46 protein-coding genes (1 of these 46 running past the window's edge) are annotated in these 57,671 nt (G+C 71.6%); 23 read left to right on the top strand and 23 right to left on the bottom strand.

Going from position 1 to position 57,671, the window contains the following annotated elements; all coding sequences use genetic code 11:
• Together POF73_RS07970 and POF73_RS07965 are read left to right on the top strand one after the other, a co-directional pair.
• Positions 1-6,501, top strand: partial view of a non-ribosomal peptide synthetase gene (locus POF73_RS07970; protein WP_272113814.1) — the 3' portion only. Its footprint begins 1,392 nt before the window's first position; the window shows 6,501 of its 7,893 coding nt (coding positions 1,393-7,893); its start codon lies off the left edge, out of view; the stop codon is at positions 6,499-6,501.
• A 27-nt stretch (positions 6,502-6,528) separates the two neighbouring features.
• Positions 6,529-10,020, top strand: coding sequence for an amino acid adenylation domain-containing protein (locus tag POF73_RS07965; protein ID WP_272113813.1), 3,492 nt, complete (start codon positions 6,529-6,531; stop codon positions 10,018-10,020).
• A 63-nt stretch (positions 10,021-10,083) separates the two neighbouring features.
• On the opposite strand, the gene POF73_RS07960 is transcribed toward POF73_RS07965, so the two are convergent.
• Positions 10,084-11,100 carry an iron-siderophore ABC transporter substrate-binding protein gene (locus tag POF73_RS07960; protein WP_272113812.1) on the bottom strand — a complete coding sequence of 339 codons (1,017 nt, stop codon included), beginning with the start codon at positions 11,098-11,100 and terminating at the stop codon, positions 10,084-10,086.
• Positions 11,101-11,186: 86 nt separating this feature from the next.
• A complete protein-coding gene (locus POF73_RS07955; RefSeq protein WP_272113811.1) occupies positions 11,187-12,140 on the bottom strand; it encodes a methionyl-tRNA formyltransferase in 954 nt (317 codons plus the stop codon).
• 84 nt (positions 12,141-12,224) lie between these two features.
• Between POF73_RS07955 and POF73_RS07950 the strand changes: the two genes are divergently transcribed.
• On the top strand, positions 12,225-13,550 hold the full coding sequence (locus POF73_RS07950; RefSeq protein ID WP_272113810.1) for a lysine N(6)-hydroxylase/L-ornithine N(5)-oxygenase family protein: 1,326 nt from the start codon (positions 12,225-12,227) through the stop codon (positions 13,548-13,550).
• 7 nt (positions 13,551-13,557) lie between these two features.
• On the opposite strand, the gene POF73_RS07945 is transcribed toward POF73_RS07950, so the two are convergent.
• The 3 genes from POF73_RS07945 to POF73_RS07935 all read right to left on the bottom strand — a co-directional run bounded on the left by POF73_RS07945 (position 13,558) and on the right by POF73_RS07935 (position 17,080).
• A complete protein-coding gene (locus POF73_RS07945; RefSeq protein ID WP_272113809.1) occupies positions 13,558-14,205 on the bottom strand; it encodes an isochorismatase family protein in 648 nt (215 codons plus the stop codon).
• 116 nt (positions 14,206-14,321) lie between these two features.
• The gene (locus POF73_RS07940; RefSeq protein WP_272113808.1) at positions 14,322-16,169 is read right to left on the bottom strand and encodes a glycoside hydrolase family 15 protein; all 1,848 of its coding nucleotides are present in this window, start codon (positions 16,167-16,169) and stop codon (positions 14,322-14,324) included.
• 131 nt (positions 16,170-16,300) lie between these two features.
• On the bottom strand, positions 16,301-17,080 hold the full coding sequence (locus POF73_RS07935; RefSeq protein ID WP_272113807.1) for a DeoR/GlpR family DNA-binding transcription regulator: 780 nt from the start codon (positions 17,078-17,080) through the stop codon (positions 16,301-16,303).
• A gap of 133 nt (positions 17,081-17,213) precedes the next feature.
• Here POF73_RS07935 and POF73_RS07930 point away from each other — a divergent pair, with 133 nt between their 5' ends.
• Both POF73_RS07930 and POF73_RS07925 read left to right on the top strand, forming a co-directional pair.
• Positions 17,214-18,095, top strand: a complete 882-nt coding sequence (locus POF73_RS07930) for an SIS domain-containing protein (RefSeq protein ID WP_272113806.1) — start codon at positions 17,214-17,216, stop codon at positions 18,093-18,095.
• A 76-nt stretch (positions 18,096-18,171) separates the two neighbouring features.
• Entirely contained in the window at positions 18,172-19,026 is an 855-nt protein-coding gene (locus POF73_RS07925) for a class II fructose-bisphosphate aldolase (RefSeq protein ID WP_272113805.1), read from the top strand.
• A 26-nt stretch (positions 19,027-19,052) separates the two neighbouring features.
• Here the strand turns inward: POF73_RS07925 and POF73_RS07920 are convergent, their stop codons facing one another.
• Positions 19,053-20,186: a methyltransferase gene (locus POF73_RS07920; RefSeq protein WP_272113997.1), complete on the bottom strand. Its 1,134-nt coding sequence runs from the start codon at positions 20,184-20,186 to the stop codon at positions 19,053-19,055.
• Between the two features lie 102 nt (positions 20,187-20,288).
• Here POF73_RS07920 and POF73_RS07915 point away from each other — a divergent pair, with 102 nt between their 5' ends.
• Both POF73_RS07915 and POF73_RS07910 read left to right on the top strand, forming a co-directional pair.
• Positions 20,289-20,945 (top strand): alpha-ketoglutarate-dependent dioxygenase AlkB family protein, encoded by a 657-nt coding sequence (locus tag POF73_RS07915; RefSeq protein WP_272113804.1) that lies wholly within the window; start codon positions 20,289-20,291, stop codon positions 20,943-20,945.
• A gap of 36 nt (positions 20,946-20,981) precedes the next feature.
• Entirely contained in the window at positions 20,982-22,223 is a 1,242-nt protein-coding gene (locus POF73_RS07910) for an ROK family protein (protein WP_272113802.1), read from the top strand.
• A 3-nt stretch (positions 22,224-22,226) separates the two neighbouring features.
• Here the strand turns inward: POF73_RS07910 and POF73_RS07905 are convergent, their stop codons facing one another.
• Complete coding sequence (locus POF73_RS07905) at positions 22,227-22,514, bottom strand: hypothetical protein (protein ID WP_272113801.1); 288 nt, start codon at positions 22,512-22,514, stop codon at positions 22,227-22,229.
• 84 nt (positions 22,515-22,598) lie between these two features.
• Between POF73_RS07905 and POF73_RS07900 the strand changes: the two genes are divergently transcribed.
• Both POF73_RS07900 and POF73_RS07895 read left to right on the top strand, forming a co-directional pair.
• Entirely contained in the window at positions 22,599-23,048 is a 450-nt protein-coding gene (locus POF73_RS07900; RefSeq protein WP_272113800.1) for an RpiB/LacA/LacB family sugar-phosphate isomerase, read from the top strand.
• Positions 23,049-23,157: 109 nt separating this feature from the next.
• Complete coding sequence (locus POF73_RS07895; protein WP_272113799.1) at positions 23,158-24,144, top strand: hypothetical protein; 987 nt, start codon at positions 23,158-23,160, stop codon at positions 24,142-24,144.
• Positions 24,145-24,168: 24 nt separating this feature from the next.
• Here the strand turns inward: POF73_RS07895 and POF73_RS07890 are convergent, their stop codons facing one another.
• Genes POF73_RS07890 through POF73_RS07875 form a run of 4 tightly spaced genes read right to left on the bottom strand, consistent with a single transcriptional unit; the run spans position 24,169 to position 25,953 of the window.
• Entirely contained in the window at positions 24,169-24,570 is a 402-nt protein-coding gene (locus tag POF73_RS07890) for a tautomerase family protein (protein WP_272113798.1), read from the bottom strand.
• Positions 24,571-24,589: 19 nt separating this feature from the next.
• Complete coding sequence (locus POF73_RS07885; protein WP_272113797.1) at positions 24,590-24,766, bottom strand: DUF1272 domain-containing protein; 177 nt, start codon at positions 24,764-24,766, stop codon at positions 24,590-24,592.
• A 16-nt stretch (positions 24,767-24,782) separates the two neighbouring features.
• Positions 24,783-25,355 carry a DUF4865 family protein gene (locus POF73_RS07880; protein ID WP_272113796.1) on the bottom strand — a complete coding sequence of 191 codons (573 nt, stop codon included), beginning with the start codon at positions 25,353-25,355 and terminating at the stop codon, positions 24,783-24,785.
• A 13-nt stretch (positions 25,356-25,368) separates the two neighbouring features.
• Entirely contained in the window at positions 25,369-25,953 is a 585-nt protein-coding gene (locus POF73_RS07875; protein ID WP_272113795.1) for a TetR/AcrR family transcriptional regulator, read from the bottom strand.
• Positions 25,954-26,145: 192 nt separating this feature from the next.
• On the opposite strand from POF73_RS07875, the gene POF73_RS07870 reads away from it, so the two are divergent.
• Genes POF73_RS07870 through POF73_RS07860 form a run of 3 tightly spaced genes read left to right on the top strand, consistent with a single transcriptional unit; the run spans position 26,146 to position 29,749 of the window.
• Positions 26,146-26,427: an SHOCT domain-containing protein gene (locus POF73_RS07870; protein ID WP_272113794.1), complete on the top strand. Its 282-nt coding sequence runs from the start codon at positions 26,146-26,148 to the stop codon at positions 26,425-26,427.
• Positions 26,424-27,191, top strand: coding sequence for an ABC transporter ATP-binding protein (locus POF73_RS07865; RefSeq protein WP_272113793.1), 768 nt, complete (start codon positions 26,424-26,426; stop codon positions 27,189-27,191). Before POF73_RS07870 ends, POF73_RS07865 begins: the two co-directional genes overlap by 4 nt.
• A complete protein-coding gene (locus POF73_RS07860) occupies positions 27,188-29,749 on the top strand; it encodes an ABC transporter permease (protein ID WP_272113792.1) in 2,562 nt (853 codons plus the stop codon). The genes POF73_RS07865 and POF73_RS07860 overlap by 4 nt, the downstream gene beginning before the upstream one ends.
• Before the next feature lie 60 nt (positions 29,750-29,809).
• Here POF73_RS07860 and POF73_RS07855 read toward each other — a convergent pair whose 3' ends face one another.
• Together POF73_RS07855 and POF73_RS07850 are read right to left on the bottom strand one after the other, a co-directional pair.
• Entirely contained in the window at positions 29,810-30,400 is a 591-nt protein-coding gene (locus tag POF73_RS07855; RefSeq protein WP_272113791.1) for an ATP-binding protein, read from the bottom strand.
• Positions 30,401-30,616: 216 nt separating this feature from the next.
• Entirely contained in the window at positions 30,617-30,940 is a 324-nt protein-coding gene (locus POF73_RS07850; protein WP_272113790.1) for a hypothetical protein, read from the bottom strand.
• Between the two features lie 340 nt (positions 30,941-31,280).
• On the opposite strand from POF73_RS07850, the gene POF73_RS07845 reads away from it, so the two are divergent.
• On the top strand, positions 31,281-32,405 hold the full coding sequence (locus tag POF73_RS07845; RefSeq protein ID WP_272113789.1) for a PLP-dependent cysteine synthase family protein: 1,125 nt from the start codon (positions 31,281-31,283) through the stop codon (positions 32,403-32,405).
• Between the two features lie 10 nt (positions 32,406-32,415).
• Here POF73_RS07845 and POF73_RS07840 read toward each other — a convergent pair whose 3' ends face one another.
• Positions 32,416-32,895, bottom strand: a complete 480-nt coding sequence (locus POF73_RS07840; RefSeq protein WP_272113788.1) for an SRPBCC family protein — start codon at positions 32,893-32,895, stop codon at positions 32,416-32,418.
• Between the two features lie 181 nt (positions 32,896-33,076).
• Complete coding sequence (locus POF73_RS07835) at positions 33,077-33,907, bottom strand: DeoR/GlpR family DNA-binding transcription regulator (RefSeq protein WP_272113787.1); 831 nt, start codon at positions 33,905-33,907, stop codon at positions 33,077-33,079.
• A 291-nt stretch (positions 33,908-34,198) separates the two neighbouring features.
• Between POF73_RS07835 and POF73_RS07830 the strand changes: the two genes are divergently transcribed.
• Positions 34,199-36,565 carry a hypothetical protein gene (locus POF73_RS07830; RefSeq protein WP_443049459.1) on the top strand — a complete coding sequence of 789 codons (2,367 nt, stop codon included), beginning with the start codon at positions 34,199-34,201 and terminating at the stop codon, positions 36,563-36,565.
• Positions 36,566-36,629: 64 nt separating this feature from the next.
• Here the strand turns inward: POF73_RS07830 and POF73_RS07825 are convergent, their stop codons facing one another.
• From POF73_RS07825 to POF73_RS07810, 4 genes are all read right to left on the bottom strand, one after another.
• Entirely contained in the window at positions 36,630-39,071 is a 2,442-nt protein-coding gene (locus POF73_RS07825) for a right-handed parallel beta-helix repeat-containing protein (protein WP_272113786.1), read from the bottom strand.
• A gap of 109 nt (positions 39,072-39,180) precedes the next feature.
• Positions 39,181-39,786: an Rv1733c family protein gene (locus POF73_RS07820; protein WP_272113785.1), complete on the bottom strand. Its 606-nt coding sequence runs from the start codon at positions 39,784-39,786 to the stop codon at positions 39,181-39,183.
• 202 nt (positions 39,787-39,988) lie between these two features.
• Positions 39,989-40,816, bottom strand: a complete 828-nt coding sequence (locus POF73_RS07815; protein WP_272113784.1) for an MOSC domain-containing protein — start codon at positions 40,814-40,816, stop codon at positions 39,989-39,991.
• A gap of 43 nt (positions 40,817-40,859) precedes the next feature.
• Positions 40,860-41,294, bottom strand: a complete 435-nt coding sequence (locus POF73_RS07810) for a DUF6643 family protein (protein ID WP_272113783.1) — start codon at positions 41,292-41,294, stop codon at positions 40,860-40,862.
• A gap of 298 nt (positions 41,295-41,592) precedes the next feature.
• On the opposite strand from POF73_RS07810, the gene POF73_RS07805 reads away from it, so the two are divergent.
• Positions 41,593-42,861: a TerD family protein gene (locus tag POF73_RS07805; protein ID WP_272113995.1), complete on the top strand. Its 1,269-nt coding sequence runs from the start codon at positions 41,593-41,595 to the stop codon at positions 42,859-42,861.
• On the opposite strand, the gene POF73_RS07800 is transcribed toward POF73_RS07805, so the two are convergent.
• A complete protein-coding gene (locus POF73_RS07800; RefSeq protein WP_272113782.1) occupies positions 42,862-44,055 on the bottom strand; it encodes a glycosyltransferase in 1,194 nt (397 codons plus the stop codon).
• A 39-nt stretch (positions 44,056-44,094) separates the two neighbouring features.
• Here POF73_RS07800 and POF73_RS07795 point away from each other — a divergent pair, with 39 nt between their 5' ends.
• Complete coding sequence (locus POF73_RS07795) at positions 44,095-44,880, top strand: glutamate racemase (protein ID WP_272113781.1); 786 nt, start codon at positions 44,095-44,097, stop codon at positions 44,878-44,880.
• A gap of 106 nt (positions 44,881-44,986) precedes the next feature.
• Positions 44,987-45,532, top strand: a complete 546-nt coding sequence (locus POF73_RS07790; protein WP_272113780.1) for a hypothetical protein — start codon at positions 44,987-44,989, stop codon at positions 45,530-45,532.
• Between the two features lie 32 nt (positions 45,533-45,564).
• Here POF73_RS07790 and POF73_RS07785 read toward each other — a convergent pair whose 3' ends face one another.
• Positions 45,565-46,632: an O-antigen ligase family protein gene (locus POF73_RS07785; protein WP_443049457.1), complete on the bottom strand. Its 1,068-nt coding sequence runs from the start codon at positions 46,630-46,632 to the stop codon at positions 45,565-45,567.
• 310 nt (positions 46,633-46,942) lie between these two features.
• Here POF73_RS07785 and lnt point away from each other — a divergent pair, with 310 nt between their 5' ends.
• The 4 genes from lnt to POF73_RS07765 all read left to right on the top strand — a co-directional run bounded on the left by lnt (position 46,943) and on the right by POF73_RS07765 (position 52,045).
• On the top strand, positions 46,943-48,553 hold the full coding sequence (gene lnt / locus POF73_RS07780) for an apolipoprotein N-acyltransferase (RefSeq protein ID WP_272113779.1): 1,611 nt from the start codon (positions 46,943-46,945) through the stop codon (positions 48,551-48,553).
• Positions 48,554-48,657: 104 nt separating this feature from the next.
• Entirely contained in the window at positions 48,658-49,137 is a 480-nt protein-coding gene (locus tag POF73_RS07775) for an NUDIX hydrolase (protein WP_272113778.1), read from the top strand.
• Between the two features lie 54 nt (positions 49,138-49,191).
• Positions 49,192-50,001 (top strand): 3-hydroxybutyrate dehydrogenase, encoded by an 810-nt coding sequence (locus POF73_RS07770; protein ID WP_272113777.1) that lies wholly within the window; start codon positions 49,192-49,194, stop codon positions 49,999-50,001.
• 97 nt (positions 50,002-50,098) lie between these two features.
• A complete protein-coding gene (locus tag POF73_RS07765) occupies positions 50,099-52,045 on the top strand; it encodes a helix-turn-helix domain-containing protein (RefSeq protein ID WP_272113776.1) in 1,947 nt (648 codons plus the stop codon).
• 88 nt (positions 52,046-52,133) lie between these two features.
• Here POF73_RS07765 and POF73_RS07760 read toward each other — a convergent pair whose 3' ends face one another.
• Positions 52,134-53,519 carry an MFS transporter gene (locus POF73_RS07760; RefSeq protein ID WP_272113775.1) on the bottom strand — a complete coding sequence of 462 codons (1,386 nt, stop codon included), beginning with the start codon at positions 53,517-53,519 and terminating at the stop codon, positions 52,134-52,136.
• A 1,273-nt stretch (positions 53,520-54,792) separates the two neighbouring features.
• On the opposite strand from POF73_RS07760, the gene POF73_RS07755 reads away from it, so the two are divergent.
• Positions 54,793-55,371 carry a helix-turn-helix transcriptional regulator gene (locus POF73_RS07755; RefSeq protein WP_272113774.1) on the top strand — a complete coding sequence of 193 codons (579 nt, stop codon included), beginning with the start codon at positions 54,793-54,795 and terminating at the stop codon, positions 55,369-55,371.
• A gap of 111 nt (positions 55,372-55,482) precedes the next feature.
• Here the strand turns inward: POF73_RS07755 and POF73_RS07750 are convergent, their stop codons facing one another.
• Positions 55,483-55,770: a hypothetical protein gene (locus POF73_RS07750; protein ID WP_272113773.1), complete on the bottom strand. Its 288-nt coding sequence runs from the start codon at positions 55,768-55,770 to the stop codon at positions 55,483-55,485.
• A 411-nt stretch (positions 55,771-56,181) separates the two neighbouring features.
• On the opposite strand from POF73_RS07750, the gene POF73_RS07745 reads away from it, so the two are divergent.
• A partial coding sequence (locus POF73_RS07745; protein ID WP_272113772.1) for a polyketide synthase occupies positions 56,182-57,671 on the top strand: 1,490 nt, incomplete at its 3' end.

Genomic DNA, 57,671 nt, shown 5'->3' with positions numbered 1-57,671 from the left:
GACCGGCTGCTCCGGCACCTGGAGACGCTGCTCGCCGCGGCCCTCGCGGACCCCGAACTCGCCGTCTCTCTGCTGCCGTTGATGACGGAGGCCGAGGAGCACCGGGTCCTGTCGGAGTGGAACGCCACCGACCACCCCGTCCCCGCCACCCACCTGCCCGACCTCCTCGCCCAGCAGGCCGCACGCACCCCCGACGCCCCCGCCCTCATCGCCGACGACGGCTCGCCCGCCCTCGACCATGCCACTCTGCACGCCCGCGCCAACCGCCTCGCCCGGCTGCTGATCTCCCACGGCGTGGGCCCCGAGCACCTCGTGGGCGTGGCCCTGGACCGCGGAACCGACCTGGTGGTGGCGCTGCTCGCGGTGCTCAAGGCGGGCGCGGCGTATGTGCCGTTGGACACCGGCTACCCGGCCGAACGACTGGCGTTCATGGTGGAGGACGCCGAACCGACGCTGGTCCTGACCGCCACGGACACGGCCCGCGTACTGCCGTCCGGAGTGCCCCTCCTCCTGGTCGACACGGACACCTCCGCCTTCGACTCCGTGGAACTCACCGACGAGGACCGGCTGCGCCCCCTGTGTCCCGAGCACCCCGCCTACGTCATCCACACCTCCGGCTCCACCGGCCGCCCCAAGGGGGTCGTCGTCCCGCACGCCGGGATCGTCAACCGGCTGCTGTGGATGCAGGAGACGTACGGACTCGGGCCCGGGGACCGTGTGCTGCAGAAGACGCCGGCCAGTTTCGACGTCTCCGTCTGGGAGTTCTTCTGGCCGCTGATCACCGGTGCCATGCTGGTGCTCGCCCGGCCCGGCGGCCACCGCGACCCCGGCTACCTCGCCGAGCTGATCCGCGACCGCCGCGTCACGACCGTGCACTTCGTGCCCTCGATGCTGCGCGTGTTCCTCGACGACCCCGCCGCCGGGCAGGCGCGCGGCATCCTGCGCAGGATCGTGTGCAGCGGCGAGGCCCTGCCCTCCGAACTCGCCGAGCGCTGCGCCGAGTCGCTGCCCGGAACCGAGCTGCACAACCTGTACGGCCCCACCGAGGCCGCCGTGGACGTCACCGCCTGGCCGTGCGCCGACGGGACGAGGTCCGCCGCGGGATCCGTGCCGATCGGCCGCCCGGTGTGGAACACCCGCACCCTCGTGCTCGACGCGGCCCTGCGCCCCGTACCGCCCGGCGTCCCCGGCGAGCTCTACCTCGGCGGCGCCCAGCTGGCCCGCGGCTATCTGCGCCGCCCCGGCCTCACTGCCGACCGCTTCGTCGCCGACCCGTACGGCCCGCCCGGAGCCCGCCTCTACCGCACCGGGGACCTGGTGCGCTGGACCGTGCAGGGTGCGCTGGAGTTCCTGGGCCGTTCCGACGACCAGGTCAAGATCCGCGGATTCCGCGTCGAGCCGGGCGAGACCGAGGCCGCGGTGGCCGCCCTGCCCGGCGTGTCCCAGGCGGCGGTGACGGTACGTCAGGACCAGCCGGGCGAGCCGAGGCTGGTGGCGTACGCCGTGCCCCACCCCGGCGCCGCACTGGAACCGCTGCGGGTCAGGCAGGACCTCAAGGCGACGCTCCCCGAACACCTGCTGCCCGCCGTGGTCGTCCTCCTCGACGCCCTGCCGCTGACCCCCAACGGCAAACTCGACCGCGCGGCCCTGCCCGCCCCCGACCTCTCCGGCCTCACCACCGCCACCGCCCCCCGCACCGAGGCGGAGGCGACCCTGTGCGCCCTCTTCGCCGACCTGCTCGAACTGCCCGCCGTCGGCATCCACGACGAGTTCTTCACCCTCGGCGGCCACTCCGTGCTGGCCACCCGCCTGGTCGCCCGCATCCGGGCCGAGCTGGGCGCCGTCCTCCCCCTACGAGCCGTCTTCGACACCCCGACCGTGGCCGCGCTCGCCCCGCTCCTGACGGCCCCGGCCGCCGAACGGCGCCCCGCACTGCGGCCGGCCCGGCGCCCCGACCCGGTGCCGCTGTCCTCCGCGCAGGCCAGGCTGTGGTTCCTGTACCGGCTGGAGGGGCCGAGCCCGACGTACAACATCCACACCGCCGTACGCCTCACCGGACCGCTCGACAGCGATGCGCTGCGAGCCGCCCTCGATGACGTCGTGGCCCGTCACGAGGCGCTGCGCACGGTCTTCCCGGACGACGACGGCACCCCGTACCAGCGGATCCTGACGGACGCGTCCGTGCCGTTCGAGATGGTGCCTGCCGGGGCTGGGGCTGGGGCTGGGGCCGGGTTCGGGGAACTCGACGCGCTGCTGCGCGAGGCCGCCGCGTATTCCTTCGCGCTCGATGCCGAGATCCCCGTACGCGCCACGCTGTACTCCCTCGGCCCCGACGAGCACGTGCTGCTCCTCCTCGTCCACCACATCGCGACCGACGGCTGGTCGGCGGAGCCGATGCTGCGGGACCTGGAGACGGCCTACGCGGCGAGGGCACGAGGCGACCGGCCCGATTGGCCGCCGCTCGCCGTGCAGTATGCCGACCACACGCTGTGGCAGCGGCAGTTGCTCGACGAGGGAGGGGCGGCCGAGCCCGAACTCGATTACTGGGTAAGGCAGTTGGAGTCGCTTCCGGAGGAACTCCAGCTGCCCGTCGACCGGCCTCGACCGGCCGTCGCCGGATACGGGGCCGGTGCCGTCGACTTCGACCTCGGCCCGGACGTCCACGCCGCGCTGCGGGACCTGGCCGCGGAGGCCGGCGGCACCGTCTTCATGGCGCTCCAGGCCGCCCTCGCGGTCCTGCTCTCGCGGTTGGGTGCCGGGGACGACATCCCCTTGGGAACGCCGGTCGCCGGACGGGGCGACGCGGCGCTCGACGACCTCGTGGGCCTCTTCGTCAACACCCTGGTGCTGCGCACCGACCTCTCCCGCGACCCGACCTTCCGTACCCTGCTCGCCCGGGTGCGCGAGACCGACGTGGATGCGTACGCCCACCAGGACCTGCCGTTCGAGCGGCTCGTGGACGCGCTCGCACCGGCCCGCTCGATGGGCCGGCACCCACTCTTCCAGGTCATGCTGGCTCATCAGCAAGTACCGGACAGAACAAGGGACTTCGCGGGACTGACGCTCAGCGAAGTGCGCGTCGACTTCTACACGGCGAAGACCGACCTCGCCTTCCATGTCTTCGAACGGGCGGACGGCGGCGGCATCACCGGCTCGCTCGTCCACAGCAGCGATCTGTACGACCGCGCATCCGCCCAGGACATGGTCGAGCGGTTCGTACGACTGGTCGGTGAGCTGGCCCGGCGCCCCGACCTGCCCGTGGCCCTGGCCGACGTCCTCACCCGGCGCGAGCGTGCCCGGATGCTGGGGGAGTGGAACGACACCGCCCACCCCATGCCCGCCACCACGCTGACCGCGCTGGTGGAGGAACAGGCGGCGAAGAGCCCTGGCCTCACCGCCGTGGAGTACGGCATCGAGGGCGGTACACGACTGACGTACGCCGAGCTCAACGCGCGTGCCAACGCCCTTGCCCGGCAGCTGACCTCACTCGGGGTCGGGCCCGAGCGCTGCGTCGGCATCCATCTGGAACGCTCGGTGGAGATGGTCGTAGGACTGCTCGCCGTGCTGAAGGCGGGCGGGGCGTTCGTGCCGCTGGAGCCGTCGTGGCCGGCGCGCCGGATCGTGGAGGTGAGCCGGAACGCGGCGCTGACGGCGGTGCTCGGGCGGCCGGGGAACGCAACGGTGTTCGGGGACGACGCCCCACCGTTCGTGGAGGTGCGCCTCGACGGTCCGCAGGAGCCCGACAACCCGGCCGTCCCCGTCGACCCCGAGGGCCTCGCCTACGTCATCCACACCTCCGGCTCGACCGGCGTGCCCAAGGGCGCCATGATCCGGCACCGGGCCATCGCGCACCGGCTGTTGTGGCAGCGCGGACTGCTCGGTTTCGGCACCGACGACGCGGCCCTGTTCAAGGCACCGCTCGGCTTCGACATCTCCATCAACGAGATCTTCCTGCCGCTGGTGAACGGCGGCCGCGTGGTGATCGCCGAACCCGGCGGCGAACGCGACGTCGACTATCTCCTCGACACCGTCGAACGCCACCGGGTCACCTTCACCTACCTCGTCTCCTCGATGCTCGACCTGCTCCTTGAGCTGGACGGCTTCGCCCGCCGGGCCCGCTCGCTCAGGCATGTGTGGTGCGGCGGCGAGGTGCTCACCCCCGAGCTGTTCGCCCGCTTCCGCACCGCGAGCCCCGCCGTGATGTACCACGGATACGGGCCGGCCGAGGCGACCATCGGCGTCAGCCACGTCGTCTACCGGACCGGTGCGATCCGCAGCGCCGTCTCCATCGGACGTCCGAACGGCAACACCCGGTTGTACGTCCTGGACGACCGGCTCCAGCCCGTGCCGGTCGGCGTGCCCGGCGAGCTCTACGCCGGGGGCGTCTATCTCGGCCGCGGCTATGTGAACGACCCGCGCCGCACCGCCGACCACTGGGTGGCCGACCCGTTCGGCCCGCCCGGCGAACGGCTCTACCGCACCGGCGATCTGGTGCGGTGGCAGCGCGACGGCACCCTGGAGTTCCTCGGCCGGGCCGACAACCAGGTGAAGATCCGTGGTATGCGGGTCGAGCTGGAGGAGATCGAGGCGATCCTCGAACAGCATCCAGGAGTACGACGCGGGGTCGTGGTGATCCGGGAGGACGCACCGGGCGTCAAGCAGCTCGCCGGGTACTGCCTGGCCGCCGAGGAGCTGGAGGAACTGGACGAACTGCACGGCTGGCTCCGGGAACGGCTGCCCGAACACATGGTGCCGCGCACACTGACCGCGTTGGACGCCTTCCCGCTGCTGCCCTCCGGCAAGGTCGACCGCGGCTCACTGCCGGCGCCCGTGACCACGACCTCCGTAGCGCCGGCACGGGAGCCCGCGGGCGAACGCGAACGGCAGCTCTGCGAGTTGTTCGCCTCCGTCCTCGGGGTGGCCCGCGTGGACGTCGACGACAACTTCTTCGAGCTCGGCGGCGACAGCATCGTCTCCATCCGCCTGGTCACCCTGGCCCGCAGGGCCGGCATGGCCCTGAGCCCCCGGCAGGTCTTCCAGACCCCGACCCCGGCCGGCCTCGCGGCGGCCGCCTCCGCCGAGCACACCGACACCGCCCTCGTCGACGAGCCGGTCGGCGAGGCGGACCTGACCCCGGTCATGCACTGGACGGCGGCCTCCGACGGCTCCTACGCCGGACTCGCCCAGGCGGTGCTGCTAGTGACCCCGCAGGACCTGACGTACGACACCGCCGTCGACGTACTCCAAGCGGTCCTGGACCGCCACGACGTGCTCCGCGCACGGCTGACGGACAAGTTGGTCGTACCCGCCGAAGGAACGCTCCGTGCGGGCGAACTGCTCAGTCAGGTGCGGGGCGCGGCACTCGACGACGAGCTGGCCGCCGCGGTGGCGCGGCTCGACCCGGCGGCCGGGCGCATGCTCCAGGCCGTCTGGTTCACCGACTCGCAACGGTTGCTGGTCGTGGCGCATCACCTGGTCGTCGACGGTGTGTCCTGGCGGATCATCATGGCCGACCTGGCGGAGGCATGGCAGTCCGGCCGTGCCCTGCCACACGGCGGCACCTCCTTCCGCACCTGGAGCAGGCTCCTCGGCGAGGAGGCCAGCAAACCCGACCGGGTGGGCGAACTGGCCTGGTGGACACGGGCGTTGGACGACGTGCGTCCGCTGATCGACCGCAGCCATGGCGCCGGGGCCGAGCCACAGGAGCGCAGCCTGGTGCTGCCGGCCGCCATCACCAAGCCCCTGCTGACCGAGGTGCCCGCCGCCTATCACGCCGCCGTCCCCGACGTCCTGCTCACCGCCCTCGCCCTCGCCGCCACGGCCTGGCGGGAGCGGCGTGGTGACCTGACGGGTCGTGCGCTGCTGGTCGGCCTGGAGGGGCACGGGCGCGAGGACGGCATCGCCGAGGGCGTCGATCTGTCGTCCACCGTCGGCTGGTTCACCACCTTCCACCCCGTCGGCATCGACCCCGGTCCGCTGGAGGTGGACGACGCGCTGTCCGGAGGGCCGGCCGCGGGCCTCGCGCTCAAGCGGATCAAGGAGCAGCTGCGCGCCGTACCCGACCACGGGATCGGCTACGGCCTCCTGCGCCACCTCAACCCCGACACCGCGCCCGTCCTGGAGAAACTGCCGCAGCCGCAGATCCTCTTCAACTACCTGGGCCGCTTCACCGCCTCCGGCTCGGAGGAGGAGCCATGGGAGCTCGCTCCCGAAGCCCCGATGCTCCGGGTGCCGACTCCGACCACCGTTTTCGGCCTGGAGATCAATGCCGCCGCCGTCGAGGAGGAGACGGACGGTGTCCGGCTGCACGTCTCCGCCTCCTGGCCGGACTCCTTCCTGACCGAGGTCGAAGCACGGGACCTGCTCGTCCTCTGGGAACTCGCCCTGCACGGCCTGGCCCGGCACACGCCGGCCGGCGGCCTCACCCCCTCGGACCTCCCCCTGGTCGAACTGACCCAGGAGGACATCGACGACTTCGAGAACGACCTCGACGATTTCTGAGCCCCACGGACGACTTCGGAGGAACCGGTGACGCAGCACCCCCCGACCGCGGACGAGCTGCTCCGTTCGGTCACCGACACACTCGGCTCGGAGGCACCGCCGAGCGAGGACGACAGCCTCATCGCCTGGGGCCTGGACTCGATCACCCTGATGAAGATCGCGGGCGGCTGGCGCAAGCGGGGCATCCGGGTCAGCTTCGCCGAACTGGCCAAGGAACCTACCCTGCGCGCCTGGCGTGAGCTGCTCGCGGCCCATGTCCCGGCCACCGGGCAGCAGCCTGCCGAGCCGCCGGCCTCGCCACCGCCGCCCTCCGCGCCCGAACCCCGCGAGCCCTTCCCGCTGGCCGTGATGCAGCACGCGTACTGGATCGGCCGCGGCGACGAGACCACCCTCGGTTCGGTCGCGGCCCACCTCTACGTCGAGTTCGACGGCTCCGGCGTCGACCCGGACCGCCTCGACACCGCCGTACGCGCCCTCGCGGCCCGCCACGGCATGCTGCGCGCCCGCTTCACCGACGACGGCCGCCAGCAGATCCTGCCCGACCTCACCGGCCCCGCGACGGTCGTCCACGACCTTCGCACCCTGGACCCCCGTACGGCGGCGGCCGGGCTGGAGGACGTCCGGCACTCCTCCTCGCACGCCCGCCTGGACATCGCCGCCGGGCAGGTCTTCTCCGTGCAGCTCTCGCTGCTGCCGGACGGCTCCAGCCGGCTGCATGTGGACGTCGACATGCTCGCCGCCGACGCCCTCAGCTACCGGGTCCTCCTCTCCGACCTGGCCAAGCTCTACGAGCACCCCGCCTCCCCGCTCCCCCCGATCCGCACCAGCTACCCGGAGTACCTCGCGGAGCGCGCGGACGTGCGGCGGCTGAGCCGGGAGCAGGCCGCGCAGTGGTGGCAGCGGCGCATCCCCGAACTGCCCAGCGCTCCCGAACTGCCGCTGGTGCCCGAGGCGGAGCGCGCGGACCCGACCCGGGTGACCCGCCGCCACCACTGGCTGCCGCCCGCGGAGAAGCGTCGGCTGACCGCCCGCGCCCACCAGCACGGGCTCACCCCGGCCATGGCGGTGGCGACCGCCTTCTCCGAGGTCCTGGCCGCCTGGAGCGGACAGCCCCGCTTCCTGCTGAACGTGCCGATGTTCGACCGCAGGGGCTCCCACCCCGACGTCGAGCTGCTCGTCGGTGACTTCACCAGCTCGGTGCTGCTCGACGTCGACCTGGCCGAACCGGGCTCGTTCACCGAGCACGCACGGCGCCTGCAGGACCGTATGCACACGGACGCCGCCCATGCCGACTACTCCGGCGTGGAGGTGCTGCGCGACCTGTCCCGGCTGGGCGGCGAACAGGTCCTCGCGCCCGTGGTGTTCACCAGCGCGCTCAATCTTGGCGAGCTCTTCGACGCGGGTGTACGGCAGTCCTTCGGCAAGCCCGTCTGGATCATCTCCCAGGGGCCGCAGGTGCTCCTCGACGCCCAGGTGACCGAGGTCGACGGCGGACTGCTGGTCAACTGGGACGTGCGGGAGGACGCCTTCCCGCCCGGCATGGTCGACGCGATGTTCGCCGCCTTCCACGGGCTCGTCACCCGGCTCGGCACCGATGACGCGGTCTGGGGGCGGCCGGTGCCCGCGCTGCTGCCGGCCGGGCAGGCGGCGGTCCGCGCCGAGGTCAACGCCACCGACGGCCCGCGCAGCCACCGGCTGTTGCACGAGGGATTCTTCGAGCGCGCGACCGAGCGGCCGGACGCCCCCGCCCTGCTGTGGGGCGACGAAGGCGCTCTGTCCTACGGCGAGTTGGCCGACCGTGCGCTCCGGGCAGGGGCAGCGTTGGTGGAGCGCGGTGTGCGCCCCGGCGACACGGTCGCGGTCAGCCTGCCCAAGGGGCCCGACCAGATCACCGCCGTACTGGGCGTCCTGGCCGCGGGCGCCGCCTACGTGCCGGTCGGCGTCGAGCAGCCGACAGCCCGACGCGACCGTATCCGCGCCACCGCCGGCTTCCGCGTCGCGCTGACCGACGGACGGCCCGTCCCGGGTCTGGACGCCCTCCCGGTCGCCGAGGCGGTGCGCACCGCGCCCCTGCCGGAGCCGGTCGCGGTGGACGAGGAGCAGCCCGCCTATGTGCTGTTCACGTCCGGCTCCACCGGCGAGCCCAAGGGCGTCGAAGTGCCGCACCGGGCGGCCATGAACACCATCGACGACCTCAACAGCCGTTATGGCGTGGGCACGTCGGATCGCTGCCTGGCCCTGTCCGCCCTGGACTTCGACCTTTCCGTGTACGACATCTTCGGGCTGCTGAGCGCGGGCGGCGCCGTCGTGCTCGTGGACGAGGGCGACCGGCGTGAGGCGAGCCAGTGGGCCGCCCTCGTGCGGAGGCACGCGGTGACGGTCCTCAACTGCGTACCCCCGCTCCTGGACATGCTCCTCCTCGCCACCGCACCCGCCGAACTCACCGGCCTGCGGGTGGTGTTGCTCGGCGGCGACTGGGTGGGCGCCGACCTGCCGGGGCGGCTCGCCGACCGGGCGCCCGGCTGCCGGTTCACGGGACTCGGCGGAACGACCGAGACCGCGATCCACTCCACCGTCTGCGAGGTGACGCGGGCTCAAGTGCCCGCGAACTGGCGGGCGGTGCCGTACGGCAGGCCGTTGCGCAATGTCCGCTGCCGGGTGGTAGATGCCCATGGGCGGGACTGTCCGGACTGGGTGCCGGGCGAGCTGTGGATCGGCGGGGACGGGGTGGCGCTCGGGTACCGGGCCGATCCCGCACGTACAGCCGAGAAGTTCACCGAGGCGGACGGGCTGCGCTGGTATCGCACCGGGGACCTCGCGCGGTACTGGCCGGACGGCACCCTGGAGTTCCTGGGGCGCCGGGACGACCAGGTGAAGGTGCGCGGCTTCCGGATCGAGCTGGGCGAGGTGGAGGTGGCACTCGCCGGGCACCCCGGCGTACGGCGGGCCGTGGCCGGGCTGACCCGGGGGCAGAGCGCCCAGCTGGCGGCCGCGGTGGCTGCCGACGCGGGGACGGGCGAGGACCAGCTGCGGGAGTGGGCGCGGTCCGTGCTGCCGCCGCACATGGTCCCGGCCCGCATCGCCGTCGCCGGGGAACTGCCGCTCACCTCCAACGGCAAGCTCGACCGGCGCGCCGTACAGGAGCTGTGGCGGGTGGAGGAGGCGGAACAGCACCGTGGGCCCGGTACCGCCCTGGAGACGGTCGTGGCCCGCGTCTGGCAGGACGTCCTCGGCGTCGAACGCGTCGGCCTGGACGACGGCTTCTTCGCCCTCGGCGGCGACTCGGTGCTGGCCACCGTCATCGTCGGCCGGCTGCGCGAGGCCCTGGACACCTCGGCGGTCTCCGTACGCTCCCTCTTCGCGACCCTCACGGTCGGCGGCATGGCCAAGCGGCTCGCCGCCGAGGAGGACACCCCCGGGCGTCTCGAACAGGTCGCGGCGATCCACCTGGAGATCGAGGACATGTCGGCGGACGAGGTCGACTCGGCACTGGCGCGAAGCGTGAGAAGGGACGCATGAGAAGGCGGGAGGGGTGGGGCACCTCCGGGCACCCCACCCCTCCCACGATGCCCCCTGGGGCCGTCAGTCGAGCTTCTTGAACCCGGGCTCCAGGTTGTCCAGCGCCCACGGGATGCCCAGCACGGACGGGCTGCGCAGCTGGCTGATGGTCGCGACGTCGGTCACGACGTACCGGCCGTCCTTCACCGAGGACATGTTCTTCACCAGGTCACTGGCCTCGAACGCCTTCTGCAGGGCCGGTGTGGTGAACGCGATGACGGCCAGATCGGCGTCCAGCTTGTCGAGCTGCTCGAAGGACAGCTCACCGGTCGGACTGCCGTTGACCGTCTTGATGTTCTTCACCGACGGGGTCAGGCTCATCCCGACCTGGCTCATCAGCTTGGCGGCGAAGTCCTCCTCGGAGGCGATGGTGAAGATCTTCGCCGGGGTGTTGCCGATGGACAGGCTGTACGTCTTGCCCTGCAGTTTCGGGTGCTTCGTCTTCACCGCGGCGATGCTGTCCTCGGTCGCCTTGATGACCTGCTCGCCCTGCTCCTCCTTGCCGACGGCCCGGGCGACCACCTGTACGTGCTCCTGCCAGGTCTGCTGCCCCCAGGCCCTCTCGTAGCCGATGGTCGGCGCCACCGCGGCGAGCTTCTTGTAGTCCTTGTCCAGGGTGAAGTCGGAGGTGGCGAGGATCAGATCGGGCTGGAGCGACGCCACCTTCTCGAAGTCGACGGCCGTCAGGGTGTCGAGAAGCTCGGTCTTCTTGGTGTCGATCCTGTCCTTCAGCCAGGGGTAGACGCCGTCCTTGGCGAGGGCGTCCTTGGAGATGGCGACCGGCGTGACATCCAGGGCGTACAGCGCGTCGATGTCGTCGGTGCCGCCGTTGCCGATCACCACGATCCGCTCGGGCGCCTTGGTGATCTTCGTGGTGCCGAACTTGTGCTTGACGGACACCGGGAAGGCGGACGAGGCGTCCGCCTTCGCGTCGCCGGAGGCGTCGGAGGAGGTGTTCGAGTCGTCCTTGACGGAGCCGCAGGCCGCCAGGGCGGCGGCCAAAGTGGCGGTGAGAACGGTGCTGAGGAGCTTTCTCGACATGCGCGTCAGTAAAGCAAGGTAAGCCTTGCCTTAGCAATGCGTTTCGGACAACTTCTTTGCTTTTGGCGGCAGTTGACGTTCTTCGATCACGGGCGGGCGGTGAGATAGCCCCCCATCGTGCGGAAGTAGTCGGTCGCCGCGTACTCCGTGCCGTCGTCGGTGCGCAGCCGCCGGATCGCCAGCCCCGGGTGGCGGCCCGAGTGGGCGTCCGCGCCCGCCACGATGACGATGCCGTCGCCCTCGCGGATGAAGATCCGGCCCGCGGTGCCGCCGTAACGGCCCTCGGAGACGGCGGCCGACACGATCCTGATCCGCTGTCCACGATGGAACGTGTACGCGTTGGGGTACGGGTCCGACTGCGCCCGTACGAGGCGCTCCAGGCGCTCCGCCGGCCAGCTCCAGTCGATGCGGCTGTCCTCGGGGGAGCGCTTGTGGAAGAAGCTCGCCCGGCTGCGGTCCTGCGGCTGCCAGTGGGGGGCGTCCTTGCCGGAGGCGATGAGGTCGAGCGACTCGCGCACGATGGGCGCGATCAGGTCGACCGTGCGGTGGAACAGGTCCGTCGCCGTGTCCTTCGGTCCGACCGCGACCGAGCGCTGCACCAGGATGTCGCCCGCGTCCAGCTCGGCGTTCATGCGGTGCGCGGTGACACCGACGCGCGCCTCGCCGTTGATGAGCGCCCAGATGATGGGGGAGAAGCCGGCGTAGGACGGCAGCAGTGAGTCGTGGACGTTGAGCGTGCCGTGCGGCGGCAGGTCGAAGAGCTCCGGCGGCAGCCAGGTGCGCCAGTTGTTGGCGACCAGGATGTCGGGCCGGGCCTCGCGCAGGGCGGCGAGGAGTTCGGGGTCGTCCGGGCGGTTGCGCAGGAGTACGGGGACGTCGTTCTTCTCGGCCAGTTCGGCGACGGAGTCGTCCCAGATCTTCTCGTAGGCGTGGTCGCTCTTGGGGTGGGTGACCACGAGGACGACCTCGTGATCGGAGTCCAGCAGGGCCTGCAGTGTGCGGTGACCCCAGGTCTGGTAGCCGAACATGGCGACGCGCATGCGGTTCTCCCCTTCGGCGGGCTCCATTGCAAGGTAAGGCTAACCTTATCTAACATGTGGCTGCCTGAGGGAGGCGATGCCACGGTGAAGTCACCGCTCACGGGATCGGACACCACCTACGACGTCCTCGGAATCGGCTTCGGGCCGTCAAATCTCGCACTGGCCATAGCGATTGACGAACACAACGCGACTCTTCCGGCCGACCGTCGGATCAACGCCCTTTTCCTGGAGCGCCAGCCACGTTTCGGCTGGCACCGGGGCATGCTCATCGACGACGCCACCATGCAGGTGTCGTTCCTCAAGGACCTGGTGACGCTGCGCGATCCGGCCAGCGACTTCAGCTTCCTGTGCTTCCTGCGCGAACGCGGCCGGCTGGTCGACTTCCTGAACCAGAAGACGCTCTTCCCGCTCCGCGTCGAGTTCCACGAGTACTTCGAGTGGGCCGCCGAGCGGGTACGGCACCTCGTGGCGTACGACCATGAGGTGACCGCCATCGACCCCGTGCGCGACGACACGGGCACCGTCACGCACTTCGAGGTGGTCTGCCGCGACCCGGAGCGGCCCGACCGCCATGTCACCCACCGCGCCCGCGACATCAGTGTGGCCGTCGGCCTGGAACCCCATGTGCCGCCCGGCGTCGAACTCTCCGAACGGATCTGGCACAACAGCCAGTTACTTCCCCGAGTGACCGAACTCGCCACCACCGGCACCCCGGTGCGCCGCGCGGTCGTCCTCGGCGCCGGGCAGAGTGCCGCCGAGACCGTCGACTATCTGCACCGCTCCTTCCCGGAGGCCGAGGTCTGCGCCGTGTTCGCCAAGTACGGCTACACCCCGGCCGACGACAGCCCGTTCGCCAACCGCATCTTCGACCCGCAGGCGGTGGACGTGTACTTCGTGGCCCCCTCCGAGGTGAAGCAGTCCCTCTTCGACTACCACCGCTCCACCAATTACTCCGTCGTGGACATGGAGTTGATCGAGGCCCTGTACGCCACCGCGTACCAGGAGAAGGTCACCGGCCGCGAACGGCTGCGCTTCCTCAACGTCTCCCGCATCCGCGACGTGGCACTGCGCCGTGACGGAGGGCTCGACGTCGCGGTGGAGTTCCTGCCGACCGGGGAACGGCGGGTCCTTGAGGCCGACGTGCTCGTGCACGCCACCGGCTACCGGCCCCGCGACCTCACCGCCCTGCTCGGCGAGGCGTCGAAGGTCTGCCTGCGGGACGACGGGGACGCGATCCGGGTCAGCCGCGACCACCGCGTGGAGACCGCGCCCGACGTCGCCGCGGGAATCTACGTCCAGGGCGGCACCGAGCACACCCATGGACTCACCTCGACCCTGCTGTCGACCACCGCGATCCGCGCCGGGGAGATCCACCGCTCCCTGCTGGCTCGCCGTACGGCGTCCGTCTGAGCCGGGGTCAGACCGCTTCCGCCGTGGGCACGGCGGGGTCGAAGAGCGTCACCACGCGATCCGTGGACGTCACCGCCCCGCAGGTGTCCGCCACCCACTCCAGCGCGAACTCGTGGCTCCCGGCGGACACATCGGCGATGGCGTCCGCGACGACGAACGGCTCCAGGTCCGCCACCCAGGCGTCGGCGGCCGTCATCAGCACGCCGACCCGGGCGAACAACCCGACGACCACCACCTGATCGCGCCTCAGCTCCCGTAAGCGGCTGTCCAGCCGGGTCCGGGCGAACGCGCTGTACTTCCGCGCGGTGAGCACGGTGTCGCCGATGTGCGGCAGCACCTGCTCGGCGAACGCCTCGCCGCCCCGGTCGGCGGGTGGGCCAAAGGGGCGTCCGGTGGGGGCGGGGCCCCGCTCGCCGGCCGGCACCGAGTGGATGACCGGGACGCCCACGGCATGGGCGGTGTCCATCAACTTGCCCGCGTTCACGAGGAGTTCGGCGACCGGGGTGCCCTGACGGACCAGTTCCCGCAGGAAGCGCCGCTGCAGATTGAGCACCAGGAGCGCAGCCCGGCCCGGGTCGAGGAGCCACCCGGTCGGATCGTCGGGGAGCATCGCGGGAGTCGGCATGACGTACGGGAAGATCGAGCCAGAGGTCATCTCGGTTTGCCCTTCGGTGAGTCGGGGCTGCACAGATATGCGGCTCCGCCGCGCCCCTATTTAGGTTAGCCTCACCTAAGTTCGATTGTCTCGCCGGTGAAACCGGTCAACTCCCGTCATCCCAGGGCGCGGTCGAGGTTGAAGGCCGCACTGATCAGGGCGAGGTGGGTGAACGCCTGCGGGAAGTTGCCCTGCTGCTCACCGGTGTGGCTGATCTCCTCGGCGTACAGGCCCAGATGGTTGGCGTACGTCAGCATCTTCTCGAAGGCGAGCCGTGCCTCGTCCACCCGGCCGGCCCGGACCATCGCCTCGACGTACCAGAACGAGCAGATCGAGAACGTGCCCTCGTCGCCGCGCAGCCCGTCGGGGCTCGCTCCCGGGTCGTAGCGGTAGACCAGCGAGTCGGACACCAGCTCCTGGGTGAGGGCGTCCAGGGTGGACAGCCACTTGGGATCGGTCGGCGCGATGAACTTCGACAGCGGCATCATCAGTACGGCCGCGTCCAGCACGTCACCGTCCTCGTGCTGGACGAACGCCTGACGCGTCTCGGACCAGCCGCGCTTCATGATCCGCCGGTAGATCGTGTCCCGGCACGCCTGCCAGCGGGGCAGATCGGCGGGCAGTCCGCGCCGGTTGGCCATGCGGATCGCCCGCTCGATCGCCACCCAGCACATCAGGCGCGAGTACAGGAAGTTCTTGCGGCCGCCGCGGGTCTCCCAGATGCCCTCGTCGGGCTGGTCCCAGTGCTCGCACACCCAGTCCACCAGCGCGCACACATCGTCCCACTGGTCGCTGGAGACGGGCTCCGCCCATTTGTCGTACAGGTAGATCGAGTCGATCAGCGCACCGTAGATGTCGAGCTGGAGCTGGTCGGAGGCGGCGTTGCCGATCCGTACCGGGGCGGAGGCGAGATGCCCCTCAAGATGGCCGAGTTCACGCTCCGGCAGATCGGCGCGGCCGTCGATGCCGTACATGATCTGCAGCGGGCCGGACGGCTTGCCGTCGCCCGGGGTGATGTGCCGGGTCACGAAGTTCATGAAGGCCTCGGCCTCGCTGGTGAAGCCCAGCCGCAGCAGCGCGTACACACAGAAGGCGGCGTCGCGCACCCACACGTACCGGTAGTCCCAGTTGCGTTCGCCGCCGATCTGTTCGGGCAGGCTCGTCGTCGGCGCGGCCACGATGGCGCCGGTCGGCGCGTAGGTGAGCAGCTTCAGGGTGAGGGCGGAGCGGTGCACCATCTCCCGCCAGCGGCCCCGGTACTTGGAGGCGGACAGCCAGTGCCGCCAGTAGTCGACCGTGCTGTTGAACTGCGCCTCGGCCTCGCTGTGCGCGCACCGGCGCGGGGTCACCTCGCCGCCGACCTGGTCCAGTGCGAACACCGCCGACTCGCCCTGGGCGAGCTTGAACTCGGCGTGCGCGTCCAGGTCGTCGACCTCCAGCGGCACGGTCGAGGTCAGCCCGAGCGACAGCTTCTCGGACTCGAACACCGCGACGTCGCCGACCCTGCGCACGGTGTGCGGCGCCGCTCCGTAGTCGAAGCGCGGCGCCACGCGCGTCCGGAACGGGATGGATCCGCGTACGCACACCACGCGCCGGATCAGCCGGTGGCGTTCCGCCTCGAACGAGCCGCCGTCGACCGGCATGAAGTCCTGTACCTCGCCGACGCCGTCCTCGGTGAAGAAACGGGTGATCAGGACGTTCGTGTCGGGAAAGTAGAACTGCTTGGTCTTCGCCGGCACCGTGGCCGCCAGCTCGAAGCAGCCGCCCCGCTCCGCGTCCAGGATCGCCGCGAAGACACTCGGCGCGTCGAAGGCCGGGCAGCAGTACCAGTCGATCGTGCCGTCGGTCCCGACCAGGGCCACACTGCGCAGATCGCCGATCAGCCCGTGCTCGGCGATCGGCAGATAACGCCCCGGCCGCCGCGCAGCCGCCGGTCCGTCCTGGTCGATCGGTGTCGTGCTCATCGCAGCCTCCCTGGGCCGACCACGCGCCTCGCTCCCAGCGTAGGTGGAATCGGCCGGGCGGGTGCCGGGATCAGGGCGGGGCGAGGGCGGGGGTGAAGGGCTCGGGAATCGGCGGCGGCTCGGGGCGCCGGTCAGACCGTGACCACCCGCAGGCCCGCCTCCTCGAAGCGCCGCACCGTCTCCGGGTCGGCCGCCGTGTCCGTGACCAGTGTGTCCACCGCGTCGGCCGCGCAGATCCGGGCGAACGCCCGCTGCCCCAGCTTGCTGGAGTCCGCGGCCACGATCACCCGCTCGGCCCGCTCGCACAGCAGCCGGTTGATCGCCGCCTCCGCCTCGTCGTGCGCGGCGGCGCCGTGCGTGAGGTCGAAGGCGACGACGCCGAGCACCGCCACATCGATGGTGATCTGGGCGAGCACCCCGTCCGCGAGCGGCCCGATGAGCTCGTACGACTGCGGGCGCGCGACCCCGCCCGTGACCACGATCTTGAACTGGGGGCGCACGGCCAGTTCGTTGGCGATGTTGAGCGCGTTCGTGACGACGGTCAGCGCGGGCGTGCCGGACGCCAGGTCGCTGCGCACGGCCAGGGCGCGCGCCACCTCGGTGGTCGTCGTCCCACCGGTCAGCCCCACCGCCTCGCCGGGCGCGATCAGATCGGCCACCGCCTTGGCGACGCGCTGCTTCTCGGAGACGTGCCGGGCGGTCTTGTAGCGCAGCGGCAGTTCGTACGACACCCCGTGCACGACGGCGCCGCCGCGCGTGCGCACCAGCATCTGCTGCTCGGCGAGCTGGTCGAAGTCACGCCGGATCGTCGCGGCCGACACCTCCAGCTCGGCGGCCGCCTCCTCGACGTCCAGCCGGCCCCGCTCGACGAGCAGCTCCAGCAGCGTCTTCCAGCGGGCGTCGCGCGACATCCGCCCTCCATTCCTCGATCTCCGGCGACCTTAGCGCACCCCTCTCAGCTGTATTGCTTGATTCTGCTCGAAAGGTGGCTATATCTTGCATGAACAATCACGAGAACTCGGGGTGGGCCGGAAGGATGGCGGCATGACGCATGTCGAGGACGAGCTCAACAGCCAGCCCGAGTGCTGGGCGCGCGGCGCGGCGGAGGCGACCGGCCTCCGCGGGGCGCTGCCGGCGCCGGGGGAGCGGGTCGCGGTCGTCGGCTGCGGCACGTCGTACTTCATGGCGCAGGCGTTCGCCGCGCTGCGCGAGGAATCGGGCGCGGGGGAGACGGACGCCTTCGCCGCGTCGGAGTTCCCGTACGGGCGGACGTACGACCGGGTCCTCGCCCTCAGCCGCTCCGGGACCACAACGGAAGTCCTCGATCTGCTGGGGAAGCTGAAGGGGCGCACGCCCACCACGGCGATCACCGCCGACCCGGACACGCCCGTCATGGCGGCCGCGGACGAGGTCGCCGTCCTGGACTACGCGGACGAACGGTCCGTCGTGCAGACCCGGTTCGCCACCACCGCCCTCACCCTGCTCCGTGCCCACCTCGGTCTGCACACCGACACGATCGTCGCCGACGCCCGCACCGCGCTCGCCGGCGAGCTGCCCGAAGGGCTCGTGGCGTGCGGGCAGTTCACGTTCCTGGGGCGCGGCTGGACCGTGGGCCTGGCCAATGAGGCCGGGCTGAAGATGCGCGAGGCGTCGCTGTCCTGGACCGAGGCCTACCCGGCCATGGAGTACCGGCACGGCCCGATCAGCATCACCACCAGCGGCACGGCGACCTGGATGTTCGGCGAGGCACCCGAAGGGCTCGCCGAACAGGTCCGCGCCACGGGCGGGCTGTGGATCGAGGGCCGCCTCGACCCCCTCGCCGAACTGGTCCGCGCCCAGCGGCTCGCGGTCGCCGTCGCCGTGGCCCGCGGCCTCGACCCGGACCAGCCGCGCCACCTCACCCGCTCGGTGATCCTCGCCCCCTGACACGTCCCGTCAGAGACCGGGACGCGTGGCGTCATACGTCGAGACGCGTCCCCTCCCGCGCCGAGAAAGGACAGCCGTGCCCCTCGCGACCACCGGCGAGCTCATCACCCGCGCCGCCGCAGCCCGTTCCGCAGTCGCCGCCTTCAACGTCATCACCCTGGAGCATGTCGAGGCCGTCATCGCCGGCGCGGAGTCGGTGGGCGCGCCCGTCGTCCTCCAGGTCAGCGAGAACGCCGTCAAGTTCCGCTACGGGCGTCTTCTGCCGCTGGCCCGTGCGGCCGTCGCCGCCGCCGAACGCGCCGCCGTCCCCGTCGCACTGCACCTCGACCACATCCAGAGCGACGACCTGCTGCGGCAGGCGCCGGCCGCCGGGTTCAGCTCGGTGATGTACGACGCGGCCCGGCTGCCGTACGCGGACAACCTGGCCGCGACGAAGGCCGCCGTCGACTGGGCGCATGCCCAAGGCCTCTGGATCGAGGCCGAGTTGGGCCGGCTCGGCGGCAAGAACGGCGAGCCGCCGCTCGACGCCCACGCGCCCGGCGCCCGCACCGACCCGGCCGAGGCGCACGCCTTCGTCACCGACTCCGGTGTCGACGCCCTCGCCGTCGCCATCGGCAGCTCGCACGCCATGACCACCCGTACCGCGACGCTCGACCACGACCTCCTCAAACGCCTCTCCGCCGGCCTGGACATCCCGCTCGTCCTGCACGGCTCCTCCGGCGTCCCCGACGGCGAACTGAGAGCGGCGGTCGCGGGCGGCATCGCCAAGGTCAACGTCGGCACGGCCCTGAACATCGCCATGACGACCGCGATCCGGGAGTTCCTCGCCACCCATCCCGAGGCGGTCGACTCACGCAAGTACCTCAGCGTGGGGCGGGAGGCGATGGTGCAGACGGTGGCCCGCACCATCCGGGTGCTGAGCGCTCCCTGACCCGCTGCCCACCACGGGCGCCGCGGCTACCGCTTCACGGCCCGCAGCACCACGAACTTCGGGTCGCTCGCGACCAGTTGGCTGTTGCCGAACAACCGCCGCAGTTTCACGTGGTAGCCGAGATGCCGGTTGCCGATCACCCACAGCTCACCGCCCGGCTTCAGCGCCCGCCGCGCCCCCGTGAACATCCGCCAGGCCGTCGCATCGGTCGTCGCCTGATGCGAGTGGAACGGCGGATTGTTCAGCACGAGGTCGACACTTCCGGCCGGTACGCCCGCCATCCCGTCCCCGACCCGGAACTCGGCGTGCCCGGGAACCCCGTTCGCCCGGTACGTCGCCTCCGCCGAGGCCACCGCCTGGAACGACTCGTCCACGAACAGCACCTCGGCCTCCGGGTTCGCCAGCGCCACCGCCGTACCGACGACCCCGTTGCCGCACCCGAGATCCACCACCCGCCGCAGCCCCTTCCCGTCCGGCAGCTGCCCCAGGAAGAACCGCGTGCCGATGTCGAGCCGGTCGGCGCAGAACACGCCCGCGTGATTGACGACCGTGCGCCCCGAGACCGCGCCGACGCCGTCGGGGAGGGCGTAGGTGTGCGGCCACGGGTTCGCGGGCCGTCGCTGGGAGGGGTCGGGCGTGCAGAAGATCAGCCGGGCCTTCTTCTCGGCGAGCGAGGTGCGGGTCGGGCCGAGGATCCGCTCGAACAGCTGGAGCGTCGAGGTGTGGATCTCCTTCACCATGCCCGTGCCGACGATCACCGTGCCCTCGTGCACCGAGGGCGCCAGCCGATGCAGCTGGTCCTCCAGCAGCGCCAGACTCCTGGGCACCCTGATCAGCAGGAGATCGACGCGGGCGGGCGGCGGATCCTGCGTGGTGAGCAGCCGCACGGTACCGGCCTCGACCCCGGCGCGGGCGAGGTTGGCCCGCGTCGCCTCCTGGGCGAGGTAGGAGTCCGTGATCTGCGTCGGCCGGTGCGCCGCGAGCGCCGTGACCAGGGCGCCCCAGCGGTCACCGACGACCACGACCGTGCCGGAGCGCGGGATCTCCTGCTCCGCCAGGTGCCTGAGGAGGTATTCGTCGGAGGCGTCCCAGGCGCGCAGCCTGTCGCGCGGGTCCTCGGGGAAACGGGTCGGCGCGAGCTCGCCCCAGGGCGTCGTCATACGGTCGTTCATCGTGCGTCAAGGCTAAGCGACCGCGGGGAGGTGCCCGCACCCGCCGTCGGCCGAGCCGCAGCTCACGGCCGGTGGGGGAGGATGGAAGGCATGGACGCCGAACTGTTCCCCCGGGAGCGTACGGAGGTCGCGCCGGGCGCGGTCCATGTGCCCGACTGGCTGGCCGCCGAGGCCCAGCGCGAGCTGCTGGAGGCCTGCCGCGAGTGGGCCCGCCCACCGGCCGGCCTGCGCACCGTCCGCACGCCCGGCGGCGGCACGATGACCGCCCGGCAGGTCTGCCTCGGCTGGCACTGGCACCCTTACACCTACGCCCGTACGGTCGTCGACGGAGACGGTGCCCCAGTGAAACCGTTCCCCGACTGGCTGGGCGAGCTGGGCCGCCGCGCGGTGCGGGACACGCTGGGCGAGCCGCAGGCGGCGTACTCGAAGGCCGCGTACGACATCGCGCTGATCAACTTCTACGACGCGGACGCCCGCATGGGCATGCACCGCGACAGCGACGAGAGGTCGTACGCGCCGGTCGTGTCGCTGAGCCTGGGCGACACCTGTGTCTTCCGCTTCGGCAACACCGAGACCCGGACCCGGCCGTACACGGACGTCGAACTGCGCAGCGGCGACCTGTTCGTGTTCGGCGGCCCCTCACGGCTCGCCTACCACGGTGTGCCCAGCGTGCAGCCGGGCACCGCGCCGCCGGAGTTGGGGCTGACCGGGCGGTTGAACGTCACGCTCAGAGTGAGCGGGCTGTAGGCCACGGCGACTGCGGATCATGGGAGACTCCCCCTCATGAGCGGCAAGGCGGACCCCCGGCCGGCGGGGGAAGGGACCACCTCAAGGACGCGGCTGGACCGGGGGCGCGGCGCGCTCGGACCCGCCTTGGAGCTCGTGCACACCGGGCGCGCGCCCACGCGTGCCGTCCTGACCGCCGAGCTCGGCGTGACCCGGGCGACGGCCGGGGCGGTGGCCGCCGAGCTGGAGGCGCTCGGGCTGATCCGGGTCGACGCCCGGCCCGGCGCGGCGGCCGGATCGCAGGGCCGGCCCTCGCACCGCCTGGCGGTCGCCGAGGACGGGCCCGTCGTCCTCGCCGCACAGGTGCACGCCGACGGATTCCGGGCTGCCCTGGTCGGCCTCGGCGGCCGTATCGTCGCCACCGCGCCCGGCTGCGAGACCGTGGACGCCGACCCGGCCAAGGTGCTCGGCTCGGTCGTCGAAGCGGGCGCCGACCTGCTGCGCACGACCGGACGGCGGTGCGTCGGCGCCGGACTCGCCGTACCGTCCGCCGTGGCCGAACCCGACGGCCTGGCCCTGAACCCGCTGCACCTGGCGTGGCCCGTGGGCGCCCCCGTGCGCCGTATCTTCACGGAGTGCGTGCGCGCGGCCGGGATCACCGGACCGGCGTTCGCCGCCAACGACGTCAACCTCGCCGCGCTCGCCGAACACCGGCACGGCGCGGGACGCGGCGCCCGTGACCTGCTGTGCGTGGCCACCGGGCACCGGGGCGTCGGCGGTGCGCTCGTGCTCGACGGCCGCCTGCACACCGGCAGTTCGGGCCTGGCCCTGGAGGTCGGCCACCTCACCGTGAACCCCGAGGGCCGCCCCTGCCACTGCGGCAGCCGGGGCTGCCTCGACGTCGAGGCCGACCCGCTGGCCCTGCTCACGGCGGCGGGGCGGGATCCCGGCCCCGAGGTGTCGTTGCTCCAGCAGGCCAAGGACCTGATCGGCGACCACTACGACGACCCCACGGTCCGTACGGCCACCGAGGCCCTCATCGACCGCCTCGGCCTGGGCCTGGCCGGCCTGGTCAACATCCTCAACCCCGACCGCATCATCCTCGGCGGCCTCCACCGCACCCTCCTCGACGCCGACCCCGGACGCCTCCGCGCGGTCGTCGCCGACCGCAGCCTGTGGGGTCAGAGCGGTGGCGTCCCGATCCTCGCGTGCACCCTCGACCACAACAGCCTGGTCGGCGCGGCCGAGTTGGCGTGGCAGCCGGTGCTGGACGATCCGCTGGGTGCGCTGACGCCGTAGGCCTCACCGCTCCTCGGCGATCTCCAGGATCCGCGTCCGGGGCGCCCCGGCCAGCGCGGGCGCGTTCTCGGCCGACGACCACACCCTCGATTGCAGGAACCCCAGGAACCGCTCGGCGTCGGCGACGTCGTCGAAGTCGAGGTCCACGACGACGTAGGAGGGGTCGTCGACGGGTTGCTGGACGCGGTAGTGGCGTACGCCCGCGTCAGCGCGTGCCGGGGCGAAGCGGTCGAAGGCCGTCTTCCACCTGGTGAAGTCCGTGATCGGATGCTCGATGTGCAGGGTCGGCATGGTTCCTCCTCGGCCGTTCCCACCGTTCATCTCCATGCTCGGCCGCACACCGGGCGGGCGCATGCCCAGCGGTACGCTCGCCCCATGCGGATCTCGGTCTCCTCGGACATGGACGAACCCGTCGCCCGGCTCCTCGTCGCCGAGTTGCGCGACCGCGGCCACGACGTGGTGCCCCACGGCGCGCTGAGCCCCGGCGACGACCCCCAGTGGGCGGCCTGCTCGGAGGCGGCAGCCCGTGAGGTCGCCGCCGGGACCGCCGACCAGGCAGTCGTGTGCTGCTGGACCGGCACGGGCGCGTCGATCGCCGCGAACAAGGTGCCGGGCGTCCGGGCCGCCCTGTGCACCGACGCCTACACGGCGGACGGCGCCCGCCGCTGGAACGACGCCAACGTGCTCGCCCTCAGCCTGCGCCTCACCTCCGAGCCCCTGCTCAAGGAGATCCTCGACGCCTGGTTCGCCGGCGAGCCGAGCGGGGACGCGGAGGACCGGGAGAACGTGGCCCGCGTGGGGCGGCTGGACGGCAGCGGGCGGTAGGCCCGGCCCTTCATCATCCTGGGGGCGCGGGGGCGCGGGGGCGCGGGGGCCATGAGGCACCGTTGCTCCGAGTCGGCCTGGTCCGTAGGGCGTGGCATACGCTCACTCGGTGATCACCGACGACATGCCGCTCGATGAACTCGTCCGTTCCTGGGAGGAGATCCGGCAGGAGTATCACCGCCTGCTCGACGACACGTACGACCGCAGGATCCTCGACTGCGCCGCGCGGCTCGCCGACGATCCCGGCGGGGAGACGGCATATGTGTGGACGATCGGTCTGCTGATGATGGCCCCCTATGCCGCCGGGGCGCCGGGCGACGGCGTCGTGCCGGAGGCCAGAGCGGCACTGGAGGCGGCCGACGGCGCCCTGCGCGACCGGCCCTGCGAGCACGAGACGCACCCCTACCGGGAGCAAGAACCCGAGTGCGACGAGGACCTCGCCCGGCAGCTGTGCAACCTCCCCGACCCGAACGCCGCATGGGACGAGAACCATCCCCGTGAGCAGTGGCTCTGTCCGCGCAACGTCGCCGGACTCGCGCGGATCGCCCTGGACATCATCGAACCCGGCTCGGCAGTGGACGTCCCGCCCCGGCTGCCGGTGGGAGCCCAGGACGACATCGACGCACTGGCCGCCCTGCTGCACGGCTACCCGGACCCGGGGATCGACATCAACGAAGAGATCTCCCTTCACGCGGAGGAGCTGCGCTCCGCCAAGCCGGCGGACCGCCCCGGACGCCTGCTGGTCGTCATGGCGGTCACCGGGTACGCCGTCTCCGACCTCGTGCGGGACGCCTCCGTGCTCGACGCGCTGATCGTGGCGCTGGAAGCGACGCTGCCGGACTACGCCGCGGCGACGTGCGCACACGACGGGCACCCGGTTCCACCCCGTAGCGGCCCGAACGCCGCCGCACTCGGCATCAGGCTCAGCAGCCCCGCAGGACGCGCCCTCTACGAACGGAACCGCGCGCAAACGGCTCCGCTGGAGCACCTGCTGTGTCCGGTGGCCCTGGCGGACATTGCCGAGGAGTCGCTGAGCGCTCTGGGCGCCCGGCGCAAGGAACTCCTGGCCCGTGGCGAGGGCGGGTCCGGCCGCTAGGCCCCGTCCTTTGGATCATCCCGCCTAGGGCGGAGGCGCCACGGTGGCGTACTGCGCCACCCCGTCGCCGAAAGACCAGTCGATCGGCTCGTTCTCCAGCAGGTTCACAAACACGTTGCGCGGCTCGGTCCCCGCGTAGGCAAGGGCGAGTTCGGCGATCCGCCGGTACAGGGCCTGTTTCTGCGCGGGGGTCCGGCCGGACCGCATGGTGATCGTGACGTGGACGAGGCCGTCGTCCCGGTGGATGCCGAGGTAACCGTCGTCGTAGCGCAGGGTGCTCCGGGTGCCGTCGTGGCCGGTCAGCACCTGGAAGCGGTCGTCCGGCGGGATTCCGATGGCGTCCACCAGGGCGTCGTGCACGGCACGGCCGAGAGCGTCGAGCCGTTCGGGGTCGGCTCCCATGGCGTCGATGCGGACGAAGGGCATGGGTGGGGTCTCCTTGTCGTCACCTGCGGCGAGGTCTGGGGACCAGCTCGCCACCGCAGTTGGGGCAGATGTCCCGCATGGCCTCGCCGCACGCCACGCAGAAGGTGCACTCGTAGGAACAGATACGGGCGGGCGCGTCGAGCGGCAGCTCCGCCGTCTCACAGCGCTCACAGCGATCGCGCATCTCCAGTGCCATGTCTTTGCCTTCCTCGTCAGCCCGGCAACCGGTCCCGCCCCGGCTCGGACATGTACAGCACCTCGTACACGTCGCCGTCGGCCTTGGGCGTGTCGTTCTCCCAGAGGGAGAAGTTGATCAGTTCCCAACGGCTCGTGTCCACGGCGGACGCCGAGAGCACCGCGCCGTCCTCGCGGGCCAGCCGCCCGGTCTCCCGCACCGCCTCCGCCGCGAAGTCGGTCAACTGCACCCCGTCCGGCACCTGTTGATGCCGCAGCACCGCGACCTGCGCGGGGGAGTCGGCGGCGCCGCCCTCCTCGTAGGCCAGCCCGGTCCACTGCCGGACCGACGGTCGCCCGAAGTCGTCGGCGATGCCTTGGAAGGGGCCGCCCCAGAGGAAGGAGTTCATGCCGGGCACGGTGTTCCAGAGATAGAACGGCGCGTACTGGTTGACCGGTGAGCCGTGCACGCCGCGCTCACGCACCAGGTACGCCTTGAGGCCCAGCCCGTCCCAGTCGTCGAGCAGATGGCCCTTGCGGGCGACGCGCCGACGGACGATCTCCATGTCGTAGTCGGCGGGCAGGGTGAGCGGGTACTGCATCGCGTGCATCGGATTCGCCTTCCTAGTGGGGTTCCCGGCGTGGGGAGAGCAGCGAGAGCAAGCCCCGTACGCCCAGGTCGAAGGCGTCGGGCGAACCGGACGCGCGGGCAAGGACGTAGCCGCCCTGCACGGTCGCGACGATGGTCGCCGCGATCGCCTCGGCGTCGAGCCCGGGGGCGAACTGCCCCTGCTCCTTGCCTTCCTCGACGATCCCGGCGAGTCGCTCCCGCAACCAGTCCAGCGTCTCGTCGACCGGCGCGCGCAGCTCGTCGCTGGCGATCACGTCCGGGTCCATGGTCAGCCGCCCGACCGGACAGCCGCGCAGCACATCACGCTCGCGCCGCAGATACGCCTCGATGCGCTCGTACGGCGTGCCCGGCCCGTCGAGTACTCCCGCGGCGGTAGCCCGCATCTCCCCGGCGGTCCGCCGGATCGCGGCCAGCGCGAGGTCCGGCTTCCCCTTGAAGTGGTGGTACATGCTGCCCTGCCCGGCACCCGCCCGCTCCAGGATGGCCTTGGGGCTGGTGCCCACATAGCCGCGCTCCCACAGCAGCTCCCGGGTGGACTCGATCAATCGGTCCGAGGTGCTCATGCGATCACTGTACATACTAGTAGTTACAGAAGTCGAGCCCACGGCAAGCTCCACGCGAGCCACTTCGGAGCAGCGGAACGCGCCCTCCGTACTCCCCACGAGGTACGCACACTGCCGCTGGCCGTACGACGACCCGGAACCCCCTGCGGCGCGAGGCTCAAGGCATCACCGAAGAACCGTCCGAACCGACTCGGGAGATGACCAGAGATGCAGACCCTCGCACACTTCGCCGACGGCGGCCCCGGCCCGTGGATCCTCCTCTTCCCGCTGATCTGGGCGGCCGTGGTGATCGGCGGCATCACACTGCTGCGCCGCACGGTGTGGCGGGGACGCCGCGGCCCCTGGAGGTCGGTCCCCGACGACAACTCGCCCATCGCCGTACTCGGCCACCGCTTCGCCTCCGGCGAGATCGACGAGGACGAGTACTGGCGCCGCCTGTCCGTCCTGGACGAGCAGTTCGGCCGTACGGGCAAGGGCGGTGCGGCATGACGACCACGACCGTCACGACCACCACGCCGACGGCCGCCCGCGTCGTGGACGCGGTGAAGGTGTACGGCAGCGGCGACACCAGCGTGAGGGCCCTGGACGGGGTGAGCGTCGACTTCCCGGTCGGCCGCTTCACCGCGATCATGGGGCCCTCGGGCTCCGGCAAGTCCACCCTGATGCACTGTGCGGCCGGCCTCGACACGCTCACCTCGGGCACCGCCCACATCGGTGACACCGAGCTGAGCAGCCTGGACGACCGCCGCCTCACCCTGCTGCGCCGGGACCGCGTCGGCTTCGTCTTCCAGGCCTTCAACCTGGTTCCGACGCTGACCGTCGCGGAGAACATCACGCTGCCGCTGGACCTGGCGGGCCGCAAGGGCGGCATCGGCGACAACGAATGGCTCGACGCGCTGATCGATGTCGTCGGCCTGCGCGACCGGCTCCACCACCGCCCCTCCGAACTCTCCGGAGGCCAGCAGCAGCGCGTCGCGGTGGCCCGCGCCTTCGCCGGACAGCCGGACGTCGTCTTCGCCGACGAGCCGACCGGCAACCTCGACTCCCGGTCCGGCGGCGAGGTCCTCGGCCTGCTCGGCCGCACGGTGCGCCAGACGTCCCGCACGGTCGTCATGGTCACCCACGACCCGGTGGCCGCCGCGCACGCCGACGAGGTCGTGTTCCTCGCCGACGGGCGCCTGGTCGACCGGATGGAATCACCGACCGCCGACAAGGTCCTGGACCGCATGAAAGCCTTCGAGGTGCCGTCATGAACGCATCCGTCCGCCTGAGCGTGTCCTCCCTGCGCGCCCACAAGCGCCGCTTCGCCGGTACGTTCCTCGCGGTCTTCCTCGGTGTCGCCTTCCTCGCCGGGACCCGCGTCATGGGCGACACGCTCCGCGCCAGCTTCGACACCATGTTCGGCAACGCGACCAGCGGCACGGACGCCGTCGTCCGCAGCGCCGACGCCATCACCACGCCAGGCGAGAGCGAGGGCGTGCGCGAACCGGTCGACTCGGACCTGGTCGGCACGATCGAGAAGGTCCCCGGCGTCGCGGCCGCCGCGCCCAACATCCAGGGCGCCGGCCAACTCATCGGCAAGAACGGCGACCCCATCGGCGGCAAGGGCCCGCCCACCCTCGCCGGCAACTGGATAGCTGACCCCGAGCTCAACGCCTACCAGCTCGCCGAGGGCCGCACCCCCCGGCTGTCGGGCGAGGTCGTCATCGACCGCGGCACCGCCGAGCGCGGAGACCTGAAGATCGGCGACACGACGACCCTGCGCACGCCGGACCCCGTCAAGGTGACCGTCGTAGGCCTCGCGACCTTCGGCGGCGAGGACGGCATGGCCCAGGTGACGTACACCGGCATGACCCGGGCCGACGCGGAGAAGTACCTCACGGCCAGGCCCGGCGAGGCCACCGGCATCCAGGTGCGGGCCGGACCGGGAGTGAGTCAGCAGGAACTGGTCGACCGGTTGACTCCCGTCCTTCCCAAGGGAGTCGAGGCCATCACCGGCCAGGAGTCGGCCGAGGAGAACACCGACATGATCTCCAGCCAGTTCCTGACCGTCTTCACCACCTTCCTCCTGGTGTTCTCCGGCGTGGCCCTGCTCGTCGCGACCTTCTCGATCCACAACACCTTCGCGATCGTCGTGGCCCAACGCACCCGCGAGAACGCCCTGTTGCGCGCCCTCGGCGCCTCGCGCCGCCAGGTCACCGCGTCGACCCTCGTCGAGGCGACAGCGGTGGCCGTCGCCGCGTCGGCAGCGGGCCTCGCGGGCGGGATCGGCATCGCGGCCGGGCTCCAGGCCCTGTTCCCGGCGATCGGATTCCCCTTCCCCGAGGGCGACCTGGTGATCAGCGCACTCTCCATGACCCTGCCCCTCGCGGTCGGCATCGTGGTCTGCCTCGGCTCCGCGGTCCTGCCCGCCGTACGCGCCGGCCGCACCGCACCGCTGGCGGCGCTGCGCGAGACGGCGGTCGACACCTCCGGCGCCTCCCGCACCCGTGCGGTCACCGGCCTGGGCCTGATCGCCCTCGCCATCGGCGTCACCCTCACCGGCGTCCTGGTCTCCCCGTCCCTCTGGCTGGCGGGCACCGGCGCGGTCCTCGCCCTGATCGCCTTCGTGGTCCTGGGCCCGGTCGCCTCCTCCACAGCCGTACGGATCCTCGGCAGCCCCCTCGACCGGCTGCGCGGCGTCACCGGCGGACTCGCCCGGCGCAACGCCCTGCGCAGCCCGAAGCGGACGGCGGCGACGGCCGGCGCCCTGATGATCGGCGTGGCGGTCGTGGCCCTGTTCACGGTGTTCGGCGCGTCGCTGAAGGCGACCATGGACCAGACCGTGTCCCGTTCCTTCGCGGGGGACGTGGCCGTCAGCACCCCGGGTTTCGGCGCGGGCGGCAGCGGCCTGAGCCCCCGCCTCGCCGACGCGGTCCAGCGCCTGCCCGAGGTGGACACGGCCGTCGGACTCGGCCGGGGAGTCGCCGACGTCGACGGCAAGGGAAGGGCGTTGACGGTCACCGACCCGCTCGCCCTGGAGCGCACCTTCGACCTCGGCCAGGTCCAGGGCTCCCTCAGCGACCTGGGCACCGACGGCATCGCCATCACCGAGAAGGAGGCCGACAAGCAGCACCTGACGACCGGCGACAAGGCCCGCCTCACCTTCACGGACGGCCGTACGCAGAGCTTCACGGTCCGCGCGGTCTACGGCCAGTCCGAACTGGCCGGTGACTACGTCATCACCCGCGACGCCTGGGCCCCGCACCGCACGCAGGACGCCGACACCCTGATCGCTGTCTCCTTCAAGGACGGCGTGAGCACGGACGCGGGCAAGGCGGCGGTGGAGAAGGCGGCACAGCGGTACGGCGACCCGGACGTGCAGACCCGGGACGAGTACGCGCAGTCGTCGGCGGGCGGGATCGACATGATGCTCACCCTGGTCTACGCGCTGCTGGCCCTCGCCGTGCTCATCGCGCTCCTCGGCATCGCCAACACCCTCACCCTGGCCGTCCACGAACGCACCCGCGAACTGGGCCTGTTGCGGGCGGTGGGCCAGACCCGCTCCCAGCTGCGCGCGATGGTCCGCTGGGAATCGGTCCTGGTGGCCGCCTTCGGCACGGTGGGCGGCCTCGCCCTCGGCGCCTTCCTCGGCTGGGTCCTGGTCGAGGCCTCCGACGGAGCGAGCGACAGCGCCTTCGCCTTCGCGATGCCACCTCTGCAACTGGCGGTGGTTGCCCTGGTGGGCGTCGCGGCCGGAGCCCTCGCGGGCCTGCGCCCGGCACGCCGAGCGGCACGCCTGGACGTACTGAGGGCCATCGCCACGGAGTAGGCGACCGGCCCGGAAAACCATTCAACACAACGCCGCCCCACCACCCCCCTCACCGCCCGGTCAGCCCAAAACGGCCGACCGGGCGGGAGCATGTTCCGGCCGACGCAGATCAACCCGCTGCGTGACCTCGGCAAACTGCGGCGCGGTCGCCTTCTCCACGACCGCCACCCCCGTCCGCTTTGGCGGTTGCGGTCCCCGTATCCCCGCATCTCGCGCCACCGCCGCCGTATGCGTGGGCAGCGTGAACCACACGACCTTGCCCGACTCGCCGTCCGGTCGCACGCCCCAGTTCTCGCTCACGGCGGCCACCATCGCCAGTCCGCGCCCACATGTGGCGAGAGTGTCGGCGGCGTCGGTGGTGGCCTCGGCGTCGTCGGCGTCCGCCACTACCGGAAGCCGCGGGTCGTGGTCGCGCACCGAGACCATGAGCCGGTCGAGCAGGAGCTCGATCTCGACGGTGCACATCTTGTCCGGCTGTGCGTGCTGGTGGACGTTGGTCAAGAGCTCGGTCACGCCGAGCGCGGCTCGGTCGATCAAGGGATCCAGATGCCAGTAGCGCAATTGTGCAGAGACGATTCTGCGGACCTGGCCGATCCGCGACGGCAGGGCTTGGAGCTCCACCGTGCAGTGCCTGCTTGGATAACTGATCACGGCTGCGACTCCCCGACTGAAGAGGTCCGGAAGAACACGGAGTACGGATCCGGCGAAGTACGGATCCAGCAACGTACGGATCCAGCAGGGTGCTTGAGGAAAACGGCCGCCTGCTGTCGTGGCCGGCGGGCTGGTTCGCAGCGTTATCGCCGGTAAACCCAGAGTGACGTGAGACCAGAGTGACGCAGGGGGTGCGGTACCGCAACTCGCGGTGACTCAGCCCTTACGTCCCGCGGCCTTCCGTACGGCCTCGATGAACCGGCGCGCCGCGGGAGGCCCCGGTTCCCCCGGCGCGAGGTCGTGATCGCCCAGGGTCAGCGAATAGCGCTTGCCGTTGAGGTCGGCCAGCGCCTTGTCGTCCTGGGCGAACCAGGGCTTCGACGCCCGCACCGCCTGCACCGGTGCGCTGTCTATCTCGCTGCCGTAGCTGGTGAGCAACTGCAGCCTGCCGTCGCTGATCCGCACTTGCCCGGCCCGGGTCAGCGAACGCAGCCGCTTCCCGATCCGCACGCCCGTGGCCGTGAACTCCGGCTCCGCCATGCCCCGCCCCCTTGTGCGCGTCGGTGTGCCGGCTGGTGAAGCGTCCGTGCGGCCGGCCCTGGTCGTGATCCAGTGTGCCCCCGTTCGGGATCGACGTCCCGTTCGGTGCAGTCTGCCTGTGTCCCGCGTCGAGCACCAGTACGCACGTCACGCCCGATCGGGAGCGTCCGGAGCACTCGCGTGAATGCGCCCCCACGCGCCTCGTGAGGCCAACGGCCCAGGGATGCCTTTGAGGCTCCCAAAGTCATGTTTATGCAGGTGAGAAGCGTGCGGAAGGTGTTTATGCTCGAAGTGACGGCCGCGCGAGTCGGCGCCGCCGCACAGCATGAGGAGCAGCGCCGTGAGCACCGTTCAGCAGATCCCGTCCGGCGTGACCCTCGACGTCGACCACAGTGACGTCGCCTACCGCGACTGGCTGAAAGAAGCCGTGCGCAAGGTCCAGGCCGACGCCAACCGCTCGGCCGACACCCACCTGCTGCGTTTCCCCCTGCCCGAGCACTGGGGCATCGACCTGTACCTGAAGGACGAGTCGACGCACCCGACCGGCAGCCTCAAGCACCGGCTCGCCCGCTCGCTGTTCCTCTACGGCCTCTGCAATGGCTGGATCCGGCCGGACCGTCCGGTCATAGAGGCGTCCAGCGGCTCGACGGCCGTCTCGGAGGCGTACTTCGCGAAGCTGATCGGTGTGCCCTTCATCGCGGTCATGCCGCGCACGACGAGCGCCGAGAAGTGCCGACTGATCGAGTTCCACGGCGGGCAGTGCCACTTCGTGGACGACTCACGCAAGATGTACGAGGAGTCGGCCCGCCTCGCGGTGGAGACCGGCGGCCACTACATGGACCAGTTCACCTACGCCGAACGGGCCACGGACTGGCGCGGCAACAACAACATAGCCGAGTCGATCTTCCGTCAGCTGCGGCTGGAGCGGTTCCCGGAGCCCGCGTGGATCGTCGCCACGGCCGGCACCGGCGGCACCTCCGCGACGCTCGCCCGGTACGTCCACTACATGCAGCACGACACCCGCATTTGTGTCGCCGATCCGGAGAACTCGTGCTTCTTCGAGGGCTGGACGACGGGCGATCCGGACGTCACCTGTGACAGTGGTTCCCGTATCGAGGGCATCGGCCGGCCGCGCGTGGAGCCGAGCTTCGTGCCGGGTGCCATCGACCGGATGATGAAGGTGCCGGACGCGGCGAGCGTGGCCGCCGTACGGGCCCTGGAGCAGGCCATCGGCCGCAAGGCGGGCGGCTCGACGGGCACCGGTCTGTGGAGCTCGCTGAAGATCGTCGCCGAGATGGTGGCCGAGGGGCGGCGGGGGAGCGTGGTGACGCTGCTGTGCGACCCGGGGGACCGGTACCTCGACAAGTACTACTCGGACGCGTGGCTGGCCGAGCAGGGCCTGGACATCGCGCCGTACTCGGCGGCCATCGAGCAGTTGCTGGCGACGGGCGTGTGGCCCGAGTGAGCCGCGGACCTCAGCGCGCGGCGGAGGCCAGCCGCCGGTCCAACGAGGTCACCGCGTCCCGGAACGCCCGGCCGAGCCCGACCCGCGCCAGGCCCAGGGCGAACCGGAAGGGTGCCGTGCCGTCCACCGCGAACGTCCACTGCACCCGCGTGCCCGTCCCCGCGGGGGCGAGCCGCCACTCCTCGACCATGGTCCGTGCCCCGGGCGCGTTGGTGAGGTCGATGCGGTAGGCGTACACCTCCGGGCTCTTCGCCGCGAGGATCGTCTCCTCGAAGCGCGTACCGCCCTTGAGCCGGACCTCGCGCCGCGCCCCGCCGTCCAGCGGCCGGGCCAGCGTCACCGCCGAGAACCACTGCGCCCAGCCCGGCACGTCCTCGGCGAGCGCGTGGAAGACGGCCTCCGGGGGAGCGGAGATCTCCCGAAAGAAGACATGCCGTACGGGCGCGCTCTCGACGAAGTCGAGCCCCACCTCGCGCAACAGGTGAGCCATGGACGGAAACCCCCTATGCCGACGCCGCACCGGGCAGCGTCACCATAGCTGGCGCCCCGTCAGATGTCTGCACCGCCGATGGCCGTGGGCCTCAGCGGCGCGCCGGCCTCAGAGGCCTGTGCCGACCTCAGGCGTCCGGGTCGGCTGAGACGTCCGTGCCGGCTCAGAGGCCCACGTCGGCTCAGAGGTCCGCGCCCTCGTCCGGCTCGCCCGCCACCACCAGCCGTCGCAGATGCTCCGCGATCTCCGAGCGGGCGTCGGTCGCCAGCCCGGCGTCCGTCACCAGCGTGTCGACCTGCTCCAGAGCCGCGAACGAACTCAGCCCCACCACACCCCACTTGGTGTGGTCGGCGACCACCACGACCCGGCGCGCCGACTGCACCAGGCGCCGGTTGGTCTCGGCCTCCGCGAGGTTCGGCGTGGACAGGCCGGCCTCGACCGATATCCCGTGCACACCCAGGAACAGCACGTCGAAGTGGAGCGTCGCGATCGCCTGGTCGGCCACCGGGCCCACCAGCGAGTCGGACGGGGTGCGCACCCCACCGGTCAGCACGACCGTGGCCGCGCCCTGCCGGGGGCCGGTCGTGCGCTGCGCGGCGTGGAAGACGTCGGCGACCCGCACCGAGTTCGTGACCACGGTGAGGTCCGGCACGTCGACCAGCTGATGGGCCAGCGCATACGTCGTCGTACCACCCGAGAGAGCGATCGCGGAGCCCGGCGCCACCAGGTCGGCGGCGGCCCGCGCGATGTCCTCCTTGGCCGTCAGCTCCAGACCCGACTTGGCCTCGAAGCCCGGTTCGTGCGTGCTCGCCTCGACCACCGGGACCGCGCCGCCGTGCACCTTCTCCAGCACACCCTGCCGGGCGAGCGCGTCGAGATCGCGGCGCACCGTCATGTCCGAAACGCCGAGCTTGCGGGTCAGCTCGTTGACGCGGACCCCGCCTCGGCGCCGTACCTCGTCCAGGATCAGGGCGCGCCGCTGCTCCGCGAGGAGGTTCTGATTCTCGCTCACGTACGCTCCGGTCCTTTCGCCTCTGCCGTCCGACATGTCCTGCGCAACCCCTCCGACAAGGACATTCTCGCCCCTCCCGGTGCACGGGACGTCCCATACTCGCATGGGTCGGTACCGGTCGCGCCACTGGCTGTCACGACCCGCTCATGTCACTTTCGCATCGTCCGTTCCCCTGTTCGTCACACGGATCGGGGAGATTCCGTGACGAGAGGTGTAAGGGGCCCCTTCCGGGGAGATCCTTGAGGCCGCACAGACAGAAGCCGACGGCTCGTCACGGGGGAAGTGCGAACAGTGGAACGTGCGCAGGAACGCGCCGCGACGCATGGCGCGGACGCGGGTGACGAAGGGCCCGACGGCCACGTCGCGGGGCCCGACGGTGGTGCCAGGATCGCCCTGGAACTCCTGGTCCACGGGGTCGGGGGCACCACACCGCAGGAGATGCTCGACGATCCGCGGACCGTGCGGATCACCGGCGACGACACGGCCGCCGTCTTCCGGCGGGCCGACGACGTCGACGCGGAGGCCAGGCCGGACGACTACCGGGGCCGGCCGGTGCCCGAGGCGTACGTCTGGTGCAACCTGACCTCGGGGAACAGCGCCCGCGCCCTGTGGCTGCTGTTGCTGCCGTTCATGGTGGTCAACCTCGCCCACTGGATGCGCCCCACCGCACGCGACCGTGAGCGGACGGTGCGTCTGTACGGCCTGCTCGTGCGGCTGGCGGGACTGACCCTGACGGTGCTGCTCGTCGCGGCCGCGTGCGAGGTCGCCCTGGACCTGGCGGCCTGGCAGTGCGCGGGCACGCGCGCGTGCGCCGAGCGGCACAGCTGGCTGGGCTTTCTGTCCCCCGTCGGCCCGGACGGGGGCTGGTGGAGCCGGCCCGGCCGCAGGCTCGCCCTCGCCGCCTTGGTGCCCGCGGCGCTGACCGGTCTGCTCTGGTACCTCTCGCGGCGCACCTGGAGTGCGTATGAGTCCCAGCAGCCGATGTCCCGCGAACCCGAGCCCGACGAGGAGTCCGGCCGCACCTCCCTGGGCCGCCCCGGCTTCTGGTACGGCCGTCGCCTGGTCGCCCGGCTGCGCGCCGCGCACACCGCCGCCGGCCTGCTGACGGTCGCCGCGGCGGTCGGCTCGGCCGCGGCCCGCTTCGACCGCCGGTCCGGCGGCCCCGCGCTGCTGAACACGCTGGGGTGGCTGCTGGACGCGGCGGTCGTCGCGGGGGCGGTCGTCGTGGTGTGGGTCGTCTGCCGCCGGGGCCGCAGCGAGAACCGCCTCGACCAGGAACTCGACGAGCACCTCGTACGACGGCTCCCGCTCGCCTCCCTCGCCCTGCTGGCCCTCGCCCTGCTCTACGCGGGCTGGGAGCGCCCGGGCTGGGAGTCGGAGGGCCGCCTCCCGGGCGATGCCACCTTCGGCGCCATCGCGTTCCTCCAGGGCCTGCTCGTCATCGTCCTCGCCGTGGTCGCCCACGTCCTGCACCGCACGGATCCCGACCCGCGTGCCGCGATGCGGGGCCTGGGCGGACCGGCCGTGGCGATGCTTGCCTGCGCGCTCGGCGGTGTGATGTCCGGCGGGGTGTCCCAGCGGGTGGCCGACTGGCTGGACGGCACGGGCACGTCCATCGACGGCCCGCCCGTCCTGCTGACCTGGCAGGCGTCCGTGATCCCCCCGCTGCTGGTGCTCCTGCTGCTGCTCTGCGGCTGGCTCACCTGGCGGGCCTGGCTGCTGCGCCGCACCGAGCTGGGCACGGTGGAACTCGACTACGCCGGGGAGACCCGGGACACGGCACGCACCGGCCGTATCGCGAGCACGCGCGCGATGGCCACGCTCACCGACCGAGCGCCCCTCGTCGTCGCCGTCACCTCCGCCGCGACCCTGCTCCTGGGCGCCGGAGCCCTGGTCGGCGCCCTGACGAGCGACGAGACCCCGAGCCGGGCCGCCGACGGGTCGTACGCCTTCGTGCACGGCGCCGCGCAGACCGCGCAGGCGCTGGGCTCCTGGCTGATCGGCGTCGGCTTCATACTCTTCGTCACCTGGGGCAGGCGCGCCTACAAGGACGCCTCCGCACGGCGCACCATCGGCATCCTGTGGGACGTCGGCACCTTCTGGCCCCGTGCCGCGCACCCCTTCGCGCCGCCCTGCTACGCCGAGCGGGCGGTGCCCGACCTGACCTGGCGGATGGCGACCTGGACCCGCGCCGAGGAGGGCCACCGCCTCGTGATCTCCGGGCACTCCCAGGGCAGTGTCCTCGCGGCAGCGGCGGCCTGGCAGCTGACGCCGACCGACCGCAAACGGGTGGCACTGCTGACCTACGGCTCCCCGCTGGAACGCCTCTACGGCCGCTGGTTCCCGGCCCACTTCGGACCCGCCGCGCTCACCTCGCTGCACGCAGAGGTCGACTGCTGGCGCAACCTGCACCGGTTCACCGACCCCATCGGCGGCCCGGTCCGCCTGCCGGGCGACTGCGGGCCCGTGGTGGACCGCGACGCCCTCAGGGACCCGCTGGCGTACGGCCGGACCCCCGAGCATCCGCTGCCCGCACCGATCCTGGGCCACGGCGAGTACCAGGCGGACCCGGCGTTCGCGGAGGAACGAGAGCGGCTGCTGGCCCGGCTGAGGCCGGAGGTGCCGGTACAGCGGGTGGAGGCCACGGCGGAGGGCTGAGCCGACCGGCGCGGGCGGAGCGCGACCGCGGACGGCACGCGTACAGCCGTGCCGTCCGCCGAGGTCAGATCAGCTCCGGCAGGTCCTCCGCGTACAGCAGCGTCAGATCGTCCGTGCTGGGCTCCTCCAGCTGGGCGACCCGGCCCGCGTGGCGCTCCACCATCGCCTCGAAGGTCTGGCGTGCCGTGCGGCCGTTGCCGAACGCGGGGCCCTTGGGGAGCGCCGTGAAGTACTTCAGCAGGGCCTCGGCGAGCCCCGGGCCGAGCCGGTACTCGTGCTCCTCGGCCTGCTGCTCCACGATCCGCAGCAGTTCGTCGGGGTTGTAGTCGCTGAAGGTGATGGTCCGTGAGAAGCGGGACGCCACACCGGGGTTGACCGAGAGGAAGCGCTCCATCTCGGCCGTGTAGCCCGCGACGATCACCACGACCGCGTCCCGGTGGTCCTCCATCAGCTTCACCAGCGTGTCGATGGCCTCCTTGCCGAAGTCCCGGCCCGAGTCCTCCGGCGACAGCGCGTACGCCTCGTCGATGAACAGCACACCGCCGCGCGCCTTGTCGAAGGCCTCCTGGGTGCGGATCGCCGTGGAGCCGATGTGCTCGCCGACCAGGTCGACGCGGGACACCTCCACCAGGTGACCCTTCTCCAGCACGCCGAGGGAGGCGAGGATCTCGCCGTAGAGACGGGCGACCGTCGTCTTGCCGGTGCCGGGGGAGCCGGTGAAGACCAGGTGGCGCTTGACCGACGCCGCCTTCAGGCCCGCCTGCTGTCGGCGCCGGCCCACCTCGATCATGTCGGTGAGGGCGCGTACCTCGCGCTTGACGCTCTCCAGGCCCACCAGCGCGTCCAGTTCACCGAGGACGTCCTTGGAGGTCCGCGTCGGCTGCCCGGCCTCGGCGGCGGCGATCAGCGGCTCCTGCTCGGTGGTGCGCTGACCGGGGATGGCGCCGAGGAGGCCGGGGGACTGGTGCGCCGTCTGCATGGCGGGCTCGGGCGCCGGGGACGGCTGCCTGAGGCCCGCGCTCTCGTCGCTGCTGCAGTCCTCCACGTCGGGCCCCGTACCGGAGGCCGCGTCCGAGCCGCCGTCCGCGAACTCGTAACCGCCGCGCGCGCACCGCTCCGTACGGCACTTCCGCAGCGTCGTACGGCAGCCGTCGATCACATGGAAGCCGTAGCCGGCGCTGCCGCGCACCCGGCAGTTCAGGAAGGTGCCGCGGCCGCCCGCCGAGACGTAGAACCCGGCCTCTGTCGGGGAGTCGACGGTGCAGCGCTCGATGGTGGGGTCGGCGCCCTTGGTGACGATCACACCGGTCTGCGTGCCGTCCAGGGTGCAGTTGTTGAGGGTGCCGCCGCTGCCGTGGTCCCGGAACCAGGCGCCCGTCGCCGCGTCCCGGATCCGGCAGTCGTCGAGCTGGGCGGTGGCGCCGTCGCTCACCGACACGGCCGTGTTGCGCACCTGGGACAGGTCGCTGTCGACGACGTCCGCACGCGAGCCGCGGTCGAGGACGAACAGCGCGTCCGGCACGTCGTGCACCCGGCACGAGTCCAGTACGACGGTGGCACCGTCGCTGACCCACACCGCCGGGTAGTCGCCCGTGCTGTCGAAGATCTCGCACTGGTTGGCGTCCACGCGCGTGCCCGGATCCCACACCGACAGCCCGTTGCGGCCGAACTGACGCACCGTGGTGCGGGTCAGCGTGAGCACGGAGCGGGAGCGCAGGTCGACCGCGTTCTCCGGGATGTCGTGGATACGGCAGTCGGCCAGCGTCAGCACGGCGTCCGTGTCGAGCGTGACACCGTCGGCGGTGGTGCGGTGCACATCGCAGTCGGTGAGGTGGGCGGTGGCCCGGCCGGTGATCTGCACGCCGGATCCCCGGACCTCGTAGACCTCGCAACCCACCGCTTCCAGCGCGGAGTTCTCCCCGGTCGCCGTCAGCCCCGAGCCCGATGCGTGATGCACCCGGCAGCGCTCCAGACGGGGGTGCGCGCCCCCGCGCACGGCGACGCCGGCCTGGCCGGCCGCGACGACCTCGCACTCCTCGAACACCCCGCCACCGCCGTCGAGTACGGCGATGCCGACACCCGCCGGGTTGTCGACGGTGCAGCGCCGCACGCTCGGCCGCGCACTGCCGCGCACCTCGATCCCGGCCGCGGACCGTGTGACGATCCGGACGTCCGACAGCTCCGGGGTGCCCTCCTCGATCAGCAGCGCGGGCGCCGCCGCGTCCTGGCCCTCCACATGCAGGTCCTGAACGACCGCCGAGGCGCGCACCGTCAGCGGCACTCCGTCCACGGGTGCGATGCGCACCGAGCCGGGGGAGCCCTCGGGACCGCGCAGGGTCACCGCCCGCTGGACGACGAGGTTCTCCCGGTAGGTGCCGGGGGCGACGGTGAGGACGTCACCGTCGGCCGCGGCCTCCAGGGCGGCGGCGAGCGATGCGTACTCACCCGTGCGGCGCCGCCACCGCGACGTGCCGGTGTGCGTCACCTGGACCGTGCCCTGTGCCATGGCGTTGATGTGCCCCCACCTCGTAGTACGCGGGTTTAGCTGCCGAAGAGTTCGGCCGGTCCACCGTAGCGTGCGCGAGGACGGTGGGTTGACCAGAGCCGGAAGGCCGTCAGCTGCCGGTGCCGGTCCGGCCCCAGTCCGGGCCCGCCTTGTCCCAGGCCTGGTCCCAACGCGCGTACCGGCGGCGGACCATGCGCCAGACGATCAGCCGTCTGCAGGCCTCGACGAGGCCGGCCGTCAGCAGGGCCGCGCCGAACCCGGCGAGCACGGCGTGCGTCGCCGCGGTGGCGGGGTCCAGTGGGCGGGCCACCGTACGGCCCTGCTGGTCCGTCCATATCGTGAAGTGGTCGCCGGGCCGCGGGGTGTCGAGGCTCGTCATGGCTGCCCCGTGGTGAGGGGTGCCGTCCGGTGCGGTCCAGTCGGCCACCACCCGGGTACGTCTGTCCCGGCCGGTCGCGGCCTCGGGGTCGGTGTCCAGAGGGGCGCCGGTCACCTTGCGGACCACGGTCGCCGTCACCAGGTGCCGGGACGCGCGCTGTTGGCGCACGGACTCCTGCAGGGTGCCCTGGGCGAGACCGCCGACCAGTGAGCCGACCGAGGGAGCGACGACCAGGATCAGCAGCAGCGCCCCGAGGGCGACCCAGGCCTCGGCCAGATCGGTGGCACGGCGCAGCGGATTGTGCCGCCAGCGCCAGAGTCCGCTGATCGCCCGCATCGTCCGGCCACCCCCTTCCCGCTCCGTGATAACCCCTGGCAGAGTCGTTCACCCGCGGGCCCGGCGAAGAGAGAGCGAAATCACCTGCGCCCGGGGCCTCTCATGAACTTCTCACAAAGGCCCCAACGCGCGGGCCCCCGGCCCCGGTTCCCGCTCGCCGTCGCTCGGCCGGATCTTTCTCGGCCGAGGGTCCGGATCCTGCTCAGCCGAGGATCGTGACCGGGTCACCGACCCGGACGGTGCCGCCGGACAGGGGCACCAGGTTCTGGCCGAACACCAGCGTGCCGTCGATGCGCCGGTGCCTGCCGAGGGTGTGCAGGGGTTCCCGGCCCCGCTCGGCGGTTGCCTGGTCGGTCGTGGTCACCACGCACCGCCCGCACTTCTTCGGGACCCGGAAGGCGACGTCGCCGATGGCTATGCGCGACCAGTCGTCCTCGGCCCAGGCCGTGGTGCCCGAGACGACCACGTTGGGCCGGAAACGGTTCATGGGCAGCGGGCCCTCACCGGCGTGGTCGCCCTGATCGATCAGGGAGTTGAGGGCGTCGAGGGAGGCTGCCGTGGTGACCAGCAGCGGGTAGCCGTCGGCGAAGGAGACGGTCTCGCCCGGCAGCGCGTACTCCGGGTCGACGGGACGGCGGGTGCCGGGGTCGTCCATGTGGGCGAGGCGCACGTCAGCGCCGAGGAACGTACTGAACCACGTGTGCGCGGCGTCGTCCTCGGCGAGGACCGCTTCGACCTTGTCGCGGAAGATCTCCATCGGCACCGTGCCGACCGGCCGGGGTACCGGCACCGTCAGCGGATCCATGCCGGGTGCGGACAGCCGAACGCCGCCACCGGGCAGCAGCTCGGCGGCGGCGAGCGCGAGGCGCGGTCGCTGGCGCTGTGTCACGACCTTTCCCCTGTCGTCGATCACCACCCAGCGCCGGTCTCCGGCCAGCCCCCAGGGCTCCACGACGGCCTCCCGGGGCGAGACGCCCCGGCACGCCTTGACCGGATGAAGGTGAATCGACTGCAGCTTCGCTTGCCCCATGGAGCCATCGTGCCAGGTGGCACCGACAGCCCGGGGGAACGGGTCAGTAGCCGCGGTACTGCTGGTTGTTGTACGGGTCCTGGTAGGGAGCGGCGGCGGGGCGGGGAGCCGCGGGGCGCATGGCCTCGTAGCCCATGCCGCCGGGCGCCACCGGGCGAGGCTGCTGCGCCTGCGGACCCGGATAGCCTCGCGGTGGGGCCGCCTGCTGCGGGATGTACGCCGCGGGGGCCTGCTGTAGCGGAGCGGGCTGCGGCGTCTGCGGATAACCGTAGGAGGGCTGGGAGGGGCCCGCCGGGAGGGCGGGCAGTGCTGCGGGCAGCGCCGGAAGGTTGCTGCCCGGCATGTCGTACGCGGCGGGCACCCGGATCGGGGCGATCTGCGGGGTGCCCCGCTCGGCCACGAGCGAGTCGTAGATCGGGGTGTCCGGGAACGAGGCGGAGTAGTAGCCGCCGCCGTAGGTGGAGCGGGGGGAGGTCATGGCGCATACGTTAAGCCCACGATGTGCTGGTTGGGGAGACCGATAAGAGGGTTGTTTTATGTGCCCGCAGTGACGGCGGATCCCCAATGCGAGCGAACTTGGCAAAAAGGGACGCCAATCCGCGTTCGGATCGTGTAAATGCCGAGTTCCGAGCGGGTTACCGTCGGTTGGCCTCCGGTGATCCCGGGCTCCACGTGGGAGTTCGTCGGCGCGGGGAATAGGTTGGTCTTGTAGAAGAACCCGATGAGCGGCCGGGGCGTGCCTGGCGCGGTGACCCGTGATGGGGGCGGACATGTCAATGTCGAAAGGATCGAATACTCCGGTGCCGACGACGGCGCTGCGAGTCGAATTGGGCTGGCGCTCCGGACCGGGCGTGCCCGACGCGGACGCCTCGGCGCTGTTGCTGGTCGGTGGAAAGGTCCGCTCCGACGGGGACTTCGTCTTCTACAACCAGTCCGAGCACTCCTCCGGCGCCGTCCGGCACGAGGGCAAGCGGGAGGCCGGCGGCCGGGTGACCGACAGCCTGCTCGTCGACCTCGCGCGCGTGGAGCCCGCGATCGAGACCGTCATCCTCGCCGCCTCCGCGGACGGCGGCGCGTTCGGTCAGGTGCCTGACCTCGGCATCGAGGTCAAGGACGCCGCCCAGGGCACCGTAGTGGCCCGCTTCGACAGCATGGGCGCCACCGTCGAAACCGCTTTCGTCCTCGGCGAGTTCTACCGCCGCCAGGGCGCCTGGAAGTTCCGAGCCGTCGGCCAGGGCTACAGCAGCGGCCTTGAGGGCCTGGCCACCGACTACGGCATCACGGTGGACGAACCCCAAAAGGCGGCCCCCGCTCCGGCCCCCATGGCCCCGCAGGCCCCGCCCCCGATGACCACGCCGCCGCCCGCCATGCCGCCGGTCCCCCCGTCCGCACCCCAGGCGGCGCCCGTCAGCCTGAGCAAGGTCACGCTCACCAAGGCGGCCCCCTCCGTCTCGCTCACCGAGCAGGGCGGCACCTCGGGCGCCATGCGCGTGAACCTCAACTGGCAGGTGCGCAAGCAGTTCTCCGGCTGGGCGAGCAAACTGGGCCGCCCGGTGGCCATGCACAACGACCTCGACCTCGACCTGTGCGCCCTGTACGAGCTCACCGACGGCAGCAAGGGAGTGATCCAGTCCCTGGGCAACGCCTACGGCGCTCTGCACCAGCCGCCGTACATCCACCTCGACGGGGACGACCGCACCGGTGCCGTGTCCAGCGGCGAGAACCTCACCATCAACCTCGACCAGCAGCGGGCCTTCCGGCGCATTCTGGTCTTCGTGACCATCTACCAGGGGGCGCGTTCCTTCGCCGACCTGCACGCCACCGTCACCCTCACCCCACAGCACGGCGCCCCGGTCGACTTCTCGCTCGACGAGTGCACGGTCCCCTCGACGGTGTGCGCCCTCGCCCTGATCACCAACACCGGCAGCGACCTGATCGTCCAGCGCGAGGCCCGCTACCTGGTGCCCGAACGCGGCGTGAGCCCGCAGCGCACGGTCGACTACGCCTACGGATGGGGCATGAACTGGACACCCGGTCGCAAGTAGTCAGCCCTCGTCGGGCACGGCGTCGGGGCGTGTGTACGTGCGCCCCTTCCAGGCCGCGCCGCGTCCCCGGTAGTGCTGCACCGCGGAATCGACCGTCATGAGGAGATAGAGGAACGCGGTGAACGGCAGCAGCGGAGCGAGCCACGGCGGCTGGCGGTAATAGCGGAGCATCGGCAGGTACGTCCCCGCCATCACGAGCCACGCGACACCGCCGAGGGCCGCCGTCGCCGTATCACCGCCGATCGCCCCCACGACGACGGCCGCGGGCGGCGCCAGATACACCAGCGCCAGCCCGGCAACCGTCCCGGCCAGCACCAGCGGGTTGTGCCGCAACTGCGCGTACGCGCTGCGCGAGACCATCCGCCACAGGTCGCGCAGCCGCGGATACGGGCGCACGCTGTCCACCCGCTCGGCCAGCCCCAGCCAGATGTGCCCGCCGCTGCCCTTGACGGCCCTCGCGAGCGCCACGTCGTCGATGACGGCGTGCCGGATCGCGTCCGGAATACGCGCCCGTTCGGCGGCCTCGGTGCGCAGCAGGACACAGCCGCCCGCCGCGGCCGCCGTCCGAGCCCCCTTCCTGCCGATACGGCGGAACGGATACAGCTGCGCGAAGAAGTAGACGAAGGCGGGCACGACCAGCCGTTCCCACAGGCTCTCGACCCGCAGCCGGGCCATCAGTGAGACGACGTCGAAGCCCCCGGTGCGTGCGGCCGCGACCAGCTCCCGCAGGCTGTCCGGCGCGTGCGCGATGTCGGCGTCCGTCAGCAGCAGGTACTCGGGGTCACGCGCGCGTGCCAGGCCGATGCCGTGCCGAACCGCCCACAGCTTGCCGGTCCAGCCCGCCGGAGGTTCGCCGGGGGAGCCCACGGTCAGCGGCAGTCCGCCGTGCCGCCGCGCCAGTTCGCGTGCCAGGTCCCCGGTGCCGTCCGAACTGCCGTCGTCGATCAGGAAGACCTCCGCGCGCCCCGGATACTCCTGGGCGAGCAGCGACGGCAGGCTCGCGGGAAGCACCGAGGCCTCGTCGCGGGCCGGCACGACGACGCAGACCGACGGCCACGCGTCCGGTTCCGTACGATGCGGAAGTCTGACATCCGTACGCCAGAAGAGGCCCTGGCCGAGCAGCAGCCACAGCCAGGCGGCGAGTGATCCGGCGGCGGTCCACGCGATGGCGCTCACCCGCGCAGTCTGCCCCACGGGACCGGCCCGCAAGGGCCCATCGACTATCGTGGCCGGGTGAAGATCGCGCTGATGGACTCCGGAATCGGCTTGCTCGCGGCCACCGCCGCGGTACGACGGCTGCGACCCGACGCAGATCTCGTGCTCTCCCTGGACCCCGACGGCATGCCCTGGGGTCCGAGGACTCCCGAAGACCTCACGCAGCGCGCCGTGGCCGTCGCCGAGGCCGCCGCCGCGCACAGCCCCGACGCCCTGATCGTCGGCTGCAACACCGCGACCGTGCACGCCCTGCCCGCCCTGCGCGCCCGCCTCGAACCCGGCATCCCGGTCATCGGCACGGTCCCGGCGATCAAGCCCGCCTCGGCCGGCGGCGGACCTTTCGCGATCTGGGCCACACCCGCCACCACGGGCAGCTCCTACCAGCGGGGCCTCATAAAGGACTTCGCCGACGGTGTGACCGTCGCAGAGGTGCCGTGCTTCGGCCTGGCCGAGGCGGTCGAGCACGCGGACGAGCCGGCGATCGAGGCCGCTGTCGCCGCGGCCGCTGCCCTCACCCCCAGGGACGTGACGACCGTCGTCCTGGGGTGCACGCACTACGAACTGGTCGCCGAGCGCATCCGCACCGCCGTCCAGCGCCCCGGCTTCCCGCCCCTCGCCCTGCACGGCTCCGCCGGAGCGGTCGCCGCCCAGGCACTGCGCCGAATCGGCGAGCAGCCCGCCCCCGACGCCGCGGCCAGCGGCACTCTGACGGTCCTGCTGAGCGGCCGCGAGGGCTCCCTCCCCGAGCCCGCGCTCGCCTACGCGGAAGGCCGCCTCCTGCAGGCGATCAGCCCCGCGCGATAGACCGACGGGCACGAACCGGATGTTTTCGGTCCGCCCTGGTCCGGACGGCGCAGTCACCCTGCGCGACGCGGTCCCGGCGCAGCGAAACCTGAGTAATCTCATAGCCATGAGGGACCACCCCCACGGCAGGAAGCCGCACCCCGATGTCTGGACCGGGCGGGCGACCAACCGGGTCCAGTGGCTGCTGGCGCTGTCCGGCGCCGCCTGCATGGCGCTGGGGATCGAGCTGGCCGTCGAGTCACCGTGGACGGAGGAGGGCGTCGCGCCGCTCGCCATGGCCGTCGTCGGCTGCATCGCCGCCGGGCTGCTGGTCCTCTTCGGCACTCTGGCCTTCGTGCACGTCGCCCTGAAGGTCGACCAGGAATGCCTTGAGGTGCGCTGCGGCCACATCGGTGTGCCGCGCCGCCGCATCCCGCTGTCCGAGGTAGTGGGCGCCGACTTCATCCCGCACGTCACCCCGCGCCACTGGGGCGGCTGGGGCTACCGGTGGCGGCCCGAGAAGGGCACCGCGGTCGTCGTACGGCGTGGTGAGGGCCTGGTGCTGAGGCTGTGGGACGGCCATACGTTCACGATCACCGTGGACGACGCGGAGGCGGCCGTACGGGTCATCAGGGACCGTCTGCGGACCCGCACGCCCGGCCCGGCGCACTGAGAGCGGTAAGGGTTCCTGCGCCGCACATCAGGTCAGGGGGCCAAACGGTCGCCACGCGCGCGTACGTCGATCTCGCGCCTCGCTGATCCGTCGGCGAGCGGCCGGGCCGTGGCCAGCCCCGCCAGTAGGCCCGCGCCCACCGAGACCGAGGTGAAGCTGAGCGCGTTGCCGACCGCGGCGATCGCCGCCACCGCCGTCAGAGCGGCCCCCGCGGTCAGCGCGACCGGGGTGGGACGCGCGGTGCGCCACAGCGCGAACAGCATCCAGCAGAAGGCCGCCGCCAGCAGGATCACACCGACGGCACCCTGCTCTGCCGCCACCTGCAAGGGCGCCGAGTGGGGCTTGCCGTCGGACAGCAGCGTCTCGGTCGCGGTCGCACTGAGCTCCCCGAACCGTGCCGGGCCCACGCCCAGGCCGGGGTCCTCGCGCGCCAGGTGCAGGGCGTCCCGCCACAGCTGGATGCGGTGCGCCGTCAGCTGACCCTCCAGCCACGAGGCGAATCCGCCGCGCACCGCGCTCCCGGCGACCGCCAAGATCAAGCCGGAGACCGCGGTGGCGGCCACGGCCAGTCCCGCGATGCCCAGACCGCGATGGTGCATGTGGCCGGCGGCGAGCGAGCACAGTACGACGGCGGTGCAGGCGACGAAGCCCGAGGTCGAGCCGAGGACGGCCGCGGTCACCGCGATTGCGGCGGCCAGGGCGCGCAGGGCCAGTCGCAGGGCGGTCGCCGAGGCGGCCCACGCGGCGCAGCACGCGGCACCGGCGGAGAGGGTGAGTACGGCGGCGGTGGCCCCGGCGTGTCCCAGCGGGGTGACGATCTGCGGCCCGGGAGCCAGATGCGGGACCGTCAGCGTGAGCCCCACTCCGGCCAGGGCTCCCGCGCAGGGCGCGGCGACCGGCAGGAGCGCCCCGCCGATCCGTCCCGCGGCATAGCCTGCGGCCACGGCGAGGATCGCCAGCAGGACACCCTCGGGCCGGCCGCCGTGCACGGCCGCCGAGACCAGCGACCATGTGGCACAGGCCCCCAGGACCACCACGCCGGCCGCATCAGAAACGTTTCGTCTGTCCCCGTCCTCACTCGGACCTACCGCAGACGCCATCCCCGTGACACCCACCCCGCCCCCCGAACCCGGTCCCCCGACCTGTTGCGGACCCCGGCCGCCGGCCTGACCGGCCAGTACGACTGAGACTCCGGCATACCGTAACTGCTGATGGCTGATTTGTGGACGTCTCGTGCAGAAACGATGCGTCGTGCGAGTGGGCAGGAGACGGCCCCGTCGTCCGAGCTCGGCCGCGGTGAGGACGCGTGCGCCGGCGCGGGCCCGCCGCCGTGGTCGGGGTGCGTGGGCCAAGGGTGCCGGGGCCGGACCGCGCTGTCGGTGCCGAGGTCAACCGCCGTACACTCCCGGAGTGACCGTCACCGCAACTTCCGTGGGCGAGTCGGACCAGCTGCAGCCGCAGACCGCGCCCGCCTCGCGCGCGGCACGGCTCGTGCGCCTGGTTCCGGCCCTCGCCGCGGCGCTCTCCGGAGTGCTGCTCTACGTCAGTTTCCCGCCGCGCACCCTGTGGTGGCTGGCCCTGCCGGCCTTCGCCGTCTTCGGCTGGGTGCTGCGCGGCCGTAGCTGGAAGGCGGCTCTCGGCCTCGGCTATCTCTTCGGCCTCGGCTTCCTGCTGCCGCTGCTGGTGTGGACCGGAGTGGAGGTCGGGCCCGGCCCCTGGATCGCGCTGGTCGTGATCGAGGCGGTCTTCGTCGCGCTGGTCGGCGTGGGAGTCGCCGCGGTGTCGAAGCTGCCGGGCTGGCCGGTGTGGGCGGCGGCGCTGTGGATCGCCGGAGAGGCGGCACGCGCGCGTGCGCCGTTCAACGGCTTCCCCTGGGGCAAGATCGCGTTCGGCCAGGCCGACGGTGTCTTCCTGCCGCTCGCCGCGGTGGGCGGCACGCCCGTCCTCGGCTTCGCGGTCGTCCTGTGCGGCTTCGGGCTCTGCGAGGCCGTACGCCTGGTCGTGGAGCGGCGGCGCACCCGGGCCGTCCAGCGATCCGCCGCGGCCGTGGCCCTGCTGAGTGTGGCCGTACCGGTCGTGGGCGCCGTGGCCGCACGGCCGCTGGTGAGCGACAAGGCCGAGAACGGCACCGCCACCGTCGCGGTCATCCAGGGCAACGTGCCGCGCGCGGGACTGGACTTCAACGCCCAGCGCCGGGCCGTACTGGACTACCACGCGCGCGAGACCGAGCGCCTGGCCGCCCAGGTCAAGGCGGGCAAGGTCGAGCGGCCCGACTTCGTGCTCTGGCCCGAGAACTCCTCCGACATCGACCCCTTCGCCAACGCCGACGCCCGCGCCGTCATCGACGCGGCCGCCAAGGCGATCGGCGCGCCCATCTCGGTCGGTGGCGTCGTCGAGCGGGACGGCAAGCTGCTCAACGAACAGATCCTGTGGGACCCGGCCAAGGGGCCCGTCGACAGCTACGACAAGCGGCAGATCCAGCCATTCGGTGAGTACCTGCCGTTGCGCTCCATCGTCGGGGCGATCAACGAGAACTGGACCTCCATGGTCCGCAAGGACTTCAGCCGCGGCAGCGAGCCGGGAGTGTTCACCATGGACGGCGCCAAGGTCGGCCTCGTCACCTGCTACGAGGCAGCCTTCGACTGGACCGTGCGCTCCGAGGTCGTCGACGGCGCGCAGATGATCTCCGTGCCGAGCAACAACGCCACGTTCGACCGCAGCGAGATGACCTACCAGCAGCTCGCCATGTCCCGGGTCCGCGCCGTGGAGCACAGCCGGACCGTCACCGTCCCGGTGACCAGCGGCGTGAGCGCCATCATCATGCCGGACGGAAAGATCACGCAGAAGACGGGCATGTTCGTGGCCGACTCGCTGGTCCAGAAGGTGCCGCTGCGCTCCTCCGAGACGCCCGCCACCAAGCTCGGCATCCTGCCGGAGATCGCCCTGCTGCTGGTCGCCGCGGGCGGTCTCGGCTGGACGATCGGCGCGGGGCTGCGGGCGCGGCGCGCCGACCACGTGTAGACGACATGTAGCCGACCACGTGTAGACGTGTAGGGGTACGCGCCCGTCGCCGCCCCCCGGAAATCGCCGGGGGGTGCCGGCCCCGTCCCATTAGGGTCGGGGCCATGGCTACTCCTGACTTCATTCGTACGATCCGGGCTTCCGCCGGTCACCAGTTGCTGTGGCTCCCCGGGGTCAGTGCCGTCGTCTTCGACGACGAGGGACGGGTCCTGCTGGGGCAGCGCGCGGACAACCACAAGTGGACGGTGATCAACGGCATCCCGGACCCGGGGGAGCAGCCGGCTGACGCCGCCGTGCGGGAGGTGTACGAGGAGACGGGCGTCCGCTGTGTCGCCGAGCGGGTCGTTCTGGTCAGGTCGGGGCGTGAGGTCACCTACCCCAACGGCGACATGTGCCAGTTCATGGACATCACCTTCCGCTGCCGGGCGGTCGGCGGCGAGGCACGTGTGAACGACGACGAGTCCCTGCAGGTGGGCTGGTTCGAGGTGGACGCACTGCCCGCGATGGACGAGAGCCAGTTGTTCCGGATCAAGCAGGCACTGGCAGATGAACCCACGTGGTTCGAGCCCATGAGTTCGAACTGAACTGTGGGCTGTGACCATATGTGGGCAGGGGAGGGCGCCGCCTAGGGTCGAGCCATGACCCCGCCCAGCGCTCTCCCGGCCCACGACTCCACCCGGTCCTCCTCGCTCGACCTCGGTGGCCGCACTGCCCTTGTCACCGGTGCCGCAGGTGGCATCGGCCGCGCGTGTGCGCTTCGGCTCGCTGCCGCGGGAGCCAAGGTGAGGGCGGTCGACCGGGACGGCGCGGGCCTGGAGGCACTCGCCGAGGGGGCGCGGACCCTGGCGGGCACGGTCGAGCCGCATGTCCTCGACCTCACCGATCTGGAGGCCGCCGAACTCGCCGCCGCAGGCACGGACGTCCTGGTCAACAACGCCGGGCTGCAACTGGTGCGTCCCATCGAGGACTTCCCGCCCGATGTCTTCCACACGGTGCTCACCGTGATGCTGGAGGCGCCGTTCCGGCTCATCCGTGGTGCCCTGCCCCATATGTATGGGCAGGGCTGGGGCCGGATCGTCAATGTGTCCTCCGTACATGGGCTGCGTGCCTCTGCCTTCAAGTCGGCCTATGTGGCCGCCAAACATGGCCTGGAGGGACTCTCCAAGACCGCAGCCCTGGAGGGCGCACCCCATGGAGTCACCTCGAACTGTGTGAACCCTGCCTATGTGCGCACCCCACTGGTCGAGAAGCAGATCGCCGACCAGGCCCGGGCACACGGCATCCCCGAGGAGCGGGTGCTGTCCGAGGTTCTGCTTCAGGACAGCGCGGTCAAACGGCTCATCGAACCGGAGGAGGTCGCGGAGGCCGTGGCATACCTGTGCAGCCCGCAGGCATCCTTCGTGACAGGGACGTCGCTGGTCCTCGACGGCGGCTGGACCGCTCACTGACGTGCCCGCGACATGCACGCTTGATCGAACATCCGGCCGACGCCCGAGTTATCCACAGGGCTGACGGGGTGGCGGTGCGATGAGCAATCCTGTGGGCATGTCCCGCGATCACGTGCAACCAGCCGAGCGCTCCGCCGCCGCGGCCAGATCGCCCCTGAGCAGCGCCGAGGCTCCGTTCCTCGAACTGCTGGCCAGGGGCGCATCCGCCGACGCCTACGAGCAGCCGGTGCTGCTCGCGCGCGCCGAGGGCAGACCGACCGAGCAGATCGTCGCCCTCGAACAGGCCAAGTTGATCGCGCTGCGGGTGCGCTCCGAGCTGGAAGGGCGGCGCAGGCGCGAGGCCGAGCTGTCGGCCCTCTTCGAAACGGCCCACGACCTGGCCGGCCTGCGGGACCTGGACTCCGTACTGCAGGCGATCGTGCAGCGCGCCCGGTCGCTGCTCGGCACGGACGTCGCCTATCTCAGCCTGAACGACCCGGCCCGGGGCGACACCTATATGCGGGTGACCGAGGGCTCGGTCGCCGCCCGGTTCCAGCAGCTGCGGCTCGGCATGGGGGAGGGCCTCGGCGGGCTCGTCGCGCAGACCGCCCGTCCCTATGTCACCGACGACTACTTCAAGGACGACCGCTTCCAGCACACGCTCGCCATCGACGCGGGCGTGCGGGACGAGGGGCTGGTCGCCATCCTCGGGGTGCCGCTGATGCTGGGACACCATGTGATCGGGGTCCTCTTCGCGGCGGACCGGCGGGCCCGGGTCTTCGAGCGCGAACAGATCGCGCTGCTCGGCTCCTTCGCCGCTCTCGCCGCGGCCGCCATCGACACGGCGAACCTGCTCACCGAGACCCGCTCGGCCCTGGCCGACCTGGAGCGGGCCAACGAGATCATCCAGGACCGCAGCGGAGTCATCGAACGAGCCTCCGACGTGCACGACCGGCTCGCCGAACTCGTGCTGCGCGGCGGCGGGGTGCACGACGTGGCCGCCGCGGTCTCCGAAGTCCTCGACGGCACCGTCGAGTTCGCGGAGGCCGCGGTCGCACCGGCCGGCGCCCTGGAGGCCTCGCGCGCCGAAGGCCACGCGGTACGGCACGCGGACGACTGGATCGCCGCGGTGGCCGCGGGCGGCGAACTGCTCGGCGCACTGGTGCTGCGCGGTCACCCCGGCCTCGACCCCGTCGACCAGCGCACGCTGGAGCGGGCCGCGATGGTCACCTCCCTCCTGCTCCTCGCCCGCCGCTCCGCCGCCGAGGCCGAACAGCGCGTCCGGGGCGAGCTGTTGGACGATCTGCTCGACGCCCGCGACCGTGACCCACGCCTGCTGCGCGAGCGCGCCTCGCGGCTGGACGCCGACCTCGACGCCACCCATGTCGTCCTCGCCGCCCGCCTCGACGCCACCGCGGCCGACGCCGACCAGGAGGCGGCCGCCCGCAGACGCCTGTGGTCCGCCGCCTCCCACCTCGCCGCGACCCGGCACGGCCTGGCCGCCGCCCGCGACGGCGGCACGGTGCTGCTCCTGCCCCTCGAAGCCTCGGACACGGCCGCAGCCCTCGCCCGCCGCACCGCCCGGCATCTCGGCACGGCCGTCCACGAGGCGGTCACCGTCGGCGCCTCCGCCCCGGTCGAGGACCTGGCCGCCCACCCCGACGCCGTGGCCGCCGCCTACGGGGAGGGCCGGCGCTGCCTGGACGCCCTGCGACTGCTCGGCCGCTCCGGGGACGGCGCCGCTGCCGAGGACTTCGGCTTCCTGGGACTGCTGCTGGCCGGGGACCGGGACATCGCCGGCTTCGTCGGCCGTACGATCGGCCAGGTCGTCGCATACGACGAACGGCGCGGCACCGACCTGCTGCGCACGCTCGACGCCTACTTCGCCTGCGGGATGAGCCCGGCCCGCACCAAGGACGAACTGCATGTCCATGTGAACACGGTCGCCCAGCGTCTGGAGCGCGTCGGCCGTCTCCTCGGCGACGACTGGCAGAGCCCCGCCCGCACCCTGGAGATCCAACTGGCCCTGCGGCTGCACCGGTTGTCGGCACCGGCACAGCGCTGACCCCCGCACGCACGGGCGTACGGGGGTCGGTCGTGGTGGGGGGGAGCCGTTTGCTGAGGCTCGCCCGAGGCGGCCAGGGGGCAGATGGTCAGAGGGTGCGCGCACCGGCCGTTCGAGCCGTTGCCGGCTCCGCGTCGGTGGCCGGCTCGATGTCGGCCAGATCCCGGTGGCGGGTCTCCTTGGCGGCGCCGACCGCGATCACCGTCAGGAGGGACGCGGCGATGACGTACAGGGCGATCGGGGTGGAGCTGCCGTAGTCCGACAGCAGCGCGGTGGCGATCAGCGGTGCGGGAGCGCCCGCCGCGACCGAGGCGAACTGGGCGCCGATCGAGGCACCGGAGTAGCGCATCCGGGTCGCGAACATCTCGGAGAAGAAGGCGGCCTGGGGCGCGTACATGGCGCCGTGCAGCACCAGACCCACGGTCACGGCGAGAAGCAGGTTGCCGAAGCCGCCGGTGTCGATGAGCGAGAAGAACGGGAACATCCACAGTCCCACGCCGGCCGCGCCGAGCAGATAGACGGGACGCCGACCGACACGGTCGGACAGCGCGCCCCACGCCGGGATGACGGCGAAGTGCACGGCGGAGGCGATGAGTACGGCGTTGAGGGCGGTCTGCTTGGAGACGCCGGCCGAGGTGGTGGCGTACACGAGGATGAACGCGGTGATGACGTAGTAGCTGATGTTCTCCGCCATGCGTGCGCCCATCGCCACCAGGATGTCCCGCCAGTGGTGGCGCAGCACGGAGACCAGCGGCAGTCGCTCGGCATCGGCCTTGTGCGCCGCCTTGCGGGCCTCGGCCTGCGCCAACGCCCGCTGAAAGACAGGGGATTCATCGACAGAGAGACGAATCCACAAGCCGATGATCACCAGCACACCGGAGAGCAGGAACGGGATCCGCCAGCCCCAGCTGACGAAAGCGGCGTCCGACAGCAGTGCCGTCAACAGGGACAGCACGCCGGTCGCCAACAACTGCCCCGCGGGCGCGCCGGTCTGCGGCCACGAGGCCCAGAAGCCGCGCCGCCGCGCGTCCCCGTGCTCGGACACGAGCAGCACGGCCCCACCCCACTCACCCCCGAGCGCGAAGCCCTGCACCAGCCGCAGCACGGTCAGCAGTACGGGCGCGGCGGCCCCGATGGTCGCGTGCGTCGGGAGCAGCCCGATCGCGAAGGTCGCCCCACCCATCAGCAGCAGACTCAGCACCAGCAACTTCTTACGGCCGAGCCGGTCGCCGTAGTGCCCGAAGACCAGCGCGCCCAGCGGCCGGGCGGCGAATCCGACGGCGTACGTCAGGAAGGAGAGCAGGGTGCCGACGAGCGGGTCGGAGTCCGGGAAGAACAGCTTGTTGAAGACAAGGGCGGCGGCGGAGCCGTAGAGGAAGAAGTCGTACCACTCGATGGTGGTGCCGATGAGGCTGGCGGCGACGATGCGACGGAGGTTCGCGGGTGGTGGGGGAGCGGTGGTTCCGGGGGCCATGTGCGCCACTTCCTCGTGTGCGGTGGGGACGGGTGGGTGTTCGCACACGGTAGGAATCTGCTGGTCAGGGGCACATGTGGTGGGACTACATAGTTCGGGGGCGGGGTGTGCGTGCAGCCCCTATGTTGGTGCTTCGAGGGCCGATTTGAGGGCTTGGTCGGTGGCGGAACGGGCGCTGTCTGTGTTGCGCACTTCGGGTTGGTTGACGGGCGGGTTGGTTTGACGGGGGCGTGCTGACTCCCGTGCTGGTTGCCCCACTCCTGGTCCGGATCTTCCGAGACGGGATCCGGGTGGTGGTCATGGATGCCGGTTCTGTCCGGAATGGCAACGCGGTACCTGCTGGCGGCGGCTGACCGCCGGTCGACAGGCCCCTGCCGGCGCCGGCCCACCTGCGCTGCGGGCACCCCTCGGGCCGCGGGGCCCGCGACGCGGAGCGGGCAAGCCAGCACCGACGGGGGGCGGTCGGACGCCGATCTCGCGTTACGGAACATCAGTGGTGGCCTTCAACGCCTGTCACTTGCAGGTGCGGGCGCCGGTGGCGGCCGGGTCAGGTCAGTATGAGACTTGAAAGTCAGAGTGCTTCCATGCTTTTCCTCGTGTCCTCACGGCGGGACAGTTTTCTTTCGCGTGAGAGGGTAAAGAAGGAGGGTGGGTGAGAATGGAATGTTTTTCCCTCCTCTTGAACGGACGGGGAGTTGAAAAGGGATTCGTGACGGCCGCTGCCCGCGCGAAGTTCCCTGCTTCTCTTGGAGGTAAACCAAGAGATGGGTATCGTTATCCAACCGTTATTAATACTGGTCAGGGTGCGGTGTCTGTGACGTTTCAGCAGGTTGCGCTCAAGTTGCGGGCGTCCCGCTCCCCCTTCAGGTGCCGTGGCGTCGCAACGCTGGGGTGCGGGGTGTGCATGCTGCGCGGCCGGTGCGCATGTGACCGTACCGAACCGTCCTTGCCGAACCGTTTCTACGCGCGATGACCGAACCCACCCTGTGGGGGTACCGCAGTGTTTCCCCGCCTGTCCATGTCGTCGTTGACACCGGAATGCGGCCCACCTAATGTCGCCGGCAGCGGGGCAGAAATGAATCGACCATTTATCGCAAGGCCTTCTGTTTCTGTTCTGCGCTGTCGAATCTAATTTTCCGTGTTGACCGCTCAGGAGAAGACTTCGATGCTCCCCCACGCCAATCGGCCGGCCATGGTCGGCGGCCATTTGGAATTCCCGCGCAATGTCCGTCGTGGCGAGTGGCGGCCGAGTGCCCCGCAGCATGTCACCTGCATGGCGAGCCTGGACCCCGGTCTCAAGATAGAAGCGGCGAACGCCGACTTCTTCCGTCATATCGCCCGCTCCTCGACGGAGATCTGCGGACGCAGCATCTACGACGTCCTGCATCCGAGCGCGCGCAACATCCTCCCGAAACACTTCACACGTCTGTCCGACGGTCATGGCAGCCGCTTCGTCGAGCGCGTGGTCGCCATGCGCGGCCACGACCGGGTCTTCTCGGCGGAGATCACCGGCATCGCCGTGAAGGGAGAGAGGGACGACCTTTCCGGTGTCGTGGTCCTGATGAGCCCGGAGGACTGGTCGGCCGAGGCGGCAGAGGGGCCCGCCAAGCCGACGCCGATGCTCACGGCGCTGGATGCCCGCATTCTGGAGGGCGTCGCCACCGGCGCCTCGACGGTGCAGATGGCCTCACGTCTCTTTCTCAGCCGCCAAGGCGTGGAATACCACGTGGGGCTGATGCTCCGCCGGTTCAAGGCCCCCAACCGGGCCGCGCTCGTCTCCCGCGCCTACTCGATGGGCGTGCTCACCGTCGGCGCCTGGCCGCCCCGTGCCGTACCCGACTTCGTGAAGTGACCCTCCCTGCACCCGGTGTCGACGCCGGACTCCTGGCCGCGCCGGGGAGTCCGGCGTTTTCCATGGCCATGGCGGCCCGGGTGGAGCCATCGAGGCCGTGCCCGCACCCTCTCAGCGGCGGTGACCACCGATGCCCTCGTCGTCCGCGTCCGGCCACGACAGGTGCGCATCAGGGCCGTCCTTGATCCGGACGACCTCCCGCACACTCTTGTTGCCATGCAACGCCGACAGGTGAACTCCGGACCCGGAGACGTCCTCCATGTCCAACTGAAACCGGTCGAGATCGTTCATCAGTCTGCGGACGTACGGTGAGTCGCCCTTGGCCAGCCGCAATGATTCAAGGCTGCCGCGCAGCTTGACCAGTGCGCCGCGCAGGTCCGCCAGCTCCGCGTTCGTCATGCGTTCCCTCCGTCTTCTCCGGATGGGCCAGGACGCCGCCGCGTAAGCCGACCCCGGACCCGGACACGTCACCGCCGTCCCCCGAGCGGTGTTGCGCTCATTCAGGCGGGAGAAGCCGGACGAGCGCAATACTCGGCGGCCTCCTCCGCGTCATGTCTGGGCGTTTCCCGAAAACACCGTCCGAAGAATCCCCTTGCACTCCTGATGCACCTCAGGGCAGCGGGAATTTAGGGGCCGCCCTAGTCCATGCGCCCAAAGCGTGGGGAGCCCGGCGGTCCGTGATTCGCTGCCTGACACATGACCGGGCGGCTACGGCCGTCACCTACGCCGTGCACCGTACGCATGCCGTGCACACGCCGTACCCGACGTCTGCGGTCCACACAGGCTGGGCCAACAAGCTGGTGGAGTGGAATGAGCGAGTCAGAACGCACTCGGTACGGGCTCAACGCCGCGCCCCGGCGTGCCATCGCCGTCATCGGCCTGGCCTGCCGCTTGCCCGGCGCCCCGAACCCGGACGTCCTCTGGCGCCTGCTGCGTGCCGGAGACAGTGCTGTGCGTCCCACTCCCGCCGACCGGCTGAGGCTCGCCGACGCGTCCGTCGAGAACGCCTCCGATGACGAAACACCTCGCTGGGGAGGATTCCTCGACGAAGTCGACCGTTTCGACGCCGGCTTCTTCGGTATCGCGCCACGCGAGGCCGACACCATGGACCCCCAGCAGCGCCTCGCCCTCGAACTCGCCTGGGAGGCCCTGGAGGACTCCCGCATCATCCCCGCACACCTCGCTTCCACCAGCACCGGCGTGTTCATCGGGGCCGCTCACGACGACTACGCCACCCTGCTCCACGGGCTCGGACCCGAGAGCGTCACCCACCAGTCCTTCACCGGAACCCACCGCGCACTCGTCGCCAACAGGCTCTCGTACCTGCTCGGCCTGCGCGGCCCCAGTCTCACCCTCGACTCGGCGCAGTCGTCCTCCCTCGTCGCCCTCCACCTCGCCTGTGAGAGCCTGCGCAGCGGCGACAGCGACATCGCCCTCGTGGGCGGTGTCAACCTGCAACTCGCCCCGGAGAGCAGCCTGTACCCGCACCGATTCGGGGCGCTCTCGCCCGACGGCCGCTGCTACACCTTCGACGCCCGCGCCAACGGCTACGTCCGCGGCGAGGGCGGAGGCCTCGTCGTACTGAAGCCGCTCGACCGGGCCCTCGCCGACGGCGACCCCATCCGCGCCGTCATCCGCGGCAGCGCCGTCAATAACGACGGCGGAGGCAACACGCTCACTGCTCCGGATCCTCGCGCTCAGGAAGACGTGATCCGCCGTGCCCTGAGCAACGCCGGGGCGGCTCCGCATGACATCCAGTACGTCGAACTCCATGGAACCGGAACGCCGGTCGGAGACCCGGTGGAGGCGGCCGCCCTCGGCGCGGCCTTGGGCGAAGGAAGGGCGCTCGACCAGCCCCTGCGCGTCGGCTCGGTGAAGACCAACGTGGGCCATCTGGAGGGCGCGGCCGGAATCGCCGGCCTGCTCAAGACGGTACTGGCGCTCCAGCACCGCGAACTTCCGCCCAGCCTCAACTTCGAGACCCCCCACCCCGACATCCCCCTCGATGCCCTCCGCCTGCGGGTGCAGGACACCATCGGCCCATGGCCCGACCCCGACGCGCCCCTCATCGCTGGGGTGAGCGCCGTCGGGATGGGCGGGACCAATGCGCATGTGGTGCTGGAAGAGTCGCCGGTCGCGTCTGAGCCCGAGGTCGGGTCCGAGCCGGAGCCTGACGGTGCCGCTGGGCTGGTGTTTGCGGCTGGTGGTGTGGTGCCGTGGGTGGTGTCGGGTCGTGGTGGGGATGGGCTGGCCGGTCAGGCGGGTCGGTTGGCGTCGTATGTGGGTGCTGGTGCGGGTGG

This window comes from Streptomyces sp. HD, from assembly GCF_028369295.1.
Taxonomy (GTDB): domain Bacteria; phylum Actinomycetota; class Actinomycetes; order Streptomycetales; family Streptomycetaceae; genus Streptomyces.
The sequence above is the reverse complement of the archived record's forward strand: the minus strand, read 5'-3'. Positions and strand labels throughout refer to the sequence as shown.

What these genes read in the sequence shown, in the direction of transcription:
- POF73_RS07880 (WP_272113796.1), bottom strand. Translation starts at nt 25,355, where the DNA reads ATGCACGCGATGCAGTACCCGCTCACCCTGCCCGCCGACTACGACATG.
- POF73_RS07790 (WP_272113780.1), top strand. Translation starts at nt 44,987, where the DNA reads ATGAGGGACCACCCCCACGGCAGGAAGCCGCACCCCGATGTCTGGACC.
- POF73_RS07870 (WP_272113794.1), top strand. Translation starts at nt 26,146, where the DNA reads ATGCAGACCCTCGCACACTTCGCCGACGGCGGCCCCGGCCCGTGGATC.
- POF73_RS07865 (WP_272113793.1), top strand. Translation starts at nt 26,424, where the DNA reads ATGACGACCACGACCGTCACGACCACCACGCCGACGGCCGCCCGCGTC.
- POF73_RS07935 (WP_272113807.1), bottom strand. Translation starts at nt 17,080, where the DNA reads ATGTCGCGCGACGCCCGCTGGAAGACGCTGCTGGAGCTGCTCGTCGAG.
- POF73_RS07905 (WP_272113801.1), bottom strand. Translation starts at nt 22,514, where the DNA reads ATGCCGACCCTGCACATCGAGCATCCGATCACGGACTTCACCAGGTGG.
- POF73_RS07750 (WP_272113773.1), bottom strand. Translation starts at nt 55,770, where the DNA reads ATGACGAACGCGGAGCTGGCGGACCTGCGCGGCGCACTGGTCAAGCTG.
- POF73_RS07840 (WP_272113788.1), bottom strand. Translation starts at nt 32,895, where the DNA reads ATGGCTCACCTGTTGCGCGAGGTGGGGCTCGACTTCGTCGAGAGCGCG.
- POF73_RS07960 (WP_272113812.1), bottom strand. Translation starts at nt 11,100, where the DNA reads ATGTCGAGAAAGCTCCTCAGCACCGTTCTCACCGCCACTTTGGCCGCC.
- POF73_RS07810 (WP_272113783.1), bottom strand. Translation starts at nt 41,294, where the DNA reads ATGACCTCCCCCCGCTCCACCTACGGCGGCGGCTACTACTCCGCCTCG.
- POF73_RS07920 (WP_272113997.1), bottom strand. Translation starts at nt 20,186, where the DNA reads ATGACGACGCCCTGGGGCGAGCTCGCGCCGACCCGTTTCCCCGAGGAC.
- POF73_RS07805 (WP_272113995.1), top strand. Translation starts at nt 41,593, where the DNA reads ATGTCGAAAGGATCGAATACTCCGGTGCCGACGACGGCGCTGCGAGTC.
- POF73_RS07850 (WP_272113790.1), bottom strand. Translation starts at nt 30,940, where the DNA reads ATGGCGGAGCCGGAGTTCACGGCCACGGGCGTGCGGATCGGGAAGCGG.
- POF73_RS07785 (WP_443049457.1), bottom strand. Translation starts at nt 46,632, where the DNA reads ATGGCGTCTGCGGTAGGTCCGAGTGAGGACGGGGACAGACGAAACGTT.
- POF73_RS07770 (WP_272113777.1), top strand. Translation starts at nt 49,192, where the DNA reads ATGACCCCGCCCAGCGCTCTCCCGGCCCACGACTCCACCCGGTCCTCC.
- POF73_RS07755 (WP_272113774.1), top strand. Translation starts at nt 54,793, where the DNA reads ATGGCGAGCCTGGACCCCGGTCTCAAGATAGAAGCGGCGAACGCCGAC.
- POF73_RS07945 (WP_272113809.1), bottom strand. Translation starts at nt 14,205, where the DNA reads ATGACCTCTGGCTCGATCTTCCCGTACGTCATGCCGACTCCCGCGATG.
- POF73_RS07820 (WP_272113785.1), bottom strand. Translation starts at nt 39,786, where the DNA reads ATGCGGGCGATCAGCGGACTCTGGCGCTGGCGGCACAATCCGCTGCGC.
- POF73_RS07885 (WP_272113797.1), bottom strand. Translation starts at nt 24,766, where the DNA reads ATGGCACTGGAGATGCGCGATCGCTGTGAGCGCTGTGAGACGGCGGAG.
- POF73_RS07915 (WP_272113804.1), top strand. Translation starts at nt 20,289, where the DNA reads ATGGACGCCGAACTGTTCCCCCGGGAGCGTACGGAGGTCGCGCCGGGC.
- POF73_RS07940 (WP_272113808.1), bottom strand. Translation starts at nt 16,169, where the DNA reads ATGAGCACGACACCGATCGACCAGGACGGACCGGCGGCTGCGCGGCGG.
- POF73_RS07930 (WP_272113806.1), top strand. Translation starts at nt 17,214, where the DNA reads ATGACGCATGTCGAGGACGAGCTCAACAGCCAGCCCGAGTGCTGGGCG.
- POF73_RS07890 (WP_272113798.1), bottom strand. Translation starts at nt 24,570, where the DNA reads ATGCCCTTCGTCCGCATCGACGCCATGGGAGCCGACCCCGAACGGCTC.
- POF73_RS07955 (WP_272113811.1), bottom strand. Translation starts at nt 12,140, where the DNA reads ATGCGCGTCGCCATGTTCGGCTACCAGACCTGGGGTCACCGCACACTG.
- POF73_RS07860 (WP_272113792.1), top strand. Translation starts at nt 27,188, where the DNA reads ATGAACGCATCCGTCCGCCTGAGCGTGTCCTCCCTGCGCGCCCACAAG.
- POF73_RS07760 (WP_272113775.1), bottom strand. Translation starts at nt 53,519, where the DNA reads ATGGCCCCCGGAACCACCGCTCCCCCACCACCCGCGAACCTCCGTCGC.
- POF73_RS07900 (WP_272113800.1), top strand. Translation starts at nt 22,599, where the DNA reads ATGCGGATCTCGGTCTCCTCGGACATGGACGAACCCGTCGCCCGGCTC.
- POF73_RS07910 (WP_272113802.1), top strand. Translation starts at nt 20,982, where the DNA reads ATGAGCGGCAAGGCGGACCCCCGGCCGGCGGGGGAAGGGACCACCTCA.
- POF73_RS07765 (WP_272113776.1), top strand. Translation starts at nt 50,099, where the DNA reads ATGTCCCGCGATCACGTGCAACCAGCCGAGCGCTCCGCCGCCGCGGCC.
- POF73_RS07875 (WP_272113795.1), bottom strand. Translation starts at nt 25,953, where the DNA reads ATGTACAGTGATCGCATGAGCACCTCGGACCGATTGATCGAGTCCACC.
- POF73_RS07815 (WP_272113784.1), bottom strand. Translation starts at nt 40,816, where the DNA reads ATGGGGCAAGCGAAGCTGCAGTCGATTCACCTTCATCCGGTCAAGGCG.
- POF73_RS07775 (WP_272113778.1), top strand. Translation starts at nt 48,658, where the DNA reads ATGGCTACTCCTGACTTCATTCGTACGATCCGGGCTTCCGCCGGTCAC.
- POF73_RS07825 (WP_272113786.1), bottom strand. Translation starts at nt 39,071, where the DNA reads ATGGCACAGGGCACGGTCCAGGTGACGCACACCGGCACGTCGCGGTGG.